At 39.2% G+C, this 57,671-nt stretch carries 53 protein-coding genes and 2 pseudogenes (2 of these 55 cut by a window edge); 30 read left to right on the top strand and 25 right to left on the bottom strand.

Features of this window, described 5'->3' with window-relative positions; translation table 11 throughout:
- The 9 genes from H5200_RS06740 to H5200_RS06700 form a co-directional block, all read left to right on the top strand.
- On the top strand, nt 1–345 hold the 3' portion of the coding sequence (locus H5200_RS06740; RefSeq protein ID WP_010558026.1) for a hypothetical protein. It extends 78 nt beyond the left edge of the window; the window shows 345 of its 423 coding nt (coding positions 79–423); its start codon lies off the left edge, out of view; its stop codon occupies nt 343–345.
- A gap of 299 nt (nt 346–644) precedes the next feature.
- Complete coding sequence (locus H5200_RS06735; RefSeq protein ID WP_008467855.1) at nt 645–1,058, top strand: MerR family transcriptional regulator; 414 nt, start codon at nt 645–647, stop codon at nt 1,056–1,058.
- A gap of 101 nt (nt 1,059–1,159) precedes the next feature.
- Nucleotides 1,160–3,403, top strand: coding sequence for a heavy metal translocating P-type ATPase (locus tag H5200_RS06730; protein WP_058155250.1), 2,244 nt, complete (start codon nt 1,160–1,162; stop codon nt 3,401–3,403).
- Between the two features lie 11 nt (nt 3,404–3,414).
- On the top strand, nt 3,415–3,768 hold the full coding sequence (locus H5200_RS06725; protein ID WP_004589267.1) for a cupredoxin domain-containing protein: 354 nt from the start codon (nt 3,415–3,417) through the stop codon (nt 3,766–3,768).
- 9 nt (nt 3,769–3,777) lie between these two features.
- Nucleotides 3,778–4,113 (top strand): DUF2933 domain-containing protein, encoded by a 336-nt coding sequence (locus tag H5200_RS06720; RefSeq protein WP_008467859.1) that lies wholly within the window; start codon nt 3,778–3,780, stop codon nt 4,111–4,113.
- Entirely contained in the window at nt 4,106–4,771 is a 666-nt protein-coding gene (locus H5200_RS06715; RefSeq protein ID WP_008467861.1) for an isoprenylcysteine carboxylmethyltransferase family protein, read from the top strand. The genes H5200_RS06720 and H5200_RS06715 overlap by 8 nt, the downstream gene beginning before the upstream one ends.
- Nucleotides 4,755–5,177 carry a hypothetical protein gene (locus H5200_RS06710; protein WP_008467863.1) on the top strand — a complete coding sequence of 141 codons (423 nt, stop codon included), beginning with the start codon at nt 4,755–4,757 and terminating at the stop codon, nt 5,175–5,177. Before H5200_RS06715 ends, H5200_RS06710 begins: the two co-directional genes overlap by 17 nt.
- A 10-nt stretch (nt 5,178–5,187) precedes the next feature.
- Nucleotides 5,188–5,559: a hypothetical protein gene (locus H5200_RS06705; protein WP_008467865.1), complete on the top strand. Its 372-nt coding sequence runs from the start codon at nt 5,188–5,190 to the stop codon at nt 5,557–5,559.
- 50 nt (nt 5,560–5,609) lie between these two features.
- Entirely contained in the window at nt 5,610–5,960 is a 351-nt protein-coding gene (locus H5200_RS06700) for a hypothetical protein (protein ID WP_004589646.1), read from the top strand.
- A 216-nt stretch (nt 5,961–6,176) separates the two neighbouring features.
- Here H5200_RS06700 and H5200_RS06695 read toward each other — a convergent pair whose 3' ends face one another.
- Both H5200_RS06695 and H5200_RS06690 read right to left on the bottom strand, forming a co-directional pair.
- Entirely contained in the window at nt 6,177–6,908 is a 732-nt protein-coding gene (locus tag H5200_RS06695) for a MauE/DoxX family redox-associated membrane protein (protein ID WP_008109669.1), read from the bottom strand.
- 1 nt (nt 6,909) lies between these two features.
- The gene (locus H5200_RS06690; protein ID WP_008109672.1) at nt 6,910–7,431 is read right to left on the bottom strand and encodes a DUF305 domain-containing protein; all 522 of its coding nucleotides are present in this window, start codon (nt 7,429–7,431) and stop codon (nt 6,910–6,912) included.
- Between the two features lie 433 nt (nt 7,432–7,864).
- On the opposite strand from H5200_RS06690, the pseudogene H5200_RS23935 reads away from it, so the two are divergent.
- Nucleotides 7,865–8,227: pseudogene (locus tag H5200_RS23935) on the top strand (recombinase family protein).
- 517 nt (nt 8,228–8,744) lie between these two features.
- Here the strand turns inward: H5200_RS23935 and cadR are convergent.
- Nucleotides 8,745–9,140, bottom strand: a complete 396-nt coding sequence (cadR, locus tag H5200_RS06680) for a Cd(II)/Pb(II)-responsive transcriptional regulator (RefSeq protein ID WP_016899209.1) — start codon at nt 9,138–9,140, stop codon at nt 8,745–8,747.
- 79 nt (nt 9,141–9,219) lie between these two features.
- On the opposite strand from cadR, the gene H5200_RS06675 reads away from it, so the two are divergent.
- Complete coding sequence (locus H5200_RS06675) at nt 9,220–9,951, top strand: transglutaminase family protein (protein ID WP_005245162.1); 732 nt, start codon at nt 9,220–9,222, stop codon at nt 9,949–9,951.
- Entirely contained in the window at nt 9,938–10,825 is an 888-nt protein-coding gene (locus tag H5200_RS06670) for a cation diffusion facilitator family transporter (RefSeq protein WP_008109680.1), read from the top strand. Before H5200_RS06675 ends, H5200_RS06670 begins: the two co-directional genes overlap by 14 nt.
- A gap of 83 nt (nt 10,826–10,908) precedes the next feature.
- On the opposite strand, the gene H5200_RS06665 is transcribed toward H5200_RS06670, so the two are convergent.
- The 6 genes from H5200_RS06665 to H5200_RS06640 all read right to left on the bottom strand — a co-directional run bounded on the left by H5200_RS06665 (nt 10,909) and on the right by H5200_RS06640 (nt 18,402).
- Entirely contained in the window at nt 10,909–14,037 is a 3,129-nt protein-coding gene (locus H5200_RS06665) for an efflux RND transporter permease subunit (RefSeq protein ID WP_182761201.1), read from the bottom strand.
- Nucleotides 14,038–14,047: 10 nt separating this feature from the next.
- Nucleotides 14,048–14,944 (bottom strand): efflux RND transporter periplasmic adaptor subunit, encoded by an 897-nt coding sequence (locus tag H5200_RS06660; RefSeq protein WP_008109684.1) that lies wholly within the window; start codon nt 14,942–14,944, stop codon nt 14,048–14,050.
- Nucleotides 14,945–15,014: 70 nt separating this feature from the next.
- Entirely contained in the window at nt 15,015–16,307 is a 1,293-nt protein-coding gene (locus H5200_RS06655) for a TolC family protein (RefSeq protein WP_008109686.1), read from the bottom strand.
- 73 nt (nt 16,308–16,380) lie between these two features.
- Complete coding sequence (locus tag H5200_RS06650; protein ID WP_223230508.1) at nt 16,381–16,677, bottom strand: hypothetical protein; 297 nt, start codon at nt 16,675–16,677, stop codon at nt 16,381–16,383.
- A gap of 81 nt (nt 16,678–16,758) precedes the next feature.
- Nucleotides 16,759–17,403: a class I SAM-dependent methyltransferase gene (locus tag H5200_RS06645; protein WP_008109690.1), complete on the bottom strand. Its 645-nt coding sequence runs from the start codon at nt 17,401–17,403 to the stop codon at nt 16,759–16,761.
- Between the two features lie 99 nt (nt 17,404–17,502).
- Nucleotides 17,503–18,402 carry a cation transporter gene (locus H5200_RS06640; RefSeq protein ID WP_008109692.1) on the bottom strand — a complete coding sequence of 300 codons (900 nt, stop codon included), beginning with the start codon at nt 18,400–18,402 and terminating at the stop codon, nt 17,503–17,505.
- A 508-nt stretch (nt 18,403–18,910) separates the two neighbouring features.
- Between H5200_RS06640 and H5200_RS23930 the strand changes: the two genes are divergently transcribed.
- From H5200_RS23930 to H5200_RS06610, 6 genes are all read left to right on the top strand, one after another.
- On the top strand, nt 18,911–19,156 hold the full coding sequence (locus H5200_RS23930; protein ID WP_033103103.1) for a helix-turn-helix domain-containing protein: 246 nt from the start codon (nt 18,911–18,913) through the stop codon (nt 19,154–19,156).
- An 18-nt stretch (nt 19,157–19,174) separates the two neighbouring features.
- Nucleotides 19,175–20,935, top strand: a complete 1,761-nt coding sequence (locus H5200_RS06630; protein WP_024596196.1) for a P-loop NTPase fold protein — start codon at nt 19,175–19,177, stop codon at nt 20,933–20,935.
- A 406-nt stretch (nt 20,936–21,341) separates the two neighbouring features.
- Nucleotides 21,342–21,824, top strand: coding sequence for a hypothetical protein (locus H5200_RS23925; RefSeq protein WP_259399183.1), 483 nt, complete (start codon nt 21,342–21,344; stop codon nt 21,822–21,824).
- Nucleotides 21,817–23,151, top strand: coding sequence for a Qat anti-phage system QueC-like protein QatC (qatC, locus tag H5200_RS06620; protein ID WP_008109704.1), 1,335 nt, complete (start codon nt 21,817–21,819; stop codon nt 23,149–23,151). The genes H5200_RS23925 and qatC overlap by 8 nt, the downstream gene beginning before the upstream one ends.
- Nucleotides 23,148–23,879, top strand: a complete 732-nt coding sequence (gene qatD / locus H5200_RS06615; RefSeq protein WP_008109706.1) for a Qat anti-phage system TatD family nuclease QatD — start codon at nt 23,148–23,150, stop codon at nt 23,877–23,879. Before qatC ends, qatD begins: the two co-directional genes overlap by 4 nt.
- Nucleotides 23,880–23,930: 51 nt before the next feature.
- Nucleotides 23,931–24,470 (top strand): manganese efflux pump MntP family protein, encoded by a 540-nt coding sequence (locus H5200_RS06610; protein ID WP_008109708.1) that lies wholly within the window; start codon nt 23,931–23,933, stop codon nt 24,468–24,470.
- 22 nt (nt 24,471–24,492) lie between these two features.
- Here the strand turns inward: H5200_RS06610 and H5200_RS23920 are convergent, their stop codons facing one another.
- The 4 genes from H5200_RS23920 to H5200_RS06595 form a co-directional block, all read right to left on the bottom strand.
- Complete coding sequence (locus H5200_RS23920) at nt 24,493–24,711, bottom strand: GDCCVxC domain-containing (seleno)protein (RefSeq protein WP_008109710.1); 219 nt, start codon at nt 24,709–24,711, stop codon at nt 24,493–24,495.
- A complete protein-coding gene (merC, locus tag H5200_RS06605) occupies nt 24,699–25,088 on the bottom strand; it encodes an organomercurial transporter MerC (protein ID WP_008109712.1) in 390 nt (129 codons plus the stop codon). Before merC ends, H5200_RS23920 begins: the two co-directional genes overlap by 13 nt.
- Nucleotides 25,089–25,148: 60 nt before the next feature.
- Nucleotides 25,149–25,526, bottom strand: coding sequence for a MerR family transcriptional regulator (locus H5200_RS06600; protein ID WP_182761200.1), 378 nt, complete (start codon nt 25,524–25,526; stop codon nt 25,149–25,151).
- A 153-nt stretch (nt 25,527–25,679) separates the two neighbouring features.
- Entirely contained in the window at nt 25,680–25,859 is a 180-nt protein-coding gene (locus H5200_RS06595) for a hypothetical protein (RefSeq protein WP_182761199.1), read from the bottom strand.
- 250 nt (nt 25,860–26,109) lie between these two features.
- Between H5200_RS06595 and H5200_RS06590 the strand changes: the two genes are divergently transcribed.
- The gene (locus H5200_RS06590; protein ID WP_182761198.1) at nt 26,110–26,310 is read left to right on the top strand and encodes a hypothetical protein; all 201 of its coding nucleotides are present in this window, start codon (nt 26,110–26,112) and stop codon (nt 26,308–26,310) included.
- Here the strand turns inward: H5200_RS06590 and H5200_RS06585 are convergent.
- The 6 genes from H5200_RS06585 to H5200_RS06560 are packed head-to-tail and all read right to left on the bottom strand — an operon-like array spanning nt 26,307 to nt 36,655.
- Nucleotides 26,307–27,656, bottom strand: coding sequence for a hypothetical protein (locus H5200_RS06585; RefSeq protein WP_182761197.1), 1,350 nt, complete (start codon nt 27,654–27,656; stop codon nt 26,307–26,309). The genes H5200_RS06590 and H5200_RS06585 overlap by 4 nt on opposite strands.
- Nucleotides 27,649–29,880 carry an AAA family ATPase gene (locus tag H5200_RS06580; protein ID WP_182761196.1) on the bottom strand — a complete coding sequence of 744 codons (2,232 nt, stop codon included), beginning with the start codon at nt 29,878–29,880 and terminating at the stop codon, nt 27,649–27,651. The genes H5200_RS06585 and H5200_RS06580 overlap by 8 nt, the downstream gene beginning before the upstream one ends.
- Nucleotides 29,880–30,323: a hypothetical protein gene (locus tag H5200_RS06575; RefSeq protein ID WP_220497001.1), complete on the bottom strand. Its 444-nt coding sequence runs from the start codon at nt 30,321–30,323 to the stop codon at nt 29,880–29,882. Before H5200_RS06575 ends, H5200_RS06580 begins: the two co-directional genes overlap by 1 nt.
- Nucleotides 30,324–30,326: 3 nt before the next feature.
- A complete protein-coding gene (locus tag H5200_RS06570) occupies nt 30,327–31,031 on the bottom strand; it encodes a hypothetical protein (protein ID WP_182761195.1) in 705 nt (234 codons plus the stop codon).
- The gene (locus H5200_RS06565; RefSeq protein WP_182761194.1) at nt 31,024–33,393 is read right to left on the bottom strand and encodes a hypothetical protein; all 2,370 of its coding nucleotides are present in this window, start codon (nt 33,391–33,393) and stop codon (nt 31,024–31,026) included. The genes H5200_RS06570 and H5200_RS06565 overlap by 8 nt, the downstream gene beginning before the upstream one ends.
- Entirely contained in the window at nt 33,383–36,655 is a 3,273-nt protein-coding gene (locus H5200_RS06560) for a hypothetical protein (RefSeq protein WP_182761193.1), read from the bottom strand. The genes H5200_RS06565 and H5200_RS06560 overlap by 11 nt, the downstream gene beginning before the upstream one ends.
- A 110-nt stretch (nt 36,656–36,765) precedes the next feature.
- Here H5200_RS06560 and H5200_RS06555 point away from each other — a divergent pair.
- From H5200_RS06555 to H5200_RS06545, 3 genes and pseudogenes are all read left to right on the top strand, one after another.
- A pseudogene (locus H5200_RS06555) lies at nt 36,766–37,305 on the top strand (PhoH family protein); the annotation flags it as partial.
- Between the two features lie 66 nt (nt 37,306–37,371).
- Entirely contained in the window at nt 37,372–41,157 is a 3,786-nt protein-coding gene (locus H5200_RS06550) for a PAS domain-containing hybrid sensor histidine kinase/response regulator (RefSeq protein ID WP_182761192.1), read from the top strand.
- Nucleotides 41,126–42,040 (top strand): diguanylate cyclase, encoded by a 915-nt coding sequence (locus tag H5200_RS06545; protein WP_182718474.1) that lies wholly within the window; start codon nt 41,126–41,128, stop codon nt 42,038–42,040. Before H5200_RS06550 ends, H5200_RS06545 begins: the two co-directional genes overlap by 32 nt.
- Nucleotides 42,041–42,106: 66 nt before the next feature.
- On the opposite strand, the gene H5200_RS06540 is transcribed toward H5200_RS06545, so the two are convergent.
- Entirely contained in the window at nt 42,107–42,487 is a 381-nt protein-coding gene (locus tag H5200_RS06540; protein ID WP_149981291.1) for a DUF3192 domain-containing protein, read from the bottom strand.
- Between the two features lie 162 nt (nt 42,488–42,649).
- Complete coding sequence (locus H5200_RS06535; RefSeq protein ID WP_182718473.1) at nt 42,650–43,594, bottom strand: D-2-hydroxyacid dehydrogenase; 945 nt, start codon at nt 43,592–43,594, stop codon at nt 42,650–42,652.
- A gap of 102 nt (nt 43,595–43,696) precedes the next feature.
- On the opposite strand from H5200_RS06535, the gene zntR reads away from it, so the two are divergent.
- The 4 genes from zntR to H5200_RS06515 all read left to right on the top strand — a co-directional run bounded on the left by zntR (nt 43,697) and on the right by H5200_RS06515 (nt 47,054).
- Entirely contained in the window at nt 43,697–44,110 is a 414-nt protein-coding gene (gene zntR / locus H5200_RS06530; RefSeq protein WP_149981289.1) for a Zn(2+)-responsive transcriptional regulator, read from the top strand.
- Complete coding sequence (locus H5200_RS06525; protein ID WP_182761191.1) at nt 44,094–45,416, top strand: SO_0444 family Cu/Zn efflux transporter; 1,323 nt, start codon at nt 44,094–44,096, stop codon at nt 45,414–45,416. The genes zntR and H5200_RS06525 overlap by 17 nt, the downstream gene beginning before the upstream one ends.
- A gap of 158 nt (nt 45,417–45,574) precedes the next feature.
- Entirely contained in the window at nt 45,575–46,708 is a 1,134-nt protein-coding gene (locus tag H5200_RS06520) for a 1-acyl-sn-glycerol-3-phosphate acyltransferase (RefSeq protein ID WP_182761190.1), read from the top strand.
- A 100-nt stretch (nt 46,709–46,808) separates the two neighbouring features.
- Entirely contained in the window at nt 46,809–47,054 is a 246-nt protein-coding gene (locus tag H5200_RS06515; RefSeq protein ID WP_149981286.1) for a DUF1289 domain-containing protein, read from the top strand.
- On the opposite strand, the gene H5200_RS06510 is transcribed toward H5200_RS06515, so the two are convergent.
- Nucleotides 47,051–47,668: a transporter substrate-binding domain-containing protein gene (locus H5200_RS06510; protein ID WP_182761189.1), complete on the bottom strand. Its 618-nt coding sequence runs from the start codon at nt 47,666–47,668 to the stop codon at nt 47,051–47,053. The genes H5200_RS06515 and H5200_RS06510 overlap by 4 nt on opposite strands.
- A 214-nt stretch (nt 47,669–47,882) precedes the next feature.
- On the opposite strand from H5200_RS06510, the gene H5200_RS06505 reads away from it, so the two are divergent.
- The 3 genes from H5200_RS06505 to H5200_RS06495 are packed head-to-tail and all read left to right on the top strand — an operon-like array spanning nt 47,883 to nt 53,037.
- Complete coding sequence (locus H5200_RS06505) at nt 47,883–48,086, top strand: DUF3283 family protein (protein WP_064667173.1); 204 nt, start codon at nt 47,883–47,885, stop codon at nt 48,084–48,086.
- Nucleotides 48,086–48,490: a GNAT family N-acetyltransferase gene (locus H5200_RS06500; RefSeq protein WP_182718470.1), complete on the top strand. Its 405-nt coding sequence runs from the start codon at nt 48,086–48,088 to the stop codon at nt 48,488–48,490. The genes H5200_RS06505 and H5200_RS06500 overlap by 1 nt, the downstream gene beginning before the upstream one ends.
- A gap of 38 nt (nt 48,491–48,528) precedes the next feature.
- Nucleotides 48,529–53,037, top strand: a complete 4,509-nt coding sequence (locus H5200_RS06495; RefSeq protein ID WP_182761188.1) for an EAL domain-containing protein — start codon at nt 48,529–48,531, stop codon at nt 53,035–53,037.
- On the opposite strand, the gene H5200_RS06490 is transcribed toward H5200_RS06495, so the two are convergent.
- Nucleotides 53,034–53,993 (bottom strand): ion transporter, encoded by a 960-nt coding sequence (locus tag H5200_RS06490; RefSeq protein WP_182761187.1) that lies wholly within the window; start codon nt 53,991–53,993, stop codon nt 53,034–53,036. The genes H5200_RS06495 and H5200_RS06490 overlap by 4 nt on opposite strands.
- A 4-nt stretch (nt 53,994–53,997) precedes the next feature.
- Nucleotides 53,998–56,673, bottom strand: coding sequence for a bifunctional acetate--CoA ligase family protein/GNAT family N-acetyltransferase (locus tag H5200_RS06485; protein ID WP_182761186.1), 2,676 nt, complete (start codon nt 56,671–56,673; stop codon nt 53,998–54,000).
- Between the two features lie 170 nt (nt 56,674–56,843).
- Between H5200_RS06485 and H5200_RS06480 the strand changes: the two genes are divergently transcribed.
- Nucleotides 56,844–57,560, top strand: a complete 717-nt coding sequence (locus H5200_RS06480) for an SIMPL domain-containing protein (protein WP_182718466.1) — start codon at nt 56,844–56,846, stop codon at nt 57,558–57,560.
- Nucleotides 57,561–57,562: 2 nt separating this feature from the next.
- On the opposite strand, the gene H5200_RS06475 is transcribed toward H5200_RS06480, so the two are convergent.
- Nucleotides 57,563–57,671 carry the 3' portion of a hypothetical protein gene (locus tag H5200_RS06475; protein WP_182761185.1) on the bottom strand. It continues 590 nt past the right edge of the window, so 109 of the gene's 699 nt are visible here — the last part of the coding sequence; its start codon lies beyond the right edge, outside the window; the stop codon is at nt 57,563–57,565.

Below are 57,671 nucleotides of genomic sequence, written 5' to 3'. Positions count from 1 at the left end.
CCAATGAATTGTGAAGAACATCAAAATGGATCTTCCGACACGCATATTATACAACCAAGCAAAAATATGCATCATCAATCAATGAATGACAATAGTCACTATCACACTGAAAATTCGCAAGATTCTAAAAACCGTCATGGTGATGAAGACTGTGAAAAATGTAAAGCTGGTGATTGTGTTTGTTGTGAAGGCGGTTTTTGTACAAGCTTTCATTTAAATGCCTATCTTGTGGAAGCGCAAGACGAAGGTATTTGCAATATTCATTCTGAGCTAATTCTACAGCGTATACCCCTACCAAAATCTGGTATCCATCTCTTACTTTATCGTCCACCAATTATTGGCTAATCACGGGATCAGTGCGCCTTTTTTTCGCCAGTCCCATCAAAAATAAAACGATTTACTGATTGGTTTAAATTACCAACCGTTTTGAACAATTAGCACAATATTTTTTGGAGGCATGATGAACATGCTCAAACTATTGCTATTTACAGTACTTAATGCTGTCGATTTTGACCGAGATTTCTCTTTTACCAAAAAATTAGTTTTTAGCTTATTCACTAGAATTAGTACTTGACCTGTGTCTTAGACACAGGTCTAAGCTGAAGATGAGAGTACAAACTTAGCTAAAAAACTGAGGAGTGAATATGAAAGTTGCGGAGCTGGCAAAAAGCCTTGGAACGACTGCTGATACGGTGCGCTATTACACCAGATTAGGATTGTTAAAACCTGCTAAGTCAGTGAACGGCTACAAGTCATACTCGAATAAAGAAGTATCGAGACTTAAATTCATTTTAAGTGCCAGAAACCTTGGTTTTTCCGTTGCAGATATCAAGGAAATTATTAATGAATCTGAAGATGGTAAAAGTGCGTGCCCATTAGTCAGAAGCCTGATCAAAGAGCGGCTTGAAGAAACAGAAAAGCAGTTTCAAGCAATGTTGGCACTTCGAGGAAAAATGTCTTCTGCGCTTTCTCGATGGGAAGAAATGGAAGACAAAGCACCGACTGCAAACATGGTTTGTCATCTCATCGAAAACTTTGAGCAAATTAAAAAAGCATAGGAGGAAAAAGGGTGGCTACTAACACAAATATAAAAACTGAATCAGGCTGTTGCTGTCAGGCAAAAGCTCAATCCTCTTCGTGTAAAAGTAAGGAGAATACGTTGGAGAAAGTATCACATAACCAACAGCTTATCATTGAAGGTGCTGGGTGTGCTAGCTGTGTAGGCAAAATTGAAGGGGCGTTGAAGGCAACTCTTGGAGTCGTCAGTGCGGAAATGAATTTTGCTGATAGGACAGTAACAGTTTATGGGACAGCTAAAACAAAAGAGTTGATCAAAGCTGTTGAGTCAGTGGGGTATAACGCGAAGCCAATTGATGATAGCTCAGCAACAGATGCGCTTGATGAGAAAGAGGCTGCGGATTTTGCATATTACAAAAAGCTAATGCGCGATACGTTTATTGCCCTTTCACTCGGCGTTCCTTTGATGATCTACAGCATTGTAGTTGGAGAAATGACGGTTGAAACAAACCTTGAACGAATTTCTTGGTTGGTTGTAGGCATTTTAACTTTTGGTGTTATGTATTTTTCAGGCAAGCATTTCTATGTAGGAGCATGGAAGAGCTTCAAAAATCATTCAGCCAATATGGACACCCTAATTGCTTTAGGAACAGGCACGGCTTGGTTGTATTCGATGGTTGTCGTGTTTGCACCTGACGCTGTTCCATTGATGGCACGGCATGTTTATTTTGAAGCTACCGCCATGATCATTGGCTTAATTGATTTAGGTTTAGCATTAGAAATCAAAGCCAGAGGTAAAACCTCTGAGGCCATTAAACGTCTTATCGGCTTGCAAGCCAAAACAGCAACCGTGGTTCGTGACAACAAAGAAGTTCAGATAGGTATTGAGCAGGTTTTATTTAACGATATTGTGAAGGTAAAACCGGGTGAAAAAATTCCCGTCGATGGCGTGGTATTGGAAGGACACACCTCTATTGATGAGTCCATGCTGACAGGCGAACCTATGCCTGCTGAAAAAGCTGAAGAAGATGAGGTTGTCGCAGGTACTTTGAACAAATCAGGCATGATTTTATTTAGAGCCACACGCGTTGGTAAAGACACGGCGCTTGCACAGATCATCAATATGGTGAAACGAGCACAAAATTCGAAACCGCCGATTGGCCGTTTGGCCGATGTTATTTCAGCTTTTTTCGTACCTGTCGTGATGATCACCTCTGTGTTAAGTGCGCTAGCATGGCTTAACTTTGGACCTGAGCCAGCCATTGCTTTTGCCATCGTTTCAGCAACTACTGTGCTTATTATTGCCTGCCCGTGTGCTTTAGGCTTGGCAACACCCATGTCTGTCATGGTGGGAGTAGGAAAAGCAGCAGAAGCCGGAGTGCTTATTCGCAACGGTGAGGCACTGCAAACCGCCTCTAAAATCACTGCCATGATTTTAGATAAAACGGGCACTATTACTGAAGGGGCACCTAAGGTAACCGATATTATTTTAGCAAAAGCTACTGACGAAAAAGACGTACTACAGCTTGCAGCAAGTTTAGAAAGCGGCTCAGAGCATCCTTTAGCGCAAGCGATTGTTGAAAGTGCGTTAGATCAGGATATTGAGTTACTAAAAATTGAAGCCTTTAACGCCATTACGGGTTTTGGTGTAGAAGCAAGCTGCAACAACAAAGCCCTGCTTTTCGGAAACGATAAACTAATGAAGTTAAAAGGCATAGACCTCACAGGCTTTGTTGAACAAGCACAGTCTTTAGCCAAAGAAGCCAAAACACCTATGTACTTTGCTGTAGATGGTGAACTTGCAGCAATCATTGCTGTTGCAGATCCTATCAAGTCAGACTCAATCTCTGCTATCAAACGGCTTCATGCTAATGGTATACGCGTCATCATGTTAACGGGTGATAACAAGGAAACCGCTGCCGCCGTAGCTAAAAAAGTGGGTATTAGTGAGTTTCTTGCTGAAGTGCTGCCAGAAGATAAAGCCAACAAGGTGAAAGAGCTACAAGAAGGCGGCGAAATTGTTGGTATGACAGGAGATGGCATCAACGATGCTCCTGCGCTAGCGTTAGCCGATGTTGGCTTCGCCATAGGCACAGGGACTGATGTAGCTATCGAAAGTGCTGACATTACCCTAATGCGTGGTTCACTTCATGGCCTTGCTGATGCCATAGCGGTAAGCAAAGCTACTTTACGAAATATCAAACAAAACTTGTTTGGCGCGTTTGTCTATAACGTAGCCGGGATTCCTTTTGCTGCGGGGGTTCTATATCCCTTCTTTGGCATTCTGCTTAGCCCTGTAATTGCAGGTGCTGCAATGGCGTTTTCGTCATTGACTGTAGTGTCAAATGCAAATCGACTTCGCTTTTTTAAAGCAAAAGAGCATTAAGGAGAATCACAATGATGGTTATTAACTTATTAGGCTTAATGTTAATCGCGCTGATTGTTTGGTGGTTTTGGCTATATAAACCCAATAAAACAATCGTTCAAGGTAATGAAGTACTCATTGAAGTGAGGGATGGTGTGTATTCCCCATCCTCAATTCAGGTGTCTGCTAGCCAACCTGTCACTCTGAAGTTTATGCGCAAAGATCAATCCCCCTGCGCTGAAACAATGCTTATTCCTTCATTGGATATAAGCGAACAGCTTAAATTAAATGAAATTACTCAAATTACCCTATTGAACTTATCACCGGGAGAGCATGAGTTTCACTGTCAGATGCAAATGTATCGCGGTGTCTTAAAAGTCGTTTAGGAGGGCAATATGAAAAATCAACACCCTAATTTTTGGTCAACACCTACAGGCTGGGCTGCACTGGCACTTATTGCCGCAGTGACCTACTTCTTAGTGCTTGAGCATGGTCAACATATGCTGCAATTTCTTCCCTACTTGATTTTATTGCTATGCCCCTTGATGCACGTATTTATGCATGGCAGTCATGGTAAACATGGTCACGATCATTCACATGCGCCTGATGAAAAAAAGGAAGAGAGCTTTCAAGAACTCACGGATAAAAATGCAGCCTATCGCGATGGCTACATACAAGGGTTAGAAAAGGCACGTAAGGAATCACATAAAAAGGAGAGCAGTGATGAATGAAACATATGATTATGGCTTATGGTCAATGGTGATACTGAACTCAGCAATTTTTATCTTTTTTGCCTTTAGTTTTGTCAAACCAAAAACATCAACTGATTGGAGAAGTCTAAGCGCGTTCTCTGCCTTTATTGTTGCCCTATTTACTGAAATGTATGGCTTTCCTTTAACTATCTATTTTCTGTCGGGGTGGCTGACGGAGACCTATCCAGAAGTAAATTTCTTTGCGCATGAAAATGGGCATTTATTACATACTTTCTTTGGATTTCAAGGTGATGCCCATTGGGACCCATTTCATATAGTGAGTATGGTGTTAATTGTTGCAGGTTTCTTTATGTTGTCTTCAGCATGGAATGTATTGCATCACGCGCAAAAACATCATCAATTGGCTACAACTGGATGGTATGCAAGGTGTCGCCACCCACAGTATGTAGCTTTCATTCTAATCATGTTCGGCTTTTTATTGCAGTGGCCGACAATCCCAACACTTGCGATGTTTCCGATCTTAGTCGTTGTTTACGTCAAGCTAGCGAAACGCGAAGAAGCACAAGCGATTGCTGAGTTTGGTTCGGAGTACCACAGGTATATGGAATCGACACCAAGTTGGATCCCAAATTTTAATAAAAGTGTAGAAGGTAAAAATCATGAAAACGTTAACTAAATCAATTTTATTTATTAGTTCACTACTTATAACCACTAGCTCATTTGCCCAAAACAATGAGCATAAGCATGAAGGTGCGAACAAAGCTGATATGCATCAAGGCATGGCAATACCACATGAGAACATGGGAGAAATGCACAAAAAGATGATGGAAATGAAAAAGGAAGTCCATGCCATTAAAACTGAAAAAGATCCTGAAAAGCAACAGCAGATGATGGTTGAACATCACCGTTCAATGATGAAGATGATGCAATCCATGCACAAAAACATGGAAGAAATGCCAATGCATCAACAAATCAAGATGGCTGAACATCATTTAGAAATGATGGGGAACATGATGCCGCAGATGAACCGTAAAATGGAAGAAATGAAAGATAGCAATCAACAGCATTCACACAAACATTAGGAGAAAAATTATGAGCGATTTAAATCATAGAGTTGGCGTTAAAGAGCAAAATTTAGTTGTTCGAAACCTAAAGCTTAGCAATGTCACAGAAGAAAGCTGTGACGAGTTAGTAAAAGAAATAGATCAGCTTTTTGGTATAGATGAAGTTAGTTACAACATCAAAGAAGGTGAAATACACCTTGCCTATGATGCCGCAAACGTAAGCCTTGATGGGATTGAGGAGGTAATCCGTAAGTATGGCGCAGATGTTCATGATGATTGGTGGACACATACTAAAGAAAGTTACTATAAATTTGTTGATCAGAACATCAAAGATAACTCTGTTCATAAGCCTTGGAGTTGTCATCAAGCACCTTCGGGGGCTGGCCGGAAAAACAAATGAATTCATAAAAAAGTGTATAGATAATTAGTTAGTCAAATGAGGTAACAGTGATGAAAACACCCTATATAAAAGCTCTTTTATTGCTTACATTCGGTTTATATTTAGTGGGTTGTTCCAATACCACTTTTTATCATAAATACATGATGAGAGGTCAGGTAGTAGAAAGTTCTGATAATCGAACTCTAATCTGTATTGGTGCTAAGCATGGCGCAGAGGTTGGGCAAAAATACAGTGTTATTAGATTCCATGAAAGAATAGTATTGAGTGAAGGTGAAGATCCCTACACTATCGAAAAGGTAGGAACGGTACAAATTACTAAAATTGTGAATGATCATTTCGCAACTGTAAAGCTAGTGTCTGGTGACATTGCAGCGAAAGATATGGTGGAACTTGAAAACTAATAAAGTGGTGGCGAAAGCCACCACAAGAGCATAACAATAAAACTTAATGAAAAAACTTTAGTGTTATTTTGTACAACCTTTGAGATTGTTTGCTCAGTTCTGGTTATCTTGATGCCAGCACGACAGAAAAAATGTTACATATGAATTAGAAAGGTGTGGGCTGGCATCCTAGGTCTAATATTAACAGTTAAGGGGCCGCCGAATAGAGCTATACCTTTACATCAGCAGCATAATCAATGCTCCCGCGATCATAAATAAGTTTTCAGATAGCGATACAAATCCAAGTGGCACACTGCTATCGCCGCCTACACAGGCACACTTTAACTGGCGTTTGTCGATGTAAACGGCTTTGAAAACTGAAATTGCTCCAACTGTGCCGATAAACAATGAAAATGGTGCCACTGCGAGAGGCTGTAGTTGGGCAACCATACCAATACCTGCATATGCTTCAATGAAGGGATAAATATAACCATATCTTATCCATCTCATCGCTAGTAAATCATAAGTAATAAACGAATTTGTGAAACTGTATAGGTCTTTCAGTTTTTGCACCGCTAAGAGCGTCATTGAAAAAGCTATAAATAGCATCAGTGTTCTGATGGAGATAAATGAGCCGGAAGCAAAATGTTGAGATGCGACAGCAAGAAGTGCAGCTATCGAGAAAATGGCTACAACGGGCGTGTAGGTTGTGCCAGTTTGACCTGCTTCATCTTTACCAAAATACTCTCTTAAGTCATCGTATCCTCCGACACGCTTTCCTTCAATAAAGGTTTGTGGCGTAGTTTTGACATCATGCTTAGCTTTGAAGTCATCAGCTTGTTGTCTTGACGTGAGCTTATGATCTTCTACATCATACCCTTGCCTCTCCAGCAAATCTTTCGACCTTAAACCATAGGGGCAGATATGTTCGTCAGTGACCATTCTGTACAGGGTAGCTGTCTTAGTCATCTTAGTCTCCTTTGTTCAGTGTGCCTTCAAACTTTGGGAGCGGTCGTTGCTCAGCCTGAGCTTGTGAGCTGACCTTTCCATTTTCAGAAATATCTTTAATCAGCCATTCCATTTCTTTTATTTCTTTTCGTTGGGCTTTAATAATACCATTTGCCAATTCACGCACGCGTACATCCTCCAAAGTTGAATGCTCACTAGTAAGAATAGCAATGGAGTGATGAGGAATCATCGCTTTCATGTAAGCAGTGTCAGAAATTGTGCTTTGAGAGCGAACAAGATAAAGACATATGGCAAACAGTATTGTCGCCAATAGAAAAATAGCCATGTTGAGCTTCTTGTTACTGTACATGCCAAGCATAAAGGCCAGCATGATCATTGCCATACCTGCTCCCATATACAACGCCATATAGATACGCGTTTCACTAAACCATATATGTGATACTGCGTAAGTGTTGAGATACATCATGACAAACATAGCAATGGTTGAGGTGATGATCATTGCAGCAAATCTTGAGTATTTCATAAGTAATCCTTACATTGATAGTGTAAATATTTCCCACTGTTAGCCTATTATTCTCTACATGTGGTCATGTTCTCGAAAAAGTGCAAGTAATGAGCCAGTATCAATAAGAGTATTTGTAATACGATTGACTCAATTTCAGCTTATATCTAAAGTTTAAGTTTTGAACTTATGATAGACACAGGCTAAATTGGCTTTAGTTAACAATCTAATGGGAGAACTCAAAGCACTACAAGCTGAGCTTCAACAAATGGCAAGCTCGTGTACAAGTGAAGCGTGTGAAATAATTAAGTCACTTTATAGTTAGAATTGTCATTCATTTTCTATCCGTAGTGTACGAATTTCTATTTTTTATTACGTTCATGTACGAAATTTATTTAATATACTTTCGTTCATTTAATTGTTAAGGTGTGCGAAAGTTACAGGTTTCGTATATATGAAAGTTGGTTTTGCAAGAGTTTCAACTAAAGAACAAGATTTAAATGTTCAACTGTCCAAGTTGGACGCTCAGGGCTGTGAAAAAATATTCCAAGGCAAACAGTCTGGTGCTTCGATTCGAAATGAAGAAAAGCTTTAGGAACTCATCGACTTTATCAGGGAAGGTGATGAAGTTATTGTTACTCGCCTCGACCGTTTGGGACGGTCGTTAAAATCTATTCTTGAGGCAATTGAAAGCATCCATAAGAAAGGTGCTTGTTTGAATATTATCGACGGCTCTCTCAATACCAAAAATGATAATCCGTTTGCCACTGCCATGATCAACCTATGTGGAGTATTTGTGACTGTGCATAATGATTGAGATTGATCTCATTTTAGACTGAAAGGTTTTAAAGGGATGCCGCCAATCTCTCTTTTTATGAAAGTATGATTTTTTAATCATAATATCTGAGACTCAATCAGTTATATTACGATAATTTGATGCTATTTGCTAACGGCAGCTCCTCCGACATTGCGGACATTAGCATCAATGAATACCTTATGATTTCACTTAGCCAAAAGCGGAAGTTAGCTTTTGAGTTATTAACGAAAATTCAGAGTGTAAAGCAGACGTTGAAGAGTCAATAATAAACTTCAATTTAAACACTCTAGTGCATTAACGGCTGCAACTAATTTTGTCGTTCTAGAATTGGCGGAATTTTGCTGTTCCATATGAGAAGTAAACACACCAGTCACCATTCAATAGTTTGGCAAAACCTTGTGTGACTCATACTTGTGATACCGCTGACATGAATTTGTCAGCATTTCTTCCGTTTTTATCTGTCCACATTTAGGACATGCAATAGTCGATTAATGTTCTATATTCTGCCCGTATGCCTCTAACAGAGTTTATCTAGTGACTTAATGATCCCGCATGCTTCAATAGTATTGTTCGAACCACAAGCACTAGCCATCTGTTGTAATTCAGCTTTAAGCGCCCTTAATTCTTTCATGCGTTTATTCACTAGTGCAAGTTGCTGATCAATTAATGCATTAACGCTAGAGCAGCTTTCTTCTGGCTTATTTTTTAATTCGATAAGACGTTTAATATCATTGAGTGATATATCTAGGCTGCGACAATGTTTTACGAACTCCAATTGTTTAAGTGCTTTACTATCATACAGCCTGAAATTACCTTCTGAACGGTTTGGATTTAACAGTAATCCTTCTCTTTCATAATATCTAATCGTTTGTATTGAACAGCCCGATTTTTTAGACAATTCGCCTATTTTCATCAATTTCCCCCAGACATTTGACTCTATAGTTACTATAGAGTCTATAGTATAAGTATGCAACGAAAAGGATATATAAAAAATGACTGAGAAATATTTAAACAATACGAATATCGTTAATTTTGAACACAAAGATATCCAATCCTTGATCGATCAACGTAGGTGGAAAAACTTGGATAACTTCAACAAAATTGGTGCCGCTTATCAGTTTGTAAAAGATGAGATTTTCTTTGGTTATAATGAAAGCGATGATATTGCAGCAAGCGATGTGCTAGCAGATGGTTATGGACAATGTAATACTAAGGGTAATCTGTTAATGGCACTATTGCGTGGACTAGGCATTCAATGCCGATTTCATGGGTTTACCATAGACCAGCAACTACAAAAAGGTGCTATCCCAAGCTATGTATTTTGGTTAGCACCTAAATACATCATTCATAGTTGGGTAGAAGTTTACTTTGAAGGGCGTTGGATAAACTTAGAGGGCTTTATATTGGATGAGCAATACTTAAGCTCTCTACAGGAGAAATTTGACCAAGTAAAAGATGATTTTTGTGGTTATGGTGTTGCAACAAAGTGCTTTTCATCACCAGATACAGATTGGCGTGGAGAAAATACCTATATTCAAAAAGAAGGTATTCATGATGACTTTGGGCTTTATGATTCCCCTGATGAGTTCTATCTCGAAAAAGGGACTAACTTGTCGGGGTTCAAACGCTGGATATATCAACGCTTGATACGTCACTTGATTAATATGAATGTATCAAAACTAAGAAATAGAAAAGTACTAGAGGTACAAAATGCACAACCATAATCATAGTCATCAACATGGTAAAGATGACCGTATTGGTTGGGCATTTTTCCTTAATGTGACATTCACTATTATCGAATTTATAGGTGGTTGGCTCACTAACAGTACGGCGATAATGGCAGATGCAGTTCATGATTTGGGTGATAGCCTGTCTATAGGGTTTGCTTGGTTATTGAGTCGTTTTTCAAATAAAGAAGCATCAGATAGGTTTAGTTATGGTTATCGTAGACTTACTCTCTTTGGCGCATTGATAAACAGTATTGTTTTAATCATTGGCTCAATTTGGATTTTATTTGAAGCAATTCCAAGGCTGTCCAATCCTGAAATGCCTGTAGTCGAGGGGATGTTAGGGCTAGCGATACTCGGCGTTGCCGTTAACGGATATGCTGTATTAAAATTAAAAGCGGGTGAAACATTAAATGAGAAAGTGCTGACATGGCACCTTCTTGAAGATGTACTTGGATGGGTTGCCGTTCTTATAGTCTCTATCGTACTGTTGTTCGCTGAACTGCCGATATTAGATCCCCTTTTATCAATAGGGTTCACGCTGTTCATCTTGTTTAATGTTTTCAAAAACCTGAAATCAACACTCGTTTTATTTCTTCAAGCTGCACCCGATAAAGAGACTCAAAAGCGTATTAAACTATCACTAATGGAATTTCCTGAAGTTAATGGTATCCACCACATGCACTTTTGGTCACTAGATGGTGAAAGTCACGTTTTAACAGCGCACCTTGAGCTGAGTGACAACTTTGACGTTAAAGAATTAATTAGGCTTAAACAAGAAGTTGCAGCTAAATTATCTTCCTATCATTTATCGCATACAACGATAGAGTTTGAGTTTTTAAATGAAAATTGTCGGGATGAAGCGCAGTAAGCTTTATCAATAAAATGTTGGGCATACAATATAAAAAGCAGCTTAATTAGGCATAACCTAGTAATTAAGCTGCTTTTTTGTTTTTAAATTTCGTCAGATTGCTGTTTACTACTCTCAGCGCCATGCGCCCATTGATATAAAATAGGCAATACAAACAAAGTTAAAATTGTAGAAGATACAATACCGCCGATAACAACTGTTGCTAGTGGTCGTTGCACTTCTGCACCAATTCCAGTGTTTAACGCCATTGGAATAAAACCTAAACTTGCGACCAGTGCCGTCATTAAAATAGGTCTTAAACGAATGATGGCACCTTCAATGATCGCTACGTAAAGGTCGCCTTTTTCATGCCAAAGATCTCGAATAAAAGCCAACATAACCAAGCCATTTAATACGGCAACACCTGACAATGCTATGAAGCCGACACCTGCCGAAATAGATAAAGGCATGTCTCTTAAATAAAGAGAAATTACGCCCCCAGTTAATGCTAACGGTACACCACTGAAAATGATCAATGCATCTTTTAATGAACCAAATGCAATAACCAAAATACCTAAGATAACAATTAGTGTGATCGGCACAACTAAGCTTAATCTTTTACTCGCTGACTCTAGCTGTTCAAAGGTTCCGCCATAATCAAGCCAGTATCCTGCTGGAATTTCTCCTTCCTGATTAATTTTAGCTTTCACTTCTTTGACAAAACCGCCTAAATCTCTACCACGAACATTGACGGTAACCACAACTCTTCTTTTACCTCTCTCACGGCTAATTTGAGCAGGTAAAGACTCAGATTTAAGCTCTGCAACTTCTTCAAGTGGCACATAGTTACCATTCTCAAGTGGAAGCGGCAGATGCTTCAAGCTATCGATATCCGTTCTTATTTGCTCCGGTAGACGAACAACTAACTCAAATCGTCTGTCTCCTTCATAAATGATCCCCGCAGATTCACCGCCAATTGCAGTAGCAACCCAGTCTTGCAGTTCGGTAACGCTCAAACCATACCTACCAAGCGCTTCTCGTTTAGGAATTACTGATAAAGATGGAACACCTGTGACCTGTTCCATTCGGGCATCAGCAGCACCGTCCACGGTTTTCACTATATTTAGAATATCTTTTGCGGTGAGTAATAACCGATCCAAATCATCACCAAATATTTTGATGCCGACATCAGCTCTAACGCCAGAAATCAATTCATTGAAACGCATTTGAATAGGCTGAGTGAATTCATAGTTGTTGCCCGGAATGTTTTTCAGTACCTCTTCCATTTCTTCAACTAATTCACTCTTTGGCTTTGAAGGTTCGGCCCAATCTTTACGTGGTTTTAAAATAACAAAGATATCAGCAATACTCGGTGGCATTGGGTCAGTTGCTACTTCTGGTGTGCCGATGCGCGAGAATACTTTATCAACTTCAGGAAACGCTTTAATACGTTGCTCAAGTACTTCTTGCATTTCTACTGATTGCTCTAGGCCAGTCGATGGAATTCTTAATGCCTGTAGTGCAATATCACCTTCATTTAATTGAGGAACAAATTCTGTCCCAAGCGTAGTTGCTAACCAAAGGCTATACCCCATTAACAGCGTTGAGAATGAAACAATAATCCAACGAAATTTCATCGCCATTTTTAACAATGGTTCATAAATAGACTTGGTTGAACGAATAACTACACTTTCTTTTTCGCTGATTTTACCTTTCATAAACACAGCTACAGCAGCAGGAACCAGTGTAACTGAAAGGATCATTGCGGAAATTAACGCCATAACGACAGTTGCCGCCATAGGGTGGAACATTTTCCCTTCAACGCCAGTTAGCGTGAAAATGGGGATGTAAACAACAGTGATAATTGCCACACCAAACAAGCTTGGACGTATCACTTCTGAAGTGGCTTCAAAAACGGTATTTAGGCGTTCTCTTAAGTCTTGCCTATGACCGTTGTGTTGGGCCTGTGCTAACCTACGGACAGAGTTTTCAACGATGATTACAGCCCCGTCCACTATCAAGCCAAAGTCCAATGCGCCGAGACTCATTAAATTGGCAGATACTCCTGCTTGCACCATACCTGTGATTGTCATTAACATGGAAATAGGGATAACAGCAGCGGTAATGAGAGCTGCACGTAAATTTCCAAGTAGAATAAATAACACAACAACAACTAAAAGCGCACCTTCAACGAGGTTTTTGGTAACGGTTGCAATCGCTTTATCTACTAACGTTGTTCTGTCGTAAACAGGCTCTGCGGTAATGCCCTTTGGCAGAGATTTTTGTATTTCGCTGAGCTTATGTTCCACTTCTAAAGCAACGGTGCGAGAATTCTCACCAATCAGCATCATGGTTGTACCAAGCACTGTCTCAATGCCATTACGAGTAGCAGCCCCTGTTCTAAGTTCTTTGCCTATAGCAACATTGGCAACATCACTTATTTTTACAGGAATACCATCGTTCTTTTTGATGATGACATTGAGGATCTCATCTATTGTCGCTAGTTGCCCAATGGAGCGAACTAAAACTTGCTGTCCGTTTTGTTCGATATAACCTGCGCCACGGTTGTCATTGTTTTTACGTAATGCATCAGATATTTCTTCAAAGGTTACCTGATGAAAAAGTAATTTTTCGGGTTTAGGCGTTATGTGATATTGCTTGTTGTAGCCGCCGATACTGTTGACCTCAATGACGCCTTTAACTTGAGCCAATTGCGGTTTAATGATCCAGTCTTGTATTTCTCTTAAGGCAATAGCGGTATAAGGCTCTCCATTAGGCATTTTAGCGTCAGGAGAAGCTTGTACGGTATACATAAATATTTCGCCAAGCCCTGTCGAAATAGGACCCATTTCTGGCTCTAAGCCAGAGGGAATAACGCCTTTTATCGCAGCTAATCTTGCATTGATTAAGTTGCGAGCAAAATAAATATCGGTTCCCTCTTCAAAGATAACGGTTACTTGAGATAATCCATATCTTGACAGGGAGCGGGTGTGAGACAGCTTTGGCAATCCGGCTAAGGCGGTTTCTACAGGAAAGGTCACCCTTTGTTCCGCTTCCAAAGGTGAATAACCGGGGGCAGAAGTGTTTATTTGTACCTGCACGTTTGTTATATCTGGAACAGCATCAATGGGAAGTTTTTGATAACTCCACATGCCAACGCCGATGATTACCATCAGCAGACTTAATACTAAATAGCGTCTATTTATTGCAAGACGCAAAATTGATTCAATCATATTGCGTCTCCTAATCGTCGTCTTCTACTTCAGATTTCAAAATATCCGCTTTTATCAGATAACTGTTTTTGTTTACATATTCAGCGTCTTTACTGAGGCCATCAATGACCTCGATATAGTTTTTGTCTGAACGTCCGAGCACAAGTGGCGCAAACTCGTACTCTTCATCTTCTTTTACAAAGACACCAAATTGTCCTCCCAGTTCTTGTATCGCAACTTTCTCGACGGCTAAATCCACCTCAAATCGGTTTATCTTTACGCTGCCCATTAATAATTGGCCTGAGGTTAGGTTTAGCTCAGTGTTATTTAAACGTACACGTGCTAAAACATAAGACTGATCTTTAGCTGGAATTATATTGGTGATGGTTGAGTTGAATGCCTGTTCACCATGCTCAATATCAACAGGTTGACCGACTTTGATTTGATTATATTGGCTGGTAAACACCTTAAATTCAGCCCACAAGGTGTCAAAATTGACGATTTCAAACAAGCTAGTGTTTTGCGTGATACCGCCAATATTTCCATTTCGCTGTAAAACAGTCCCAGAAACAGGGGATGTTATTTTATAGGTATTTAAGCTTTCATTAGATTCAATAACGGCTAATAGATCTCCTTTTTTTACCTTATCACCAACAGTGGAGTTAATTGTCTTTATAACGCCGTTATATCTAGCGCCAACTTGAAATAATTGTTCAGCGCCTATCGTCGTAGCGCCGTATACAGGGATAGTTTGGTTCAACGTTTTTGAAGCTAAATAGGCTGTTTCAACACCAAGCCTTTTTGCCATGTTATTGTTTATTTTGCTAATGCCTTCTTCGCCTTCATGTTCATCTTCACTAGCGATAACACTTTGAATGGGTGATAGATACCCAATAAAAATCAATAGTGCGAGTAAATAGTTTTTCATTTTGAATTCCTAAACGATTCAGTTAATAACTGAATCAATAAATTGTTATTAAACTTAAAGTGATGTTTATTTAGAGTGACAGCGCTTCGTTTGTTAGTTTTTCTATCTCTGCGCCATAAATTAGGGCAGCAGATGCCGCATCAATGAGGGTTCGCCGAGCATTTAACAGCTCTTGTCTAGCCGATACATAATCAAGATATCCATATCGACCTTTTTGATAGGCGTCTTGAGTATCTTCCAGTGCATCTTCAAGCATTGGGATAACCGACTGCTTTAATGAATTAGCTGTTAATATGGCTTGTTTTCTATTGGAGTATGCTCGTAGTAAGTGATTTCTAAACCTCAACTTAGTCGCCTCTTTCTCTATGGCAACTTGGTCACGCTCTGCTAGCGCACTAGCGATTGCACCAGAATTTCGCTTTTCAGCAAACAAAGGTAAGCTAAAGCCAGCGACCAGTGCCGTATCATTGGCTTCTTGAGAGCGCCTAACACCAACAGACCATTTGATATTGGCCGTTGACTCTGTTTTAGCCAACTGTAATTCGGCCTCTTTTAGTCGCTGCTCACTTGCATAAACTTGAATAGCAGGGTTTTTCTCTAATTTCGCAAAGAGACTACTAAAATCACTATCATTGCCAAACTGAAACAGATCTCCAGTTACTCTAGAGAATGACACTGATGTTTCTCCCCAGTAAGCTGATAAAGAAAGCTTTAGATATTCCAAGCGCTTTTGTTCAGATTGAAGGGTGAGGTTAGCCTGAGCAATAACTGCTTTTGAACGTTTCACTTCAGCCTCAGGAGTAGCACCTGCGCGGTTACGCTGAGATACAATCTCTAACGTTTCTTGTGCTAAGCTCAATGCATTATCTGCCAATATCACTCTTTGTTGGGCTGCAAGTACTTCCACGTACTTCTCAGTGACTTGAGCCATTAAATTAAGCGCAGAGACTTCTTTCTCAGCATTGAGTAGTGCTCTTGATTTTGAAACAAGTCCAATCCGCGCTGAGCGTTTATCTCCCATTTCGATAACCGAAGATAGAGCGACTGTTAATTCAGCACTGTCGAATGCATTAAATTCACCTGAGCCTGCAAAGTTCTCAGCTTCAACTTCTAGTTCATAAGCGGGATTTAAACTTGCTGTTTGTTCTTGTCCTGTTAATGCGGTTTGTTTGAAATCAAATATTTTGAGTTCAGGATTTTGTTTAAGCGTCCACTGAATTGCCTCTTGAAGATTTAACTGCTTTTCAAAGGCATAAACATTAAATGTAAAAAGTGACAACGCGAGAAACGCGATATATTTAAGCTGAGGTGTTACACACCTCAAAATTGCTATCTTGCGATGCTCACAGGTATTAAGTGCCATGTATACTTTCCTATAAATTTATATGTGATATTTAGGTCATTAACATTTGACCTTTCTTAATTTTCTATAAAATTTAGGCGTATTTAGGTGGGCGGAATGGCACCGACATATAGCCTTTTAGCTCAGGAGAAACTAAGGCGTAGGTAAGGAAATATTCTATTTTTTGTAAAATATTACAAGAATAATCTGCATTTAAAAATAAGTGACAACAGCAACAAAAATTACAATTATCAATTAAAGTTTGGCTATTACTCACCTCAAATAAATTGGAGGTTTCTGGAGATTCTAGCGGGGTAATAGACTCAGTTAGTGATGTATTAAAAGAACTTTCAATTAAGTTTACTTCAAGCTCTTCTAGCGAAAAAAACACAGATTGCACCGCGATTAAAATCATTATCACGTATGATATATATGGTTTAAAATATGACGGACGCATTAGGTTCATTGTTATCTAGTTCGCTTCAATCAGTCTGATAGTTCCCAAAGTCGTTGGGACTATGTTTAAATCTGAAACATGAGTAAACCCTGATTCAACCTCTAAAGAAGGAAGGACTCCATCTACATTATCTTTTGTAGTTTCAAAACCATCTAATAACTGAACGACAAAGAACAATATCCGTTGAAATATTGAAGTCGGCTTTCCCCAGTCAGCAATTAATAAAATGCCACCCGGTTTAAGTACCCGACGAATTTCAGTTAATGTCGCACGCTTAGTTGAACGGCTTAAGTGATGAAAAAACAAACTTGAAACTACGATATCAAAGGAATTATCACTAAAAGGCATTTCTTGTCCAAAGCCCTGTCTAAAAGAAATATTAAGATCCTTGCCTATAACTTTTTTCTGTGAAATATCTAAAGCGGTTTGGTCTGCATCTAAGCCTATTACGGTATATTTAGGTGATTTTTCAGCTATTAATTTTGTTAGCGTTCCGGTTCCACATCCAACATCAAGTAGGTTGTTTCCTTTGACGTTGGCAACTTTATCTACAATCAGTTTTTTAAAAAATGCTTCTCTCGTGGTGATAGCAACGAGGCTGTCATAAAAATTAGTTAACCAATGAAATCGTAATGGCGGAATGTAGGCATTGTTTTTCATAACTTCATTTCCCTTTAGCCGTTTGAAGCAGACTTAAACTAGCTATAAAGATGCTATTAATGGTTTTAAAATTTAAATAAATAGCCATGATGAATTTGTTTAATACTTTAGCTGTAAGATACGGCGAGCACCGTTTAAAACTACAACAGCAATAATCAAACCAATCACTAAATCTGGATAACGGCTGCTTGTTACTGTAACTAAAAAGCCAGCTAAGATTACCCCAACATTTGCAATAACGTCATTTGCGGAAAAAATCCAGCTTGCTTTCATATGAGCGCCGTCTTCTTTATTACCAAATATTAAAAATAGACAAGCAATGTTAGCGATTAGTGCTATTCCACCAAATATCATCATTAAAGAAGAGATCGGTTCACTACCGTAAACAAAGCGTCTTACGACTTCGCTCAAAGCACTTAGCGCTAGAATAACTTGAAGCACACCAGATATATGTGCCGCTCTAAGTTTCATGCTGATACTTTTACCTACCGAATAAATAGCCAAACCATACACAGCAGCATCAGCAAACATATCTAATGAGTCTGCAATTAGGCCAGCAGACTGTGCAATCAACCCAGCAATTACTTCTATAAAAAACATGACTCCATTAATGGCTAACAACCATTTTAGGGTTGATGCTTCTTTCATCTCATTTTTTTGGGCTAGATCTTTTGCTTTTGCAGCTTCGGTGCTGCAACTTTCTTTAGTTGATGCCAACTCTGCACCGAGATTGAGTTGTTGTAATTTTTTTGTTATCTCATCTAAATTTTCATCATGAAAAACCTTGACTAAACGGCTAGGAATATCAAATTGCAACCCAACTGAAGGCTCAATTGAGTCAAGTGCTAACCTAATCAATCTCTCTTCTGAAGGACAGTCCATTTGAGGTACTTTAAATGTACTGACAAACGCGCCACTATAGTTATCTAATTGTGTATCAATTTTTACATCTTCATTGGTAGAAGATGATTGACACTGACCACTACATTTTTCTGACATATTTAACATTCCGTAATAATATTAAAATAAGTATAAAATCTATAGTGGCTATAGAGTCAAATAAAAATTATTCAATATGAAAAGTTTGGGAAGTAACTCAAATAGCTATTCCAAGAAAATAATTGTTGGGGGGTAGTGACAGCAAACACTGCTAACATTATTTGGACTGCCCGTTTTATACCGATGTTTATCAAAGATAAAAAATAGAAGAGCTATCTAGATAGAATAAATTAACCGATGATCCTAATTCCACATTAAAGTCGCGTTGGTGTGTTACTAATTGTACAGAGGATCTAAAACAAGATTTAAATTTAAAAGTAAGAGCAACGACTATATTGTTGGAACACTTGTCATGAGATACGCTAAGCCTAATGTCCGGTTTCGTATCAAAGTGAATTTTAGCTGAAGTAATTTTGTACCATCGTTTACGACTGCTTCAGGCTCAAATCTGACGAAGATTTCCTAGTACTCACCCAATCTGGCTTGATGAGAAATAATCTCAAACATTATGCGTAGCCACATATTCGCTCAACTTGAGCGGGATCTTATAAAAGCCAGAACCACAGAAGGTCGTGAAGAGGCTAAAGCTAAAGGCAAACACATGGGCAGATTGCCTGCTTTATCAGACAAACAAGCGAAAGAATTATATAAAGATAAATTAAATGGTGAATCGATCTCTGCATTAGCGAAGAAATATTCTGTTAGCCGCCCCACGGTTCACCGAACTATTGAAAGAATGGAACAAAAGAAATAATAAATAAAAGGAGACGTTATGTGGTCTGATAAAGAATCAAAAATTGATTTCTTAAATTTTAATGAAACGGCTGAGTCAATAAAAGATCTTATAACAGAAAAGGAGTTAATGCCTATTAGTATAGGCGTTTTTGGTGATTGGGGCGCTGGAAAATCGACGATTCTTGAACTTACTAAGGCTTCTCTGGAAAGTGATGAACAAGAATATATCCAAGTACATTTCGATGCATGGACTTTCCAAGGGTATGATGACGCTAAAGCGGCGTTACTAGAAACAATTGCATCTACTTTAGTTAAAAAAGCAGCAGACGATAAAAATCTCAGTGCAAAAGCAAAAGAGTTTGCTGGACGAATAGATAAGATCAGACTGATGGGATTGCTAATGGATGGTGGTGCAGCATTAGCTGGTATACCAACTATGGGTGGTATACAGAAGATCATGGGACTATTCAGTGGTGGTGACGATGGTGAACTGGATGTTGATGATGTAAAAGGTGCTGTCGATGGCGCTAAGGATGTCGCGAAGAAAAACAAAGGTTTGATCAAAGATAATAAATCATTTTCACCTCCTAAAGAAATTAAAGAATTCCGAAAAGCATATTCTGATCTGTTAAAGGAGTTTGATAAGCCACTTATTGTCTATGTCGATAATTTAGATCGCTGCTCTCCATTTAATGCTATTTCGACCCTTGAGGCGATCAGGTTATTTCTATTTTTACCCAATACTGCATTTGTTATTGCCGCCGATGAGGACATGATCCGCTTGGCAGTGCCTGAGTATCACAAAGGTGCATCTCAACGACATCAAACTGATTATTTAGACAAGCTTATTCAAATTCCTGTGCATGTACCAAGACCCGGCGTTCTGGAGATAAGGGCATATTTAATGATGCTTACTGCTCAAGATCACGGCGTTACCGATGCGCAATTAGAAACGATAAGATGTGCCCTTGAAGAGTCATTAAGGCTGTCGTGGAAACAACCACAAATTACCGTTGACGAGCTACTTCAAGATCACGAGATTGAAAAGCATTCCGAACTCAGAAGTAAATTTGTGGTTGCTGAACAGTTAGCTCCACTATTAGCTGAATCCACAAACATTAACGGCAACCCTCGCATAGTTAAGCGATTACTCAATCAGGTTAAGATGAGAAAGAAAACCGCTCATCGCAGAGGAATGCAGCTTGATGAAAAAACTATCACTAAGCTGGTAATTTTTGAGAGGTGCTTAGGCACTCAGGCTACCAACAAGCTTTATGAATTAATTGATAAGGAAAACGGATATCCAAAAGTATTAGCGGATCTTGAAAATTCAGAAGTCGAATTTGACGAAATTAATTTACCTGAAGAGTGGAAACTCGACCTAGCTTTTATTGATAAATGGTCGAAATTACCTCCCATGTTCACTGAAATGGATTTGACACCAGCGGCATATCTGAGCAGAGAAAGCATTCCAATGGGGGCTGTTAATTCGGTAATGTCTGGAGCCGCTCAAAAACTCGTAGAAGAATTAATGAAGCAAAAGGTAAGGGTCAGTGGCGTTAACTCTACTGCGATTACCACAACTCCGAAGGAAGAATACATGTCAGTCATGGATGGTTTGATTGAAAACTTTAAGTTGATTGGTGATTGGACCGAAAGACCAACAGGCATTTATGGGGCTGTGTTACTTGCCAAGCAGGATGATAAATGTAGCTTAAGTCTTCTTACATTTTTAAAAAGCTTGCCCCGCCAAAGATGGCTTAATCCAATTTTAAAAGAACTAGAGGGAACTAAGTAATATGGGTACGTCCGCATCGTCAACAGGACCAAATAATAAGAGTCCACTTATTCCATCTTGGGCAGAGTAAGGAGATCCTGTCACAATAGAACCTGCATCAGGTACTGATGGGGATGAGCAAGCTGGCTCTGATAATAATCAAGCTGATGATCAGAATGACAATAGCAATGATATTGACAATGACAAGGTTCAACAAGAAATCGGTGGTTCACCTACAGCAACACCGCCTCCAAATAGGTTTGCCAGTGCCAGAAGAGCATTTGGTAAATATGCGCAAACAGGTGGCTCAACCTCAGATCTAAGGCGTTCATTAAAAAGTTACTCTAGAAAAGGCTCTGGCGGAGGTAAAAGCACAAGCAGGAGACTATCAAGCGGCATAACTGCTGGTTCTGGATTGCTTGGTGTCATGCGTGGCGACACCGTAACGGTTAATAATCAAAGCTTATCATTAGGTGATCTAACTGGGCTATCGACTGATCAAGCAATCGACAAAATTGCTAGCCATTTAGCGCCTGATAATGCCGATTCGGATGCTGTAAGAGTTGCGTTGGATTACGCACTAGAAGAAGCACTCCCCGATACAGAAGAATTTGACCCAAACAGTTTTACTGACGAAGTTATCCAAGAAGCCATAGGCTGTTATTTAACAGACCTTATTTTTCAGGATGTGGTTGAAGGCATGGGCAGAGCTTGGTTTCATGTTGAGCCAGCAAGCAAGCATCATCAAATGGAAGTTGAATTAAGGGAACTAATAAAAGTGATTACACAAGAGCAGTTAGACAAAGTAACTAATGGCAACCCCAGTACTATTAGCAAAGAAAATATTACTAAAATTCAAGCCGATGCTATTGCTATGACGGTTGATGAATGGGAGAGCTTTAATGACTAATTTTTACTTTAACCATGACCCTGCTAACTTGCCTGACTTTTCTGATGATTGTCATCCTGTCCAAATGTTTCATACGCATCAAAATGACATCACTAAGCACAGCTTGGTGTCAAAACAACTACTACAAACAGTTCGTGATTTAGGATTGAATGTAGATGCTGATTCAATAGATCTGATAACAATTGCTACCGCCGTTACCGCTGCTGATACATTTGAATTAAGGGATAATGCAGAAAATGCATGGGCTAGAAAAATGCATTTGCATGTTCCTGTAACTGATGAGGATATGTGGAATTTTGTAGAACCTGAACTGAGTTCTTTGCTCAACTTTCTTACAGGCGATCAATGGCTGTTTACTTTTGAAAAAACAACTATGCCGATGCCGACTCCTAAAACAAGTGAGCAAGCGAAAGCAAAAGCAAAATCATTAATTGGACTCAACTCTGTTTGCCTTTTTTCTGGTGGTCTTGATAGCGCAGTTGGTGCAATTGATATTTTGAACGGAGAATCAGATTTAAAGCCTCTCTTGGTTAGTCACGCTTATCGTGGTGATGGCGCTAAGCAAGAAGACATTAAGCAATTATTATCCCCGCCATTCGGCGAATTGTCCTATTCAATGTCTCCCCATATTATTAAGCACTTAGAAGGTAAAACTGACATTAGTATGAGGGGAAGAAGCTTTAACTTCCTAGCTATGGCGGTACTTGGTATATCAGCCTTAAGAAATGCTAATTGCGATAGCAGTATTGAAACTATTGTCGTCCCAGAGAATGGCTATATTTCTATAAATCCGCCGCTTACCAGAAGACGGATTGGTAGCCATAGCACTAGAACTACTCATCCTAATTTTCTAAGCAGGCTTGAATCTTTGCTTAGAGACACTGGGTTTCATGTCAAATTTGTAAACCCCTATCAATTCAAAACTAAAGGTGAAATGTTAGCGGAATGTGTTGATCAAGACGCAATTAGAAAAGCAGTTCCCCTAAGTGTTTCATGCAGTCATTGGCACAGAGAACATAAACAGTGTGGGCATTGTGTACCTTGCCTTATTCGAAGAGCGTCAGTTTTTCATGCTGGTTTTACACAAGATGCGCCATACAAGACAAAGCGGTTGAGAGATCTTATCAAAGAAAAAGATACTCGCGATGATCTCCAAGCGGTTCAAACTGCCATTATTAGATTGAAACAATCCGATAACTATCGTTCTTGGCTTCGAAGTTCAGGGCCAATACCACAAGAAAAAGATATACGAGAAAAATTAGAATCAACTATTAAGCGAGGATTGGCAGAGGTTGAATTATTTCTCCAAGCGGATAAATCGTCATGATGGATCTTCATTGCCACGTTGATTTATATCCAGATCATCAAGAGGTATTGAACGACATAAAAAGCAGTAATTATTACGTGCTATCAGTAACTACGGTGCCTTCAGCTTTTGAAGGTACTGTCCAGTTAACAAGTGGCATAAAACACTGTAAGACGGCCTTGGGGCTTCACCCTCAACTTGCTCATCTAAGAAAAAATGAATTAGCACTATTCGATAAGCTAGTTGATAGAACTAGATATATTGGAGAAATTGGACTGGATGGCTCAAAAGGTTACGCTGATTACTTTGATGATCAATTAGAGGTTTTCACGCATATTCTAAAAAAATGTGAAGGCTTTGATGACAAAATACTAACTATCCATAGTCTTAACGCGACTGGTGAAGTTCTTGAACAACTTAAGTTACATCCCAATGCTGGTACTTCTATTCTTCATTGGTTTTTAGGTACTAAGAAGCAAGTTCTAGAAGCCGTCGAGCTAGGCTGTTTCTTCTCTATTGGGCCAGCCATGCTAACTTCAGCCAGAGCTAAAAAAGTAATATCGTGGATACCTCAAGATAGAGTTCTACTCGAAACTGATGGACCTTTCGCCAAAGTGGCGGGGAATATTCTGTTTCCTTCAAGTGTTGGCACTGTTACTGAATATCTGGCTGAAATTTGGTGTAAAAATAAGGCTTTGATAATAGAAAAATTGTCAGTAAATCTTAGGTGTTTAACATCAGTCAAGTAACTAATTATACGTCACGTAATCTTATAACAATTTTATTCAGGTTTAATCGGTTTGTTTGAAGTATTTGTATTAGCTATAGCACTCAGTATGGACGCGTTTGCAGTATCCATAGGCTTAGGTTCTAAAAAAGTAGTAAATGCTGAAAAGCTCTTTATTAAAGCCGCTGCTTATTTTGGTTTTTTCCAAGGCTTTATGCCTCTTTTAGGCTATTACAGCGGTAAAGGTTTATCATCTTGGATTGAAGATTATGCACCTTGGATAGCTTTTATTTTGCTAGTATTTATCGGTGGCAAAATGATTTATGAGTCCCAATCTGAAGGAATTGAAGAAGATATTGCTAATGTTACTCATCGTGTGCTATTTGTTCTTGCTATTGCCACCAGTATTGATGCAATGGCGGCAGGTTATGCAATCACATTGCTTGAGGTAGATATAGCCGTAGCTTGCTTGATAATAGGCGTCACGACGTTTGCCTTTAGCTGGATTGGTGTGAATATCGGCGAAAGAAGTGGCGTATGGCTGGAATCTAAAGCTGAACTATTTGGTGGTTTAGTGTTAATCGCAATCGCATTTAAGATATTACTTGGTTGACACAGAACCACCGAATACTAGGCTACTTACCTGAGCAACATGCATTGCCTTCTTGAATAGGAGGACACTTAACTGTTCCATAAGAGCAATAAACGCAACAATCACCTTTTAACGGTTTAAGTAGTGCTTTACAGCTTTCGCATTCGTAATACCATTGGCAAGCGTTTGTAGGCATGGTTTCAACTTTGCTAAATCCACATTCAGGGCAAGTGATTTTAGATTCTAGTTCTATACCTTGCATACTGGTTCCTTAATGGGCTTAACAATATCTAAAATAGACATTACGACCATCCAAATGATCCCAAAGTAAAATAAGTAAGTGCTCCAGTCGTATTGCCATAAAGGATAAAGGGTCAGCAATACTGCAATTGGGCCAATGACACTTAAAACGCCTCTCAATGAATCTCGATGTTGATACCAATTATAGAAATTAACTAACAACGCTAGTGAAGCAAATAATGGCAATAAGGTGTTCACCGCTATCCCTTCAAAATGTGAAAGAAAACCTAACCCAAGAGCAGATGCCAATGAGCCGAGTGCAGGAAAACATGCTGTGCAGCTAAGGGCGGCTAGCCAAACGCCACCAGAACCTACTTTATCTAGAATTTTATTGATCATAACTATCTACCTCAATTTTTAAGGTAGTATAAACTCCGTACATAAGTACGGGGTCAATAGCTATTTAAGTGAATTTATTACCGGGCAGGATTGAGGGTCTTGATTGGCCTTGCAAGAATCTGTCATATCTTGAATTACTTTCTCTAATCGCTGTAAATCAGCAATTTTATTACGAATGAGATTAAGTTTTTGCAACCCCATCGACTCAATATCAGCGCAACTGTCACTTAGTGACATAAGCGATTCAATTTCTTTCAGCGTAAACCCTAATGCTTTAGCTTTCAGAATAAATTTGAGTTGACTGGTAAGGGCATCGCCATACATTCTGTAACCAGACTCTGGTTTTAAAGGTTGCTCTATCAGACCTTGGCGCTCATAGAAACGGATTGTTTCAATGCTAATGTTAAGTTCTTTAGCAAGTTTACCTATGGTTTTCATTTACATACTCTTCAATCAACAAGTGCCATTATAGTAATATTCAAAATTGACCTTAAAGTAGAAGAAATAATTTTCTCAATTATTACGTTATCTATTGGATGTTATCGGTCACGGTTTTGTAATTGCTAACCGTGACGATTAATATTCAGTATACTAACGTACTTCATCAGTACGGTGCGCAGCACGTAATAGGCTTATTATGTCCTCTGTGTCAATGTTCTCATCCACTAATGCTTGTTGCAGAAGTACACTAACTTCAGGAGATGGAGACAAGTTTTCGAGCTTCATATTTGCTAAAGCTTGCTTGAGCGTGTGTGGATTTTTTATTTTCACTAATTATGGCCTTAAGCTTGCGTATTCAAAAAAACTCCAAAACTAGAATTGAAATCTACTATAGGTTTTGTTTGCCGCCAAATAATAACCTTTCAACGGTTACTATTTTGTACTCCTATCAAAAGTAACCTCTCATAGGTTACTTTTTCAAAAACTCAATCGTAATCACCACTTCTTAGCATTTGAACTGGAGAGTCTATGACCCTCACTCTATACTATAACTACTCAGGGCGAACTATAGAGGTTTACGATGAATAAGAATCTTGCATTCAAGTACCCAAAACTTAGTGACGTTCTCGACTCATTAGAATCCGATACTACAAGCTTTGACTATGCCGTTTCGGAAGGTAACGAGTCTGATGATGATGAAATTACATTTGAGACTCATCCCTTTTATTCGCAGGTTGGTGATCTAGGAGATCTTGAGATCCCCGATTCAGATATTTACTAATTAATATCGCCGTCTTTTAGTTGGCTTTGTAGCTTTTGAATTTCTAATAACAGTGCCTGATTCTCTGCATCTTTTTGCTCTGCGCTTTCTATCGCTTTTTGCCTTTCTAGCTCAAGGCGAGTTTTGTCTGATTCTAGTTCGTTAATCTTTAAAGACTTTTTAAATGAATCAGTTTGTTGCATAGTTCTTTTACGACTCGAAATATAGTCTTCTAGAGAGCCTGCGCTGCGGTGGGTCATTTCCCTTTCCATCTGAAGTGCAATTGCAGTTTCATTAGCACTAAAGCCTAACTCTAATGCAGCGTCCAAATGTTTATCAAGACTATCTCCGGAAAATTTATGGCGTAATGAATAAATCGATTTACCTTTAGGCCAGCCAAGTTCTGTGGTGATTTCACTGAAGATCTTGCTGATATTCTCAGCGGTTAATGGTTGAAAGCTGTTGGGGTCTAAGAATAAATGACCTTCATAGTTGCCAGTATCAATGTTGGTGAGAAAGTCTTCCAAATCATTCTCAATGAAATTCCTGACAGCGAGCACTGTAGAGAACCTAAAGCTCACTGGCATAGTATTTCCTTGCTTAGCCAGCTTTGGAACAATTGATAAACTATCTTGCTTGTTGAGGAAGAACTCTCTTTCGATGATTTCTTTAGAAAATTGAAGCCTACGATAGCTACTAACAGAAATCGGGCGGCTACCCGTTTCATTCATGATCTGCGCAATTAGCAATAGTGACGCTCGCTCATAGCCCTCATATTCATTAATTATGTAATTGTTAAGTTCTTCTAGCTCATACTCACTTGCATCTTTTCTGTTTCGGCTTCTGGTATCACAATCTCTAAATAATTCTGGATATAGTGAATTATTGTTTGGCTTTTCATTTCTAGATACGGCGATTTCCTTCAAAAGTAATGATGATGTTATCTGATATGAAAACTTATTGGCCGGATCAAAACCAAGAATATTTGGGTGATATGTACCTTGCTTTTGTACCCAATGATAAAAGTTATAGATTGGCATCAAAAAGTCGCTATTGACCGTCTGTTTAGCAACGTTTTCATCACCTCGATATCGTGAATCTGTTGTCGTTTCTTTCAAGCAGAACGTCCTAAATTCCCTCATGCGAGAGTCATTCATTTCAAGCCAGCTTATTTTATGTTTACCAGAGTTCAAAAATTTAAATAATCGTCTGATAGCCTTTCGATAAGTGCGTATAGTTTTGGGGTTTCTATCCAGCTCAATGATAAAATCTGTAGGTGCCCAAAGAACCTCTCCGTTGATATCTTGGTAAACATAGTGGTCTTGACGATCATAGTGTACTTTTGTTTCAGTAATACCGTTACTCATCTGAAACCTCCAACTTTAGTGGAACACCATGATGCCTATTAGCGCTAAACTCTGCGGCATCAACCGTATTGACTAGTTGATTCCTATTACCGATAAATAACATCGACTCTCTAGATGCGTTTATACATGTGTAAAGCCATGATTTATCAATCAAATAGAAATTATCCAAAATAACTAAGGAATGAGTAAATTGATTCCCCTGAACTTTGTGCACCGTAATTGCATAACAAAGCGCAATACTTTCAATATCATCTAATGACAAATCAATACAATCACCACCAATGTCTATCTTCATCCAACACTCACGCCCATATGCAACGACAGGCTTTTCGTATACTTCTACTATGTTTGCTAACGTACCAACCGATACATCAATAAACTTATTAGATTTGGCAAAAATAATTGGCTCCCCCGCGTAGAAAACAGATTCACCAATTTCTAGCTTTGCTACTTTTTTCCGGTCAAAACGAATCCGCTGAACTTGAGAATTTATGTCATCGCATAACTGAGGATTCGAACAAATGATCTTAGGTACATCACTTAACATTGAAGTCAATTCGAACCAAATATTGATTGTAATGGTACTAAGCATCTCGTGAGATTTATCTTTAGTATGGTACATACTTAGGCTTTGTTCTTTTGACACGTCAAATGCGGTAATAGCATCGAATACTGATGATGCAGTATTATTAAATAAAGAGTTAGAGATCCGTTGGATATCTGAATTCGATGTCGAACCGTAGACTTCAAAAAGCCCTGTAATCGCATCATGTTTTAAGTCAGCAGCCTGTTTGAGAAAAGCTCCCGGACCAATTGGTGGCAATTTGTATTTATCGCCAATAAAACAAATGTGAGCATTAAGAGGAACAACCTTTAATAGTTTATATAACGTTAACATATCAACTGAATTTGAATTTTCTATCAGTATAAGTGCTCCTGACAATGCGCCTTTTAGGTTTCGCTTTTTTGCCTGTGAAATGAAGCGATTAATAGATTCTCCCTTTAAATTAGGCAGTATATTGTCTCCATTACAAACAACTGAATTAACTCTCCAAACGTTAATACCATTATTAAGGCATACATCAATGATGATCTGGGATAGCAAAGACTTTCCTGTACCAGCTTCTCCTACAATAAAAGAAACAGGTCGATTAAAGGCATTACCTAATGCCTGTAACTGAAGAGGATTTAGTTCAACACTGTGGTGATCTAATATTGATAACGTTTCGTCAAACGCCAACGAATTCGTATCAAATAGCTGCTTTATCTTAGATAAACGCCTGTGAAGTAATGCATTAATTGCCTTTTCAATCGCCTGATGACCTAAGATTTGTATAGTGTCATTTTGTTTGTTGAAACAAAGTGTCTGAAAAGCACAGTCTTCAATTTCATTAAGTTCAAGCCCAATGCCTGCTTCAATCAGTTCAGCTTTGACTTCATTAGCAGGTAACGCCATATCACCGTTATTGCTATGTGCTGAATAAAGTAGTGATTCAACAAATGAAATAGCTCTACGCTTATCGTTTAAATTGATATCAAAGTTAGCTCTTACTTTTTTGTCTAGTGACTTCCATGTCCGCTTTGCAGCATTTACAGATGTTATAGGATAGAGCAGATATGGATTCTTTTTTATCAAGCTAATTGCGTCACGGCCTAGTAGTTGACGAGTACTTTCAACATACTCAACTGGTAATTTGTGTCGTTCAAAAAATAGATTTAATTCACTTTCACCAACAGCCTTAGCCCAACCATCACAAAGATTTTGAGCCATAACTGGTGAGATTTTTAGCTTTTTACAGTTAGATAACTTTTTAGCTGAGTAACTTTGTAAAACTGCAAATAAATCTTCACCAAAAGCGAGATTAAGTTTCTTCGTCCAATAGCTATTTATACCGACAAAATGGGCGTTGTAGATAAGGAAATCACAAAGTACCTCAGTTGAAATTTCTGCGTTGGGGGGCAGCTTTAAAGCCTCATCTACAATGAACTGTGAGCCATATTCCTTATCAAAGGAATAATCACCAGTCGCTCTCCAGATTTCTCCTGTTTGCGGGATTGACGTAATCGCACCGAATTCAGCCTTAACGACTATTTTTTCACGTGCAACCTTTAATAAAAATATAGATGAGATACCACGTTTATCTTGTGTATAGTGCCGAACTAAAGTGACTACGCCTATTAATTGCTTAACTTCTTCGTTAAACGATATATTATTTATTTGCATCACACGTCACCAACATCCATGTATAGCTTTGGAATATACCGACCTGTTGCCAACAAAAACTGTTCCGAAGCAAGATCTAGTTGAATAGAGTTAAGCTGAGTCTCTAATGCCTTAACTTTCAATTCAAGCTCATTATTGGAAACCGTGTTTTCTAAATCTTCTTTTGCTGAATTTTCTTCTACCACATCATCAGGTTGCTCAATCTCCAGCCCTTTTTGTTCTTGTACTAGCTTTTCTATTGGACCATCAGGCGCAAATATCTTTTGTAGATCTTCATTTGTATCAAGTGTTGATTTAGGCACATTATGCATCTTGAAAATTTGAATCTTGTTAACCCGACCTTGATACAAAGGGATAACAGGCGAAGTATTTACCCAATCTGCTATCTTTTTAGCATTCTGTTTACCGATATCCTGAGAAGATTTTCTGCGCTTATTCACCATGATTTACTTCCCCGGAAAATCAATAATAGAGGTTCTTTCGTCAGCATTTTCGTAGTCGATACCATGTTCGTCTAAAAGCTTTTTCAGCTTTGTATTTTCGATGCTAAGCTGCTTGCTCTTTAGATCAGACTGCTTAAGTTGTTTTTTCTTCAGATCAAGCTGGGATTTTATAGACAAACGTACACTTTCAATCTGGTTCTCTAGCGTGCAGTTTTCTTCTTCCAAGTGTTTGTTAGTCACTCGAAGTTCAATTAACTCGTATGCCAGCCCTTGGTGATTAGCTTTAGATATTTTCAGCTCTTCCTCTAGCTCTTGTAGGGCGTTCTTTTCTTTAGTGTTGGCTTGCAGCTTGGCCTTAAACTTCAGCCTTTCCCAAAGGTTAAGTTTATTTTTATCGCCATAAATTTTTAATTTTAAGCTCGTGGGTATAGCATCTAAAGACTTTGCAGACGTTGTATATGGCGGAATATCATATTGCTTAACAACTTCCTTACTATTTTGTTTACCGTTCCAATTTCTAAGTCCTGTAGGGCTGGTAGGAAAGAATTCAAGGACATATTTTCCTTTGTCATCAACTTGTTTATTACCTTGAACCAATACAAAAGGGATGCCTTCGTTTGCCCACTTTTCAAGTATTTCTACTTTTCGTTCAATACGCTCAAAGGCTTCTTTTTGTTGAGGATCTTGGTTTTGATTTGTCTTAGCCATTAGGTTGCCCCCCTTTGAAAATACTCTTACTTCTTTCCATTGCGCGTTCATGGCTTTCTATCAAAATAGATAAGTTATCGCTTTGCTCCTTTGCTCGCATACGTTCAATAGGAAGCATTGAAAAATCAGTTAGGACAGCCTTTAGCGCAATTAAGTCTTCTTTCATTATGTTTAGTTGAGTTCGTTTTACTTCTTGGTATGCACAGCCCTTACAAACAGATGGCTCACAAGGAGACTTATGCTTTTTAGCTTCATTCTCTTTTTTATGGCAAGTTGCGTGTGGTTTAGGTTTGTGTTTGTGGCCTCTAGCATCAAGAACTTGAGCAATTTCATTACTTTTTTCTTCGTCAGGTAATTCGCTAAAGTCTTTCCCATATTTATCTTTTGTATAGTTATTGAACCTGACACTCTTTTGTAAAACCCGGTAAACCTTTTTCAAATAAGATGTATATTTGCCAGCCATCTCTTCGGTGCCCATGAGCAAAGTCAGAATGTCTTTTGCCGTTGTTTCAACGCCTACTTCAGCAATGATTTTATCTAGAGCGTTATTTTCTTCTTTTATCGCAATAGTAGATTCTGCTTTCTCATTTCGAGTCAGTTTAGTTTTATGATGAAGTTGCTCATGTGTTTCTCTTGCTGCTGGCTCTGTCACATACACCGTTGTTTGTTCGGGATCGATATGACCTAGTTGATGACACAAGGCCAGTAAGTCTGCATTTTTATATTGATAGTGATAAATTATTGCGTAGATGCGTCTGAAAGGGTGGGTATCAGAGTGTATTTCAGATTCACCCAAAGTCATTTTTAGGAATGCATTGCCAGTGACCTTTGAGTCTTTGCCCTTGTTAAAGTGATATTTATAGTGTTTGAAGTTTCCATGATCATCAATTCGAAAACTTGGTACATTAAACAAGCCGTCAACATCAACAGCTCCCCATGCTTGTTTCAGTTTAATTAAGCACTTGATTGCTTTAGTGCTGCCATTATTGGTTGTGTACCAGCGGCGTTCACCATTTTTCTCGTTATAAAAGCACGCTTGATACCAATTAAATTTTTTATCTTTGCAGCGGAAGAATTCTTCCGTAATACCAATCAGTGGGTGCTGGATTTCTGCTTGTCTTCTTGCGTTATAAGTTTGCAATATGACATAACAAGAGGTCATCAATAACGTTATTATCTCGGTTACAGAGGACGCATCAGAATCAGTGTCTGAAGTTGTTAAACTTGATTTGTGAATTTCTATGCCGATTAGTTTCTCTAGCTCCTTAACCTTACTAGAACTTGCTAAAAATTCAGGAAATCTACCCTCAGTGAGTGTTCTTGGGCGCACCCCTTCGTTAATACACTTATTTTTTAATTTAGTAATTTCACTTACCAATGAAATTATTTTAGATGAATATTCATATACCCACAGATGAGAGCCGCCCAATAAATTTATGACATGTTGCAGATCCAAGTTCCTTGTTCTACCCGCAACTTTACCAAGCATCTTAGAAAGCTGATTAGGGTTAGTAAAAGGAATAAATTGCAATCTATCCTCGTTGTCTAACTTTGCAAATCTGTTCCAAGTACCAAACCAATTATTTAATGATTTAACGGCTGGTTGCGAAGGGGCAGGAGTTCCTTTGGATGCTAAACGAATATCGAATTTAACACCCTTTGATTTTAGGTGTTCGGTTACTTTTTGGTAAACACTAGTTGGAACTTGATTTTCAAGACTGACTGCCCCGATACATTGGGCAATTTTAGGCACTCTTATACTCGTTACTTTAGAGTTTTCGGTATTACCGTCTTTGATTAAAAATGGCTCTAATTCGTCATTCTCGATTAACAAATCGACAAATGAGTTAACTCGTTCATGCAAGGCTAGTGTAGTTGGGATACCGCCTTCTTTGAGCGTTACCTTCATCTTATCAATTTGCTTTTGATTTACTCCATTTAAAACAAGATGACCATGTAAGCACATATATTCAATGAATTGCGCTGCAACGTTGAGTTGTGACATTACCCCTGTTTTTACAAATGTTGGTGTATGCTTGGCCCTGTTTGCATAAATATCGACGATTTCAATGAGCGCCTTGGCGTAGTCAGGATAAACCAATATAGGCACTGGGTGCTGCCATCCCGCAGCACCGGGAACCCATATATCTCGTAGATCTACAGATCCTTTTTGCAGCAGCGTTTCATTAGCTTTTGCTCCAGTGATCTTCGCATGATAATGTAAAACAGTACCGTCAATAGCGAGTTTTTCATCTGTAACTTGTAACAGTTTTGCATTTTCTAAAAGTAGATCATCATGCTCTTCCAGTATATCTTCTGGCTTTATATCTTTTAAGAATTGGTACTTAAGATTACTGTTCATTTTCTAATCTCCCTTTAGCATCTTTGAACATTAGAGGATTGGATAACTCTACATATTTCACTAATCCAAACGTAAATCGCATGTCCGGTGCAATATACTCCTCAAAATATTCTCTACCATGCTTTGCCAATAACACCTCTCCACGTGCAATGTAATAAGCTTGATGTCGCAGTGTTTGTACAAATTCATCAACACCCAGTTCAACGCGATTGAACTCACATCCTTCTCCTGTATGGCACTTTCGACCTTTACAGAGGCTATCTTGCTTAGACTTGTCAACAGAAGCAAAGATATCTGTACAAGATGAGCCGTCTGCTAAAACGAACCAATTTGGCAGATCCTCTTTATGCTTCGCTGGTGCTACGATTAAATCTTCGTCAATATTGCTGCGATCTAGGCCGTACTTCTCTATTGATGCTTCTTTGTGTCTAAACTGAACCGTTGTCTCAAATTTTCGCTGGAAGTCTGCATTATTGGCTTCATATTCAATCACTGCTATAGGGTGAGTTAGATAACCAGAAGTTACCTTACTGGTTGCATGATTCCGTTCTCGTTGTGAGTTAACTAAGCTACCGTCGATACCTTTCCGAAGATTTATCTGATGCTTAGCTAGCAACTCCATGCGAAAAAATGGAAGGGTGTAGTGTTCACGTAATCTGTCTAAAATATCTGCTGACAGGAAATTTAATTTTGTCGAACCCGGAGTATCCCAAATACTTTCTGGTTTAAAGCCCATTCGTACCATGTTGGCATGATGTTGAGTAAGAAAACTAACCACCTCACGAATTTCTTTTTCATGCGATTCAATCGTAACAGGCGAAGTCTCTTTACCTACTTTTCCTTTGAATCCTGCAAGAACAAAAGCACCTTCTGATAATTGCTCTGGAAAATTTGCACGAGTCAATGTTGCTATTACATCTTTATTCCAAGTTGTTCTGATCACTAATCTTATAAAGCACACAAGCAGAATATTTTTAGGCAAAAATAAACCTGACCAGAAAAATTCTTTCATACCAGTAGCAGTATTTCGAAACCAATGCTGCACATATGGTGGAATTAACTCTGACTTTTGTAGGCAGTAAGTGGTTTTCATTACCCCTATTGATAGTTGATGCCTTAGGTAGGCTCCCATTACCAATTCACTAGTAAATTCCTTTTTAATCGCGCTTACTCGTGATTTTAGGGCTTTCCTACCGTCTTCAATTTGGTTGTCTTTAACTAGCGTTGTAACTGTTTCTGGAATATCTTTGATATAGAAGCCGTTTACGTCTTTTTCCGTGTATTTGTCAAAAGTGGCTATAAGTTGCTTGTAGTATTCAACCTCTTTCTTACATGCATTCAGTATCTGGTTTATTGGCTTTTCAAAATGCTCCTGTACATTTTTACGAAGCTCAGATAGTGACTGATGCTGGTTAAGGATAGGGCTAGGTAAGACGTCTCCATTTTCATCGACAGGTTCTATTAATTTTTGCGAATCCAGCTCTTCCGATGCACTGAACCGAGATTTAAATCCACAGTTTTTTATTTCGATTAGATTGTTAATTTTTCCTGCATGTTTACTTAGGAATGTTCTTATAGCTTGGCTTTTAGCTGCCTTTAGTTTTATATCCTGTTTCTCAATGATATCTTCAAGCTGAGCAAAACCTAATCTGAAATCTCTTTGCTCTAATTCAGATATTGGGCTAGTAAGGATATGCCTTACTTGAGCCACCTCAAATGATGTATCAACGATATAGCCTAAAGTTCGCTCTATGTCAGATAAAGACGTGGAAGGCATCGGCGTGGTTGTTGTGTAAGTTTGTAGGTTGTTTAACGCCGTTACTAGCACGCTGTTCAGTTTTAATAAGGGCTTTAATTTAGTCAGGTTAAATTTAACGGTAACATTACTCTTTTTGCCGTTAGTTTTGGAATAACCTTGAAAAGCCATTGTTTTAATTTTTTCTCTTGGGTTAATAGTCGAATCAATCTCAAAATCTTTTAGTAACCTTCCATTTTGAGTAGGGGTTTCGCATAAGATCAGGAAATCGCGAATGAGTTTTAGTTTTTCGTGCTTTTCGTCAGGGAAGTGATTGGTGATCAATAACTCTAGCTCTATTAAACCCTTGGAAACATTATAAGTAATCAAGTCTTCGGGCTTTTTAGCAATAAGTAATCGAGCGTGATTATAGCCTTCTTTTTGAATCAGCATTAGGACTTCTACTAGCTCTTTTATCATATCGCTATCATTAGGGATAACAGTTGAGTCAGTCTCAAGCTTGTTTAGGCTGCATTCACCAACACTTCCAGATGGTAAAATAGATCCGAGTATGAAAGTGTCAATTCTGTGATCTACGCCCGAACAATTTACGGTATATTGTGGCTTAAATTTTAATTGGCCTGAGCTGTTGAAGTTGGTTTTGAAGAGGTCTTTTGCTTTTTTTAGCTCAGGAGCAGTTAGTCCATGATCAAATAGTTTCTGTCTAAATAGTGTACTTAGCTGATTCAACTTTCTGTTTGGCAATGCCTTATGTAAATTTTTCTCAAAATCGATTAGCGCTTCGTTAATGTTATCTGGCGTTAATTGGCTTAATGGAGAGTTAAGTAATGTTTTTATTTGAGAATTTTTAGGCCACTGGTCAATTTCACGTAACAATTTCTTAAAGCTAACAATTACAGAATACTCAAAAGGAGTTTCTTTTGAAGTGCTTTCTAAGTTGATTAAAAGATTGTGTAAAACCGAATCCATTACAAATAGATTTGGAAAGGTATCGGGATCAATAATGGTAAACTTGATTTTGTTTTTCAAACCAATGGTAAAAAGGTCAATGTTAGGGTTTTTCTTAAAGTCTACATTTGTTGATAATAGTGTTTGATAAGCCAATTCTGTCGCATTAAAACCATTTTCTATGGGGTCACTGAATGACTTAAAAAAACTTCTGACTAATGTGCTGTAGTTCTTGGCCCTGCTTAAAGGAAAGTGATTAATTATCACTAGCTCAATTGACTTGTAACCTTTGATTAGATCTTTGATGGTTATAGTCACTGGGTTACTTACTAATAAATGGACCAAGGCTTGATGTTCTGCTTCATTTTCATCTATCAGTTGTAGTAATTTTGATATCGCCAATCGTAAATTGTAATGTGCTAGAGATGATGTGTTTTCATTTTCATCATCCCATTTTGAGTTGATTAAACAATGTTGTAAAAAGCTGCCTTTTGGGGCTAAGCTTTCGAAAATTGGGTTGTCGATGTTAAGAATGCACTTATTTTTATAATTTTTCATGGTCTGACTTAAGTATACCTTTATTTTTCACATCGAGCTGGAAATATTGCTTGATAAATAATGTTATCACTCGGTCGGTCGGTGTGTCTATTTTAAGTATAGAATACCTCAAAACATTACTAGCGCTTGCCTGTGCTTTGGAAATGGTGGTTGAAAAAGGTATTTACGATAAGGTAATTGTCACCCGAAATACTCCTGAAATTGCTGAGTCGATCGGTTTTTTACCAGGTACCGAAGAGGAAAAAATGGCACCATGGTTAGCTGCGATCACCGATACCTTAGAGGTATTACACAAAGGTGACGAAAACCCTATTTCAAGCCGTAACTATATTATGGAAAAGGCAAACATACAGTTTAAATCAGTTAACTTTATGCGTGGTCGCAGCATTCAAAATGCCGTGGTCATTTTAGATGAAAGCCAAAACCTTACCGCCTCACAGCTGAAAACTATTATTACCCGTTGTGGTGAAGGTACTAAGTTAATTTGCTCTGGTAACCTTGCGCAAATAGATAGTAACTACTTAACTCCAGTTACTTCTGGTTTAACTTATATTGTGGAGCGCTTCAAAGATTTTGAAGGCAGCGCCACGGTTAACTTAAATGGTGTGGTGAGAAGCCGTTTAGCATCGTTTGCGGAAGAAAATTTATAACTTGCGCAGTCCCACTTGGCTCGCTAACCTTGTTGACAAATTTAGCGCCAAGCATCGGATTGTAGATTGAATTTTCTACCTTTAAAACATTACTATCGTTCACTGGCTGTGGCACTTATTGTGCCGCTGCTGGTGGCTTTTCTATTATGTTTACACTTATATAATATTAAATTAGATCGCGCCGTAGCTAAACGCGAAGCTGATTTTGCTAATGTAGCTGCGCAAGTTGCGTTTTTAATGAATGCGACAGACGACTTGGTTAGCACTTTATTTGCCCAATATGAACAACCCATTTCTTATCGATTTGATCAACAATGGCTTGAAGATATTAATCAGCAAGACAGTTACTACTACCGGGAAATTCCCAATGAAGGTGGTGAAATTGTCGGCCAGGGTAAATTTTCTTCCTCCCCTAATGCAATTGCACAATGGCAACAAGTCATTGCGATGGGACCTGCCTTTAATACGACATTATCGTTAGTTCAATCTTTGGCTGCGGTCGCTTACGTTAACGAACAGGGTTTTGCTTATATCAAGCGTCGCCATGACTGCGATAGCTTAATGTTAACCCAATTACTTGATGGTCAACTTCGTCCTGTATTTTCAGGTGATTCACTAAGTTCTAGTGCCGTTATCAAAATTGCTGGTAAAAACTACTTATCAATAGGGCGTGCGCGTGAGCAGGGCAGTGAAGATTATATTATTTTGATTTATGACTTATCGGCAGTATCGCAATGGCTAAAAAAAATATCGCCGCGCAGTGGCGAATATATATTTTTAAATAGTGCACAGCACGTCATTATCAGCTCACTTTATGATATTGAAGAAGACACACCATTAGCGGAGTATTGGCCTTCAGCTAAAGCGCCATTAGCAGAATTAGATAATCAGGGTAATCTCACTCTTTTACAAGCGCAAAAGCAGCTACCAATTTATGCGGGTTATTTTGCATCGCATGATGAATTAGCCTCACCGATTGTAACTGATGTATTAATTGAACTTACTTTTTTGAGTATGTTTTTAGTGATTATGTTCAGTACCTTGTTATGGTTAAGCCAGCGTATTTTTGTGAAACCCATGACATATTTAATGGCGTATCTTGAACAAAATGAGGTGCACTATAAAGATTATTCAAATTACCATATACCAGCAAACTGGCAGCCGTGGTTTAGCCGAATCAAGTGGGTGCTTAACAAAAATCAGCAGTTGGTAAACTCATTGCAGCAGGCAAATAGTGAACTTGATGACCAAGTAAAAATAAAGACCCGTGAACTCGCGCGCAGTTATGAGGCTAAAGAACGCCATTTAGCATTATTGAATACTATGCTCAATAGTGTGCCAGATCTTATTTATTTTAAAAACATTGATGGCTCATTCTTAGGATGCAATCGTGCTTATGAACAATACATAGGTCTTGAGCAAGAGCAGTTAGTTGGCTTACAGTTATGTGATATTAGTGATGATAATGGTCAGATCAGCGAATTAGAGCAACAAGTTTTAACAACCAAAACTAAAGCTGAGCAACGTCTTGAAACCCAGCAGCAAACATTTCAATTAACCATCGCGCCATTTTATAACGATCAAAATCAGTTACTAGGTTCAATGGGGATTGGCCGGGATATAACTGCTCAACAACAAGCTCTTTTGGCATTAAAAGCGTCAGAGTCTAAGTTTCGCAGCGCCATAGAGTATGCTGCTAATGGAGTGATTTTACTTTCACTTGAACAGACGGTATTACAACTTAATCGAACTGCGCGAAAGATTTTTAAGATTGATAAAACTGAGCAGGATTTATTATTAGTGGATTTATTTCCACAGCAACAGTGGCAAGAAATAGCAACGCTTTTAGCTTTATTGCTGAGTGAGAAAAAGAAAGTTTACCACCTTACTTTAGGACAAGAAGAGCTAAATTGCTGGTGGCAGCTGAGCGTCTCTTTAGTATGGGATGAGCAACAAGCACCTTACTATTATGTTATTCATATTCAAGATGTCAGTGCATTGACTCAGGCCAAACAAGATGCCGAGCGGGCAACCGAGGCCAAAAGTCGGTTTATTGCTAACTTAAGCCATGAAATACGCACGCCACTGCATGCTGTGACAGGCCTTATTGATATGGTAACTCAGCAAGGCTTAACAGCGCAGCAGCAACAGCATGCAGTTCAAGCAAAAAATGCTGCGCAAAGTTTATTAACCATGCTTAATCGAATGCTTGATTTTGCGCGAATCGAAAATAACCAAGTGCAATTAGACTTAGTTGATTTTGCTGTAGTTGCACTTGTTGACAGCTGCGAGAGTGTATTAATAGGGCTCTGCCAGCAAAAAGATTTGGCTTTTAATATCGATATTGATCCGCTAATTGCTCCGCAGTTAGTCGGCGATTACATTCGCTTACAGCAAGTGCTCGGTAATTTACTCACCAATGCCGTGAAATTTACTGAACATGGCAGTATCACTTTGAAAATAACAGCCGTTGAATTGACGCCAACAAAACAAACCCTGTGTTTTAAAGTGATTGACACCGGGATCGGTATTGATAAAGCTGATCAGAGTCGATTATTTGACGCATTTACGCAAGGCGACGAATCACTCACTCGCACCCATCAAGGTGTTGGTCTAGGGCTCGCTATAGTCAAACACGAATTGGCATTAATGGGAGCTGAAATTAAAGTTGTCAGTAATAAAGGCCAAGGTAGTCAGTTTTTCTTTACTATAACCTTTAATGTTGCCGCTCAAATCGACCCTATCGACTGGCACAATACTTTACTGATTCATTCTGAGCGGGGAATTAATTTACCTGCCGCATTAGCGCCATTAAAACCGCTAGAATTTTCTGAGTTAGCTGAATTAACAGACCACGCTGTATTAGCAGATTATCAGCGGATCATCATTAATGACGTTGATCTACCGAGAGTAATAACGCGAGACAATATAAAAACAGCATTGATGAGTAATAACACGCAGCTTTATGTTGTTAAAAATGATCCAAATACTCCGCTGCCAACTCTTAAAGGTATGCAAATGTGCAGTGTGAAAAATTCTGCATTAGTGCAACGAATACAGCAAGTTGAGCCGGTATCTAAACGCCCTGATGTAAATCTGACAGCGGCAGAGAGTAAACTCAACGTTGCGGGCTTACTAGTGTTAGTTATTGATGATAATCAGCTTAATTTAGATATTATTAGTAATATCTTAAGCAAAGCACATATTAATGTAATGACGGCAAATTCGGCGATGGCAGGGATAGATTTGGTTGCACAAGTCATGCCTGATCTGATCTTAATGGATATTCAAATGCCAGAAGTCGATGGGTTGCAAGCAACCGCTTTATTGCGACAACGTTATGATCAACAGCAATTACCTATTTTTGCGCTAACTGCGCATTGTGAAGCAGCTGACGAGCAACGCTCACTTGCAGTGGGTATGAATAAACATTTAACAAAACCAGTAGTTGCAGCGACGTTATTAGCGGCGATAAATGAGCTGAGAATTACCGGCGCTGTTTTTTATAATCATTCTTTTGCATTAGAACAATTCTCGGGCCATAATGATTTACTACAGGTAATGTTGGGTAAACTTGCTAAGTTGTGTGTAAGCCATCTGCAGCAATTAAAAGTGCCGATGCAAACAAAAGCGTTGGAACGATTAGTGCATAGTATTAAAGGTGTGTCAGGAAACCTTGGCTTTAATCGCCTAAGTGCTACCGCTCAGCAATTAGAAAGTAGACTACGTAAGACACCAGACGTAGGGCAAATATCCCTGAGTCAGTTAGAGTTCGAATTAGTACAAGTAAATAGATACATTCAAATACAAGGCTCAGTAAATGTTGAAGAAAGCCAAAATACTGATCGTTGATGACGACCCATTAAATCGATTAGTGTTGGAAAAAACATTAGCGAATGATCACGAAATATTTTTAGTTGAAAGTGGTGAAAAAGCCCTTACATTTGTTAAATCAACGGCGGTTGACTTAATTATCCTCGATATAGTAATGCCCGGCATTAATGGCTATGAGGTGTTAATTCAGTTAAAAGAAAATTCAACTACGCACGCTATTCCAGTCATCTTTATTTCAGCTAATACAAGCCATGATGATGAAGCAAAAGGGTTTGAATTAGGCGCAATGGACTATATTGCTAAGCCATTTAGTCCCGCAATAGTACGTGCACGAGTGCGTAATCAATTATTGATCAAGCAAAAAAATGATTTGTTAGAAATGCTCGCCTCAATTGATGGGCTGACAGAAATACCTAATCGGCGTTATTTAGATGAAAGCTTATCGCGAGAATGGCGTCGCAGCCGTCGAGCTGGTACACCGTTATCGGTGCTATTAATAGATATAGACCACTTTAAGCGTTATAACGATTGTTATGGCCACCGTGCCGGGGATGACTGCCTTAAACGTGTGGCACATGCATTAGTTGCAGCGTGTGAGCGAGGTACTGACTTTGTTGCGCGCTACGGCGGTGAAGAATTTGCTGCAGTATTACCCGACACCAACCAGTACGAGGCATTGGAATTTGCTAATAAACTCAGAGATGCTGTTAATGCGCTTGCTATCCCGCATAAAGCATCACTCAATGCCGCTCACATTACGATAAGTATTGGGGTTGCTACAACTGAGTTTGGTCAAGTTTATGCTGAGCATATATTACTTGAAGAAGCCGATTTAGGTTTATATCAAGCTAAAGATAGTGGCCGCGATAAAATTATCGCTCGAGTTATTGACGCAAGTTAGTAAAGTCAGTTATTACAGCAAATAAAGAGTGAATATGCTCCACTCTTTACTGCTTTAGTTTTGTGTCTAAATGGCGCTAAGTGAATTATAAATACTATCACCCACACCAATCAGTTTCTCGTTTTTAAAGACCAGTGGAGTACATTCATCTTTTGTCATTTTTCCGTCAGAGTGAATACTATGGGTGGCATAAAATAGTACTTGGTATACATCACCGTCTTTTTTTAATAATTCTGTAAAGTCGGGAGTTTTTAATTTATTTAATACATTTTGATAGCTGGTATCTAAAGTGAGCCCCGAGATGCTTTCACGATTAAATTGATGATGTTCTTCCCAGCTTGAACTATTACCAGCCCAATGCGTTTCTGCTTCACCATCGGATACTGCAATTACACAACCAGTAAGAAGAGGGGCTGTAAGCGCGGCAATTAAAAGTACTTTTTTCATTATTTTATCCTGATACTAAATATTGATTTTAATTTGTCTATTAGTTAGCAAAGAACTGGCCAATATTTTATATTATTTAAAATCAATAGATTAGGTTTTTTTATAAGGCGGTAAATTACATTTAACCACCTTGTATAGCGTAACTAACTAAAAGTTAGTTGATTAGACCAGTCTATTTAAGCTTTGACCTTGGCTAAATGCGCTAATATTTAAGCTGACTTGCTTTACTAAGCGAATGATTGACTCTTCACTGGCCCATGCAATATGTGGAGTCAGTATTAAATTATCACCACGATAAGCGGCCAATGGATTATCCTTCGCAGCTGGTTCTTTACTTAATACGTCAAATCCCGCTCCTGCAATTTGGTTATTGCTCAGTGCGTTGGCTAAATCAGCTTCATTAACGATACCACCGCGCGCGGTGTTAATTAAAATGGCATTGGGTTTCATCATAGCAAGTTCAGCAGCACCAATCAGATCACGACTTTCATCGGTTAAAGGGCAGTGTACACTAATAATATCAGCTGTTTTTATTGCTTGGTAAAATTCTGTTCGGCCCTCTCTAGTTACTTGGTTTTTACGCTCACTGATAACTACATTGGCACCAAAAGCACGTGCAACATCCGCAACAGCTTTACCAAGCGAACCATAACCGATAATTGCCAGAGTTTTACCTCCTATATCATTAAAACGGTAATCAAGGCGGCAGAACATCTCGCTTTGTTGCCATAACCCTTGTTGGCAATCAGCAATGTAGCGGTGAGTATTACCCAGTAAATTTGTGATCAGTGCAAAGGTATGTTGTACAACCGAAGGTGTTGAATACCCGGCCACATTGGTAACGGCAATGCCAAACTCTTTAGCGGCGACTAAATCAACATTGTTAGTGCCAGTTGCGGCTACACATATGAGCTTTAATTCAGGGAGTTTTGCCAGTGTTTCGCGATTAAGTACCACTTTATTGGTGATCAATACATCAGCCCCTGCACTATGCGCTAATACTTGTGCTGGACTGGTTAGTGAATAACTAGTGAAGTTGCCAAGTGTTTGAAAAGGCTCAAGTGATGTGCCTGCTAATGTGGCAGTATCGAGAAGGGTAATATTCATGCGCTTTCCTTATTAAATAAAATAATTTTAATGCTTGACCTTGGTGTGTACTCTAAGGTTTATACTTGGCATCAGTTGATAATACACTCATTGGAGACACAGATGAAAATAGGTGAATTTGCTAATCAGTTAGGTGTCTCTACAGATACCCTAAGATACTATGAAAAACATAATTTGTTAACGCCATCAAGTCGAACCGGGGCCGGTTATCGCGATTATGGTGAAGCTGCATTAAAGCAAATGAAGTTTATTTTACGTGCTAAAAATGTTGGCTTTAGCTTGGCAGAGATCAAGGAGTTGCTGCAAATTAAATTTAAAAAACATCAGCATTCTTGCCATGAAGTTAAAAACCTAACAATACAAAAGCGTGACTTAGTCGCAGAGCGCATTGCTGAATTAACACGTTTTCATCAATCATTATCCGTGTTAGCTGATAAGTGCTGTGGCGGACAAGAGCCCGCAGATAACTGTTCAATATTAACCACTTTGGAGGACATCGATGGACTTACTCAATAATTTTTGGCAGTTATTTTTATTATCTGCCCCTTGGTTAATGCTTGGTTTACTCATTGCCGGGTTATTAAATGTGTATTTACCGGCAAATTTTTTAAATAAACATTTAGGTAAAGAAGGTTTTTGGACCACTGTTAAAGCTGCTTTAATTGGTGCGCCAATGCCGTTGTGTTCGTGCGGTGTAATACCCGCTGCAATTGGTTTAAGACGTGCAGGCGCTTCAAAAAGTGCTACCACTGCGTTTTTAGTATCGACGCCAGAAACTGGGGTTGATTCGGTGTCGGTATCGTATGTGCTACTCGGTCCTTTTATGGCAATAATTCGTCCAATAGCGGCGATTTGTAGTGCTATTGTCGCAGGTGTCTTAGTGGGGCGTGATGCTGAAAAAACGCAAACTACAGCTCACACTAGTGAAGTTAATAATGAGCAAAAGCGAGCAGCTACAACAAGTTGTTGTTCAACAAAATCAGCAGTGGTCGAAGAGAAGGTAAGTTGCTGCTCAACAAAATCAGCAGCGGTCGAAGAGAAGGTAAGTTGCTGCTCAACAAAATCAGCAGTGGTCGAAGAGAAGGCAAGTTGCTGCTCAACAAAATCAGCAGTGGTCGAAGAGAAGGCAAGTTGCTGCTCAACGAAATTAGCAGCGGCTGAAGAGAAGGCAAGTTGTTGCTCAACGAAACCAGCAGCGGTCGAAGAGAAGACTAGCTGTTGCGATTCATCAAGCGCAGTACCAGCCAGCCAATGGCAAAAGATGAAACAGGCTGTGAGTTTTAGCTGTAATAAATTACTATCAGACACTATGAAATGGTTAATGATTGGTTTGTTCTTTGCAGCTTTAGTGCAAACTTATGTGCCAGAGTCATTTTTAAGCCAATGGGGCAGTGGTATTTTGGCTATGCTGGTGGTGATCGTGATTAGTATTCCCATGTATATCTGCGCGACCGCATCAACGCCGATTGCAGCTGGTTTGTTATTGAGCGGTGTATCGCCGGGGGCGGTGTTGGTGTTTATGCTTGCGGGTCCTGCCACGAATGTCGCAACGCTTGGCGTGGTTGCTAATGAGCTTGGTAAACGTGCAGTAGTTGCTTATTTAGTTGGTGTAATAGGGGTTGCTTTAATATTTGGCTTTTTAACTGATTATTTAGTGGCTGAATTTGGCTTTGTTGTTACACCATTATTAGGTGAAGAACATCAAGTGCTACCACATTGGCTAACCCTTCTCTGTGGTACTATTTTAGCGCTGTTAATGGTGCGTTTAGTTCTTAAAGGAGCGCTTAGTAAATACCGTAGTACTGGTAAGAGCATTGCATAATTGAATGTTATTAAATAGATTTTTAGCGGTTATAAAATATAAACAATGGACCAAATTAATGACTTAGTTCGCATTTTAGGTTGTCTGAGTTATAATCGCCCATAGAATATAAACGGTGCGCATGAGCGCACCGTTTTTTTAACTTTAAAGATGCAGTAATGAGTGAGCCAGTGGACAAGTACGCAGATATAAGACCTTACAATGATGATGAAGTAGCCGCTTCGGTTGCACGTTTGATTGATGATAATGCGTTTATTGATGTAGTTGCAAAATATAACTTTCCGCGTTTTTTATCAGCTGTACCTTTGCTGTCTAGAGCATTGGTAAAGTATCAGTTACGTAAAAAGTGGGGCGCTATCAACAGTGTTGAGCAAGTTCAACAAATCGTTGCTAAGTATTTAGCACAGCTGGTAAAACGCACCACAACTGAGGTGACTTTTTCTGGTTTGGATCAACTTGATCCAAAGCAAGCGTATTTGTTTATCTCAAATCATCGCGATATCGTACTTGATCCTGCGTTAATTAATTGGGGCTTATTCAGCTATAAAATGAAGACGGTCCGTATCGCCATTGGCGATAATTTACTGCAAATTCCTTATATCACCGAACTGATGCGTTTAAATAAAAGCTTTATTGTTAAGCGCTCAGTTAAAGCGCCAAAAGAAATGCTCAGAGCACTATCGCAGTTGTCGGCTTATATTTATGATTCGCTTGCTGGCGGTGATTCAATTTGGATTGCACAAAAAGAAGGTCGTGCTAAAGATGGCTTTGATCAAACAGATCCTGCGCTACTTAAAATGTTGCAGCTTAATGGTCGTAAGCAAAAGAAAGAGTTTGCTGAATATGTACGCGAGCTAAAAATTGTACCAGTATCAATTTCATATCAATATGAACCTTGCGCAACAGCCAAAGCCAAAGAGCTTTATCATAAGCAACATCATGGTAAATATGTTAAGTCAGCGGGTGAAGATATTGCCAGTATTGTTGAAGGTTTTAGTACCGCCAAAGGGCATGTTCATTTAGCATTTGGGCAACCAATTGAAGAAGGGTGTGAATCACCAGAGCAGCTGGCAAAAACCATTGATCAGCAAATTATTGATTCGTTTTTTTTACATCCCGGGAACTACATTGCGGGCGGTTGTAAACAAGCGGTGATTGATAAAGCCGACGCTCAGGCATTTGAGATGCGTCTGGCGCGTGTGCCAGATGAGCTAAAACCACTGGTGTTAGCAATGTACGCTAAGCCATTTCATCGTAAAGTTGAGTTTAAAAGTAGCGAAAGCGGCCAATAACCAATGTAAAATATTTTTAAAAAACCGTAATTAAGTTACGGTTTTTTTTCGTTTAAAAAACGGGCTATACTAAAGTTGTGTATATTGACTGATGTTTGCTATGCAACAAATTGAAATTTTTGAAATTCCAAGTCCTTGCAAAGACATTTGCGAGGTAAATAACCGAGGCTATTGTAAAGGCTGCTACCGAAGTCGGGAGGAGCGCTTTGGTTGGAATTCATTTTCAAACGTAGAAAAAAAGCAAGTCATCAGTTTGTGTCAACAACGTTATAAGCGTTACTTGCAAAAACGCCAAGCACTTGGCGCTAAGCCAGCAGTACCTGAGCAGGGGGATTTTGGTTTTTAATCAAGATGATGTTTAGCCCTGAGTAAACGAATTGTGCCATTTTCATTGAGTTTATGCAGTTGCTCTTCAAGCTTAGGTATTAACGCGCTATGGCGTGAATGCAAAAAGTGAAAGCTTTTTATCGGTGCCAGTACTTCAGTTTGAAATTGCTTAATATTAAACTGAGGGTGTTTAGTCGATAATAAAAAGTCGAGTAAAATTACACCTTGTACTTTACCTTGAGTGAGTAAATTAAGTTGAGCAGTGACGCTTTTCACCTTAATAATGTCACCAATAAAAGGGTGTTCGTTAAGGTAACTCTGCGTTGCAGGATAACCAACTTGAATGGCGATATTGTCTAGCTGCTCAAATGTACATTGCTGGCAGTTTTTTAATAGCACAAGGTTAAACTCAAATAGCGCAAAGTTAACCGGATGCAAGTTTTGATATTGTTGACTGATACTGGCCACTCGCCCTAATTGGCCATCAAGCGTGCCATTGTTCGCTGCAGATAAAGCGCTTTGGTGATTAAAGTCAATAATATGTACATCATAGCCAAGTTCTTTATATGCAAGGGTCATCAGCTCAATAACATAGCGAGCCTGTGGGGTATCGGCTGGGCGATTAAATAGCATATGTTGTGTGTTTGCTATAGTGCTCAGTGGCGTTAGTAAATAACAGAGCACTATGAGAGAAAAAAAGCACTTAATCACAGCGTTTCCATATTAGGACTAAAAACGCCACCAATCTACGTTTAAAAGCTAAAAAGCGCAAGTTTAGCCGTGACTCTTTTAGGCAAATGTTTGTTATACTCTGGGCATTAATATGATTAGTAATAACTGGTAATTTATGTCGTTTAACTTATGCTTACTACCTCGTGAACAAAAATATCAAATTCAATTGGATTACGAGGCATCGTTTTGGGCTTATCAAATAAAGCGTGGTAAGAGTACTCGTGAGCAAATATACAATACAATTCATAGTCGCCCAGTGGCAGAGCAGATGTTTTTGAAGCAGCAATTTGAACAATATTTAGCGACGATGCAAAGTTAATGACGGCATTGCGTTTTGAATGCCTAGAGCCAATTAAAACCCCCTTAGTGAATAAGTTTTACAGCCAATATAAAGCCCGAGGTCGGGCAACCAGACAAGATCAAGTGTGGGTTGTTTATCATGACTTAGTTATTGTCGCGGCATGCAGAATTCAAAATCGCAGTGATTATTTGTTTTTGTCTACCTTGCTGGTTGCACCTGCTTGGCGTGGTCAAGGACTTGCCAAACAGCTACTAATACATACCTTATCTAACCAAAACTCACTCGTTTATACATTTGCTTATACGCATTTAGCTTATTTTTATCAATCAATTGGGTTTAACTTTGTGTTAACATTGCCGTCACCTTTGGATACACTCTTTACTGTCTATCAGCAACGAAATATCGTAGCTATGCAGTGCTAGTTAAAATAATTAGTTAAAACAACTACGTGGAAATTTAAATGGGTCAATGGTTTAAGGCTAGTATATTCTTTTTGTTAGCCGCCTCAGTTGTTGCTAGCCAAGTTGCTATGGCGCAGGTAAAACGTTTATCGCCAAGTGAAGGTTTATCACAAAGCTATGTCAGTACCATGTTGATAGATAAAAGCGGCTATCTTTGGTTAGCGACGGAAGGGGGCTTAAATCGTTACGATGGCTATCAGGTTGTACATATTGCAGGGCCTAATGGTGAACTAGATGAAGCAATTATTGACCTTATATATCAAGACCCTGATGGTTATATTTGGATTGCGTCGTTAGTTGCAGGGCTATTTCGCTATGATCCAAGTACCGATAGTTACCAACAATTTTTATCAAAACCTACCACTGAAGAGCAAGTTTTAAGTCAGTCCGTATTTAGTATGGTTGCCACCGATAATAAGTCATTATGGATTGGTCGCGGTTGGGATTTTGCTCGCCTTGATTTAGCGACGGGCCAAATTGAGACTATTTTTGAATTACCAGAGCGCACTCGTAATACCGTGATCCGCGATTTATTACATTACAAAGGTTATATCTTTATTGCCGCCAGTACTGGCGCATATGTCTATCATATAGCAACTGGGCAATACCGAAAATTAGAGCATTTAAGCACTGAGCCAGACCATGTATATCAAAATTATATAAAGTCGTTTGCAATAGGCGAAAATGAGCAACTGTTAGTGGGGGCCGTACGTGGTTTATATCAAGTTGATATTAGTGATTTACCGAGTATGTTTGAGCGCCCAGATGTGCCTTTTAAAAATAAAACCATATTGAATGATCTTAATATTTGGAAAATAATAAATGACCATGGGGTGCTTGATTTAGGCACCGATAAAGGTTTATTTAGTCTCGATTTGAATACCGGTGAGCTGACTAAAAATAATAGAGTAAAAGAAAGTAAATACTCACTAGCAGATCCAAGTGTTATCGATATTGTCAAAGATAGTAACGGCGCTATGTGGACAGCGACTAAAAGTGATGGGGCATTTTATTTACCTTATGATAATTATCATTTTGAAAATGTTAATGCCAGTATGCTCTCTGGTGATGGTTTATCGCACCCTTCAATTTGGGGCATAACTGAGTATGAAGATAAACTCTGGTTAGCAACCCATAATGGCTTAACTGCGGTTGATTTAAAAACTAATCAAGGGCAAGTGTTTTTAAAAGATTATCAAGCTGATTTGTTTACCACTGAATTTAATATCTACGCTATTTCTCCCTATAAAGATAAATTGTGGCTGCGTACTAATCGCGGGATTTTTAGTTTTGATCCGCATAGCTATGAAATTTTTCCAGCGACAACAGCCGACCCAAGCCAGCAACACCTGATCACAGGGTGGTTACATGGCTCAGTATTGATGCCAAATGGTGAATTATTTTATGTTCATTCTGATCATGGCATGTTTGTTTATAATATCGACAGCCAAAAGATCACTCCTTTAGGTGGTGAATTTGAAAAGTTTGAACCGTTTTTAGCTTATGGTTTCTTACCGCCTTTATCTACCAAACCTGACTCCCCGTTATTTTATAATGCAGGGGTGCTTTATCAGGTTGATCCAAACTCATTTGCTTTAACAAAAATCTATACAGTGCCACAGCAACACGAAAATGTAGCCGTTAATGTAATGTCTTATATTGTTGATAATAATAATGTGCTGTGGATCACGTTATCGAATTTTGGCTTAATTGGTCTTGATGCATCGAATTACAAGCTGTTGTATACCATAGATTTAGATAAAAATAAGCTCGGCACCTTATTGTACGATATGGTGTTAGATGATGCTGGAATGATCTGGATGAGTAGTCATAAAGGAATATGGCGATTAAATCCAGAAAATAAACACTTTCAGCAATTTACAACTTCAGAAGGACTGGTCTCTACCGAGTTTAATAGTGGTGCATTTACGCGTTTAAAAACTGGCCAAATAGTCTATGGTACGTTAAAAGGGTTTAGTTATTTTTACCCAAATGATAATCACCCTAGGCATGGTTTAATTGATCACGTAAATATAACCAGCATTGATTTGATGTCTCGTGAATTATCTACGGATCTTAAGCAACCTATAAAAACAATCACCTTAGAGCACGACGATATCGGTCTCGAAGTCGCTTTTTCGGCAATGGCATTTAATTATCAGGAACGTATTATTTATGAGTATCAACTCTCTGATGGGCAAAAATCTTATACCCGTAATAATAACCGAGTGCTATTTCCAAAACTTAACCCCGGCAAATACCAACTAAAAATTTGGGCTAAAGATCCGCTTACTGGCGACTACACACAACCGGCAGTGCTGGATATTGTGGTTAAATACCCGCTATGGCGCGCACCTCAGTTTATAGTGCTTTACGCACTGGTATTTTTTGGATTAGTAGCAGCTTGGATAATGCGTCGTAATCGAATCCAGCAATTATTATTAGCAGCTCACAGAGAAAGCCAAGAAAGTGAAGCGCGCTTAAAGTTAGCATTGGAGGGCAGTCGTTCAGGGGTGTGGGATTGGCAATCTGCAAGTCCAATAATTTATCAACCACGGCTTAAAAATGAGTTAGGTTATGATGTTGAATCGGTTAATTTAGATGATTATTTAGCAAAAATTCATCCTAAAGATAAACAAAATTTTCGCATTGAGTGGTTAGAATTTTTATCCACCGAAAAAGGCTATTTTAACTGCACCTATCGTTTACGCCATAAATTAGGCTATTGGCGCTGGTATAAAGACTTTGGCAAAGTGGTTGCCTGGCAAGGAAGTACACCCGAGAAAGTGGCTGGAACTTACACTAATATGACTCGTGAATTAGTGTTTGAAGAACATGCCCGTTTATTTGGCGCAGCATTTGAGCAAACCCGCGATTGGGTCTTTATTCTAGATAAAAGTTTACGTATTTTAGCTACCAACAAAGCACTGCAGAGCGCATTTAACTTTCCTGTTGATTATCGTTCTAGCTGCTCATTACACTTAGGATTAAGTCGTGCTGTAAGAGTTAACTATTTACGTGTAATGAAAGAGTTGCAAGCTGGCGAGCACTTTTCTGCAGAAGATACTGTTTGCTTGGCGAATGGCGAGCAGCGTCATGTGCTTATTAAAATTAGTGCGGTTGCTGATACGGAGCAACGCTTAGAAAGCTATGTGGTTATTCTGACTGATATTAATGCGCAAAAGTTAGCTGAGAATGAATTATTTTTACTAGCAAATTACGACAGTTTAACGGGGTTACCAAATCGTACTTTATTTAATGATCGAGTTGAACATGCACTTGAACAGGCTAAAGGCCAAAACCTAAAAGTTGCGTTACTCAATATTAATATCAAACGCTTTAAGTATTTTAATGACTCACTAGGGCATGAAGCTGCCGATGAGATAATAAAGGCGGTGGCACTGCGGATCAAATCGCGTGTACAGGCGAAAGACAGTGTAGCCCGCTTTAGTGGTGATGAGTTTATGCTGTTAGTCGAGGGTATTCAACAAATCGAAGAAGTTGTTTTACTGTGCGTTAAGTTGATGGCTAGCTTGAATGACAACATCATTATTAACAATCAAGCGATTAGTGTCAGTTTAAGTATTGGCGTGGCGATTTCGCCTGATGATGCACTCTGTGCGAAAAGTTTAATTAAAGCGGCTGATATTGCACTGTATCATTCGAAAAAGAGCTTGGAAGGTTGTTATCAATTTTACAAACAAGAAATGAATCAGCATGTACAACGCTCATTGCATTTAGAATCACAATTAACTCAAGCCTATCAAAATCATGCGTTTTGTAATCATTACCAAGTGATTGTTAATGCTAAAACTCATCAGGCCGAAGGGCTGGAAGTATTGCTGCGCTGGCCAGAAAATAACAGCTATGAAACACAAGAGTTTGCGCTTGCTGCTGAGAGTATTGGTTTGATCACAAAAATTATGTTGCAAACCCTAGCTAGAGCGTTGATTGAACTTAAACAATGGCAGTTACAAAAGCCTGACTTGTATGTGTCTATTAACCTGTCTGCACTGGATTTTGAGTATAAAAATTTAGTCGATGAAATTCGCAGTGCGCTAATTAATGCTGATGTATCAGCCAGCTCTGTGGTGTTTGAAATTACAGAATCAGTGCTGATGCATGATTCACCGCAAGCGTTAAATAGCATGTCAAAGTTGAAGCAACTAGGTTGTCGCTTATATATGGATGACTTTGGTACAGGTTATGCTTCACTCACTTATTTAAAGCGCTTTCCGATCGATGTACTGAAAATTGATCGCAGTTTTGTAACTGATATTGGTATAGATAGTGACGATGAAGCGATTATTCAGTCAACGCTTGCATTGGCGAAAAGCTTAGGTAAAGAATGCGTCGCAGAAGGCGTTGAAACTAAGCAGCAGCTTACCTTTTTGCGCAACTTAGGCTGTAATTTATTTCAGGGCTATTTATTCAGTAAACCAATCCCAGGTGATGATGTAAGCGCATTATTAAATAAAGACTGGCAGTCGTTGTTGAATGAAGACTAGTCTTGGCGTTCACCGCAGTGACGGCAATAAAGGTTTTTAGTGCGTGCACTAAGTTGAGACTTAATTGCTTTGTTTGCTTCTTGCTTACTTAAACCAAGTTTACAGCGCAAATTCTCTAGATGCTCCAGTTGCGCATCATCTAGTTTACCATCTAGCTCGCCATCATGCAGACATTCATGCACCGCATCACTAAACATGATCCTACGCTTACGTAGCTGTTCAGAGAAACTCGAAGCTAATAAGCCGGTGGGTATTGCTACCATTCCCATACTCAGTAACGTGATCACGCCGCCAAAAAAACGCCCTAGCGGTGTTACTGGCACAACGTCACCATAACCTACAGTGGTCAGCGTTGCCATTGCCCACCACATTGCCGCAGGAATGGAGCCAAATTTATCCGGTTGTATATCGTGTTCAATTAAGTAAATTCCGCAGGAAGCTAAAATTAGCACCACTGCCATTATAAAGAATGCGGCCAAAAGCGAACTGCTTTCATCACGAAATGATTGTAAAAGTAGCTGCATTGCTCGTGAGTAGCGAGTGAGCTTAAAAACACGTAGGAGTCTGAGCACTCTTAAAAAACGTAAATCAAAGGTGATAAACATCATTAAGATCGTGGGCAGGATTGCCACTAGATCAATTAAGGCTAAAGGGGACAGTAAATATTTTAAACGACGTTGAAAATTACCACAGTTTAGACTTTTGTACTCGGCACGTTCTACGCATGACCAAAGGCGAAGCAAATACTCGATAGCAAATATAATTACTGAGCCTAACTCTAACATTAAAAATTCATGCTTATATTGATGAGCTAAACTCGCAATTGATTCAAGCACAATCGCAACGACATTAATCATTATCAGCGATATTAGAAATATATCGATATAATGACCCGTCTTACGGTACTCCCCATTACCTTGAAAAAATAGCGCTGTGCGTTTACGTAAATTATTCAAGCTATTATCCGTGTGTGTTATTGGGAGTTAAAGCAAGTACCATATTAATGCTGCCTTCTTCAAAGTCGCGGCTGATCTTAAAGCCTAGTTTTCGGGCTAATTCAATCATTCCGGTATTTTCCGGCAGGGTGATACCCTCAATGAATTGTACGCCTTGGCTTTGACAATACTCAATAGCGGCGCGCATTAATAAGCCACCTAAGCCAAGGCCTTGGCAGTTTGAGCGCACTACTATAGCAAATTCGGCATGCACTTTATCAGGGTCCATTAACACCCGAGAGACGCCAAGCGTGGCGTTGTTTTGAGTGATAATAAACGCCATTTCACGATCGTAGTCAATTTGTGTCATTTTAGCGAGTTGATCGTGGTTAAACTGCGGCAGCTCGCCAAAAAAGCGTTTGTAGCGATCTTCTTTGCTGAGAGATAGATCAAACTCTTGGTGCGCTTGCTCATCTTCTGGCTTTATTGGTCTGAGTGTCGCAAGGGTATTATTTTTCAGCGTCACTTGTTTAACCAGCTCAATTGGGTAAGGGCGAATAGATAAGCGTTTACGATGTGATTGTACTTGGTAGTGACTCAGGGTCATGGTGGCATCAAGCACCAAAAACTGGCCATTACTGGCTAAAATAGGATTTAACTCAAGCGAAGTTATATCGGGTTGATCAATAACTAACTGAGAAATACGGGTCAGTAGTGCACAGAGGCGATACTTATCAACTTTCTCAGGCAAAATACGCTCTTTAAGCACGCCTTTGTCATGCGCCGCAGCAATTAAATACTTTGCTAAGTTCATATTCAAAGGTGGTAAAGCAACCGCTGCTTGAGCAAACTCTAGACCCGTGCCGGCTTCTCCTAGAAGTATTACAGGACCAAAATTCGGTTCTGTTTTTATCGCAATACGTAGTTCATTGGCGCCAGCTCTAGGTGCCATTTTTTGCAGTGAAAAGCCTTCAATAATCGCATCAGGGTAGGTGTTTTTTATTCTCAATAGCATGGCAAAGGCGGTTTGTTCAACCTCTTGTGCATCGTTTAAGTTAAGTACCACGCCACCGACTTCTGATTTAGATGGAATGCTAGGGCTGATCAGTTTCAGTGCAACCGGGAAGCCTAGCTCTATGGCTTGTTCTTTTGCTTCTGTTGGTGTGTATGCGACCTCGGTTTGAATACATTCAACGCCATAGTGAGCGAGTATTTGGCTGGCTTGATGGGTGGATAGATAGCTTTGCTGCTCAGCTAAAAATTCATTCACGAGCGCTTTTGCTGCGTGTTTATTGATTTTAGCGTCATCTGTGTTTGACTCTGGAGTTTGGGTTAAATGTTTTTGATTACGGCGATAACTTACTAAGTGCATAAAGGCGCGTACTGCGCCCTCAGGGGTGCGATAAGTAGGAATGCCGTAGTTGCTACATACGCGACGGGCGGCATAGGCGGCATCTTCGCCCATAAAATTTGTGATCACATAAGGACGCGCCATTTTCGGTAGTTTATTCAACGTTTCAGCGATAATTAATGCATAGTCTTCACTTGGCGCAAGGGCCGATGGCGTGTGAATGATCAGTAGATTTTTTACTTCCTTAGCATGCAATAAAATTTCCAGTGCTTGTTGGTAGCGTGCCGGAACTGAGTCACCAAAAATGTCCACCGGATTAGAGGTCATATCCGACTGTGGGATCACTTTATTGAGCGCCGCACGGGTTTCTTCACTCAATTGTGTCAGCTTACCAGAACTTTGTAATAAGCTATCAACGGCCATTACGCCGGGGCCGCCGCCATTGGTTAAAATGGTGAGTTGTTCCACCTTTAATAATTTAGGATGCATGGCCAGTGTTTGTGTAGCAGCAAACAGTTCAGTTAAATCATTTACCCGTAACATACCTGCGCGTTGGAAGAGGGCGTCATACACCGCATCTGAACTTTGCTTGCCGCCAGTGTGAATTTCGGCAGCAAGCGCTCCAGCCGCTGTTTTACCGGTTTTAATGGCGATCACCGGTTTACTAAACGCAGCGGCACGAGCAGCTGAAATAAAGCTGCGGATATTCTCAATGTTATCGATGTACAGCAAAATAGCCTTCGTTTTTGCATCGCGACCTAAAAAGTCGAGTAGTTCAGCAAAGTCGATATCTAAACAATCACCCACAGAGACAAAGTATGAAAAGCCAATTTCTTTGTGTTTTGCCCAATCTAAAATAGTGGAGCACACAGCTGCGGACTGTGAAATAAACGCTAATTTACCAGGGCTTGCGATAGTGTGAGAAAAACTCGCATTGAGGCCAATATGAGGGATCAACAAACCCAAACAATTAGGGCCAAGTAACGATACTTTGGCTTGTTTAGCGGCTTCTTGCAGTGCTGTTTTTTGTTCATGATTGAGTCCGGCTGCGATCACAATCGCATTTTTACAGCCAAACTCTCCAAGCTCTGCAATGATATTAAGTAGGGTGTGTTTGTTCGTACAAATAACCGCAAGGTCCGGTATTTTCGGTAGCGCCGCAATTGACAGGTAGGCCAACACGCCATGTACGGCGCTATTAGTCGGGCTTACTGGCATGATAGGGCCGTTAAATCCGCCTTGTAATAAGTTGCGCATTACTACAAATCCTGCTCGGGAAACGTTATTCGATGCACCAATCACGGCAACCGAAGTCGGGTTGAAAAACTGACTAATGCGTTTTACACTCATGGTCTTTCCTTGCGGGTTATTTGTTTTCTAGCGAGGTGATGCATATAATCTTTTTGCTAACGACGCTCGCATCTTGAGGTGGTTTGAGTATATGCTCAATGTAACCTGTTTAGGTTGATTTTTCGAGCATCATAACCACATATAATTGATTATTATCAAAGGATCATTAAATGAATAAACCAAATGGATATTATCAGTTGCTTGGCGCAGCTGTATTGAGTGTCGCTATACTTGGCTGCGGATGGATTTTAAAATCAGCAGCGCTTGATGTAAAAAATATGGAACGCACGGTTGAGGTTAAAGGATTAGCAGAGCGTGAAGTAACTGCTGATACAGTGATCTGGCCGGTACAATTTAGTGATGCAGATAATGACCTTGAAAAGTTAGTTGAACGGGTTGAGCAGAAAAATGCCGCAGTGATCGCTTTTTTAAAACTGCATGGCTTTGATGAACAAGAGATCAGCCAAGGTAGGCAATCAATTGTTGATAAACAAGCGCGCGAATACGGCGCTGATAATCAACAGTTTCGCTATATTGCCCGCGCAAATATTACCGTGTATTCGCAGCAGCCTGATAAAGTGCAAAACGCCTTAACTAAGGTGGGCCAGCTAGCCAAACAAGGTATTGCGATTGTGCAAGATAACTATGAAACCCGCATTGAATATTTGTTCTCTGGGCTAAACGATATAAAACCAGCAATGGTGCAAGAAGCCACCGAAAAAGCTCGCGAAGTGGCATTAAAATTTGCCAAGGACTCACAGTCAAAACTAGGTAAAATTCGCACCGCAAGACAAGGGCAGTTTAGTATAATCGACCGCGATTCAAACACTCCGCAGATCAAAAAAGTGCGAGTTGTAACCAGCGTTGAATATTATTTATCTGATTAATATTATTTGTGTTGTACAAGGTAGCGCTCAACTTGTTCTGTTTTACAGCGTAAGTAAGCGCCACTGAGCAGTATTTTATAGTCACTGAGTGGCTTGTCTGGGCTTGTTTGA

Source organism: Pseudoalteromonas sp. SG43-7, from assembly GCF_014164295.1.
Lineage (GTDB): Bacteria > Pseudomonadota > Gammaproteobacteria > Enterobacterales > Alteromonadaceae > Pseudoalteromonas > Pseudoalteromonas rhizosphaerae.
The sequence above is the reverse complement of the archived record's forward strand: the minus strand, read 5'-3'. Positions and strand labels throughout refer to the sequence as shown.

What these genes read in the sequence shown, in the direction of transcription:
- H5200_RS06735 (WP_008467855.1), top strand. Translation starts at nt 645, where the DNA reads ATGAAAGTTGCGGAGCTGGCAAAAAGCCTTGGAACGACTGCTGATACG.
- H5200_RS06725 (WP_004589267.1), top strand. Translation starts at nt 3,415, where the DNA reads ATGATGGTTATTAACTTATTAGGCTTAATGTTAATCGCGCTGATTGTT.
- H5200_RS06720 (WP_008467859.1), top strand. Translation starts at nt 3,778, where the DNA reads ATGAAAAATCAACACCCTAATTTTTGGTCAACACCTACAGGCTGGGCT.
- H5200_RS06715 (WP_008467861.1), top strand. Translation starts at nt 4,106, where the DNA reads ATGAATGAAACATATGATTATGGCTTATGGTCAATGGTGATACTGAAC.
- H5200_RS06710 (WP_008467863.1), top strand. Translation starts at nt 4,755, where the DNA reads ATGAAAACGTTAACTAAATCAATTTTATTTATTAGTTCACTACTTATA.
- H5200_RS06705 (WP_008467865.1), top strand. Translation starts at nt 5,188, where the DNA reads ATGAGCGATTTAAATCATAGAGTTGGCGTTAAAGAGCAAAATTTAGTT.
- H5200_RS06700 (WP_004589646.1), top strand. Translation starts at nt 5,610, where the DNA reads ATGAAAACACCCTATATAAAAGCTCTTTTATTGCTTACATTCGGTTTA.
- H5200_RS06695 (WP_008109669.1), bottom strand. Translation starts at nt 6,908, where the DNA reads ATGACTAAGACAGCTACCCTGTACAGAATGGTCACTGACGAACATATC.
- H5200_RS06690 (WP_008109672.1), bottom strand. Translation starts at nt 7,431, where the DNA reads ATGAAATACTCAAGATTTGCTGCAATGATCATCACCTCAACCATTGCT.
- cadR (WP_016899209.1), bottom strand. Translation starts at nt 9,140, where the DNA reads ATGAAAATAGGCGAATTGTCTAAAAAATCGGGCTGTTCAATACAAACG.
- H5200_RS06675 (WP_005245162.1), top strand. Translation starts at nt 9,220, where the DNA reads ATGACTGAGAAATATTTAAACAATACGAATATCGTTAATTTTGAACAC.
- H5200_RS06670 (WP_008109680.1), top strand. Translation starts at nt 9,938, where the DNA reads ATGCACAACCATAATCATAGTCATCAACATGGTAAAGATGACCGTATT.
- H5200_RS06665 (WP_182761201.1), bottom strand. Translation starts at nt 14,037, where the DNA reads ATGATTGAATCAATTTTGCGTCTTGCAATAAATAGACGCTATTTAGTA.
- H5200_RS06660 (WP_008109684.1), bottom strand. Translation starts at nt 14,944, where the DNA reads ATGAAAAACTATTTACTCGCACTATTGATTTTTATTGGGTATCTATCA.
- H5200_RS06655 (WP_008109686.1), bottom strand. Translation starts at nt 16,307, where the DNA reads ATGGCACTTAATACCTGTGAGCATCGCAAGATAGCAATTTTGAGGTGT.
- H5200_RS06645 (WP_008109690.1), bottom strand. Translation starts at nt 17,403, where the DNA reads ATGAAAAACAATGCCTACATTCCGCCATTACGATTTCATTGGTTAACT.
- H5200_RS06640 (WP_008109692.1), bottom strand. Translation starts at nt 18,402, where the DNA reads ATGTCAGAAAAATGTAGTGGTCAGTGTCAATCATCTTCTACCAATGAA.
- H5200_RS23930 (WP_033103103.1), top strand. Translation starts at nt 18,911, where the DNA reads ATGCGTAGCCACATATTCGCTCAACTTGAGCGGGATCTTATAAAAGCC.
- H5200_RS06630 (WP_024596196.1), top strand. Translation starts at nt 19,175, where the DNA reads ATGTGGTCTGATAAAGAATCAAAAATTGATTTCTTAAATTTTAATGAA.
- H5200_RS23925 (WP_259399183.1), top strand. Translation starts at nt 21,342, where the DNA reads ATGCGTGGCGACACCGTAACGGTTAATAATCAAAGCTTATCATTAGGT.
- qatC (WP_008109704.1), top strand. Translation starts at nt 21,817, where the DNA reads ATGACTAATTTTTACTTTAACCATGACCCTGCTAACTTGCCTGACTTT.
- qatD (WP_008109706.1), top strand. Translation starts at nt 23,148, where the DNA reads ATGATGGATCTTCATTGCCACGTTGATTTATATCCAGATCATCAAGAG.
- H5200_RS23920 (WP_008109710.1), bottom strand. Translation starts at nt 24,711, where the DNA reads ATGCAAGGTATAGAACTAGAATCTAAAATCACTTGCCCTGAATGTGGA.
- merC (WP_008109712.1), bottom strand. Translation starts at nt 25,088, where the DNA reads ATGATCAATAAAATTCTAGATAAAGTAGGTTCTGGTGGCGTTTGGCTA.
- H5200_RS06600 (WP_182761200.1), bottom strand. Translation starts at nt 25,526, where the DNA reads ATGAAAACCATAGGTAAACTTGCTAAAGAACTTAACATTAGCATTGAA.
- H5200_RS06590 (WP_182761198.1), top strand. Translation starts at nt 26,110, where the DNA reads ATGAATAAGAATCTTGCATTCAAGTACCCAAAACTTAGTGACGTTCTC.
- H5200_RS06585 (WP_182761197.1), bottom strand. Translation starts at nt 27,656, where the DNA reads ATGAGTAACGGTATTACTGAAACAAAAGTACACTATGATCGTCAAGAC.
- H5200_RS06580 (WP_182761196.1), bottom strand. Translation starts at nt 29,880, where the DNA reads ATGCAAATAAATAATATATCGTTTAACGAAGAAGTTAAGCAATTAATA.
- H5200_RS06575 (WP_220497001.1), bottom strand. Translation starts at nt 30,323, where the DNA reads ATGGTGAATAAGCGCAGAAAATCTTCTCAGGATATCGGTAAACAGAAT.
- H5200_RS06570 (WP_182761195.1), bottom strand. Translation starts at nt 31,031, where the DNA reads ATGGCTAAGACAAATCAAAACCAAGATCCTCAACAAAAAGAAGCCTTT.
- H5200_RS06565 (WP_182761194.1), bottom strand. Translation starts at nt 33,393, where the DNA reads ATGAACAGTAATCTTAAGTACCAATTCTTAAAAGATATAAAGCCAGAA.
- H5200_RS06560 (WP_182761193.1), bottom strand. Translation starts at nt 36,655, where the DNA reads ATGAAAAATTATAAAAATAAGTGCATTCTTAACATCGACAACCCAATT.
- H5200_RS06545 (WP_182718474.1), top strand. Translation starts at nt 41,126, where the DNA reads ATGTTGAAGAAAGCCAAAATACTGATCGTTGATGACGACCCATTAAAT.
- H5200_RS06540 (WP_149981291.1), bottom strand. Translation starts at nt 42,487, where the DNA reads ATGAAAAAAGTACTTTTAATTGCCGCGCTTACAGCCCCTCTTCTTACT.
- H5200_RS06535 (WP_182718473.1), bottom strand. Translation starts at nt 43,594, where the DNA reads ATGAATATTACCCTTCTCGATACTGCCACATTAGCAGGCACATCACTT.
- zntR (WP_149981289.1), top strand. Translation starts at nt 43,697, where the DNA reads ATGAAAATAGGTGAATTTGCTAATCAGTTAGGTGTCTCTACAGATACC.
- H5200_RS06525 (WP_182761191.1), top strand. Translation starts at nt 44,094, where the DNA reads ATGGACTTACTCAATAATTTTTGGCAGTTATTTTTATTATCTGCCCCT.
- H5200_RS06520 (WP_182761190.1), top strand. Translation starts at nt 45,575, where the DNA reads ATGAGTGAGCCAGTGGACAAGTACGCAGATATAAGACCTTACAATGAT.
- H5200_RS06515 (WP_149981286.1), top strand. Translation starts at nt 46,809, where the DNA reads ATGCAACAAATTGAAATTTTTGAAATTCCAAGTCCTTGCAAAGACATT.
- H5200_RS06510 (WP_182761189.1), bottom strand. Translation starts at nt 47,668, where the DNA reads ATGCTATTTAATCGCCCAGCCGATACCCCACAGGCTCGCTATGTTATT.
- H5200_RS06505 (WP_064667173.1), top strand. Translation starts at nt 47,883, where the DNA reads ATGTCGTTTAACTTATGCTTACTACCTCGTGAACAAAAATATCAAATT.
- H5200_RS06500 (WP_182718470.1), top strand. Translation starts at nt 48,086, where the DNA reads ATGACGGCATTGCGTTTTGAATGCCTAGAGCCAATTAAAACCCCCTTA.
- H5200_RS06495 (WP_182761188.1), top strand. Translation starts at nt 48,529, where the DNA reads ATGGGTCAATGGTTTAAGGCTAGTATATTCTTTTTGTTAGCCGCCTCA.
- H5200_RS06485 (WP_182761186.1), bottom strand. Translation starts at nt 56,673, where the DNA reads ATGAGTGTAAAACGCATTAGTCAGTTTTTCAACCCGACTTCGGTTGCC.
- H5200_RS06480 (WP_182718466.1), top strand. Translation starts at nt 56,844, where the DNA reads ATGAATAAACCAAATGGATATTATCAGTTGCTTGGCGCAGCTGTATTG.